General features: G+C 39.5%; 52 protein-coding genes (1 of these 52 only partly in view). 27 read left to right on the forward strand and 25 right to left on the reverse strand.

Features of this window, described 5'->3' with window-relative positions; translation table 11 throughout:
* Positions 1 to 57 precede the first annotated feature (57 nt).
* A complete protein-coding gene (locus CDOM16188_RS02600; protein ID WP_172198289.1) occupies positions 58 to 1,728 on the forward strand; it encodes a 4Fe-4S dicluster domain-containing protein in 1,671 nt (556 codons plus the stop codon).
* The gene (locus tag CDOM16188_RS02605; protein WP_172198292.1) at positions 1,721 to 2,434 is read left to right on the forward strand and encodes a molecular chaperone; all 714 of its coding nucleotides are present in this window, start codon (positions 1,721 to 1,723) and stop codon (positions 2,432 to 2,434) included. Before CDOM16188_RS02600 ends, CDOM16188_RS02605 begins: the two co-directional genes overlap by 8 nt.
* 346 nt (positions 2,435 to 2,780) lie before the next feature.
* Here CDOM16188_RS02605 and CDOM16188_RS02610 read toward each other — a convergent pair whose 3' ends face one another.
* The 6 genes from CDOM16188_RS02610 to gltX all read right to left on the reverse strand — a co-directional run bounded on the left by CDOM16188_RS02610 (position 2,781) and on the right by gltX (position 7,815).
* On the reverse strand, positions 2,781 to 3,470 hold the full coding sequence (locus CDOM16188_RS02610; protein WP_172198295.1) for an MqnA/MqnD/SBP family protein: 690 nt from the start codon (positions 3,468 to 3,470) through the stop codon (positions 2,781 to 2,783).
* Positions 3,471 to 3,508: 38 nt separating this feature from the next.
* Entirely contained in the window at positions 3,509 to 4,048 is a 540-nt protein-coding gene (locus CDOM16188_RS02615) for an NAD(P)H-dependent oxidoreductase (protein WP_172198298.1), read from the reverse strand.
* Positions 4,049 to 4,184: 136 nt separating this feature from the next.
* Positions 4,185 to 4,508: a hypothetical protein gene (locus CDOM16188_RS02620; RefSeq protein ID WP_172198301.1), complete on the reverse strand. Its 324-nt coding sequence runs from the start codon at positions 4,506 to 4,508 to the stop codon at positions 4,185 to 4,187.
* 45 nt (positions 4,509 to 4,553) lie between these two features.
* The gene (gene upp / locus CDOM16188_RS02625; RefSeq protein WP_169941122.1) at positions 4,554 to 5,180 is read right to left on the reverse strand and encodes a uracil phosphoribosyltransferase; all 627 of its coding nucleotides are present in this window, start codon (positions 5,178 to 5,180) and stop codon (positions 4,554 to 4,556) included.
* Positions 5,177 to 6,433, reverse strand: a complete 1,257-nt coding sequence (locus CDOM16188_RS02630; protein WP_172198304.1) for a malic enzyme-like NAD(P)-binding protein — start codon at positions 6,431 to 6,433, stop codon at positions 5,177 to 5,179. Before CDOM16188_RS02630 ends, upp begins: the two co-directional genes overlap by 4 nt.
* Positions 6,430 to 7,815: a glutamate--tRNA ligase gene (gene gltX, locus CDOM16188_RS02635; protein WP_172198307.1), complete on the reverse strand. Its 1,386-nt coding sequence runs from the start codon at positions 7,813 to 7,815 to the stop codon at positions 6,430 to 6,432. Before gltX ends, CDOM16188_RS02630 begins: the two co-directional genes overlap by 4 nt.
* 87 nt (positions 7,816 to 7,902) lie before the next feature.
* On the opposite strand from gltX, the gene CDOM16188_RS02640 reads away from it, so the two are divergent.
* Positions 7,903 to 8,736 carry a peptidyl-prolyl cis-trans isomerase gene (locus tag CDOM16188_RS02640; RefSeq protein ID WP_172198310.1) on the forward strand — a complete coding sequence of 278 codons (834 nt, stop codon included), beginning with the start codon at positions 7,903 to 7,905 and terminating at the stop codon, positions 8,734 to 8,736.
* A 49-nt stretch (positions 8,737 to 8,785) separates the two neighbouring features.
* Here the strand turns inward: CDOM16188_RS02640 and CDOM16188_RS02645 are convergent, their stop codons facing one another.
* The 3 genes from CDOM16188_RS02645 to accB form a co-directional block, all read right to left on the reverse strand.
* Complete coding sequence (locus CDOM16188_RS02645) at positions 8,786 to 9,538, reverse strand: SDR family oxidoreductase (RefSeq protein ID WP_172198313.1); 753 nt, start codon at positions 9,536 to 9,538, stop codon at positions 8,786 to 8,788.
* A gap of 108 nt (positions 9,539 to 9,646) precedes the next feature.
* On the reverse strand, positions 9,647 to 10,978 hold the full coding sequence (locus CDOM16188_RS02650; protein ID WP_172198316.1) for an acetyl-CoA carboxylase biotin carboxylase subunit: 1,332 nt from the start codon (positions 10,976 to 10,978) through the stop codon (positions 9,647 to 9,649).
* Entirely contained in the window at positions 10,978 to 11,430 is a 453-nt protein-coding gene (accB, locus tag CDOM16188_RS02655) for an acetyl-CoA carboxylase biotin carboxyl carrier protein (RefSeq protein WP_172198319.1), read from the reverse strand. The genes CDOM16188_RS02650 and accB overlap by 1 nt, the downstream gene beginning before the upstream one ends.
* 235 nt (positions 11,431 to 11,665) lie before the next feature.
* On the opposite strand from accB, the gene CDOM16188_RS02660 reads away from it, so the two are divergent.
* Complete coding sequence (locus CDOM16188_RS02660; protein WP_172198322.1) at positions 11,666 to 12,514, forward strand: TIGR01777 family oxidoreductase; 849 nt, start codon at positions 11,666 to 11,668, stop codon at positions 12,512 to 12,514.
* A gap of 11 nt (positions 12,515 to 12,525) precedes the next feature.
* Here the strand turns inward: CDOM16188_RS02660 and CDOM16188_RS02665 are convergent, their stop codons facing one another.
* Complete coding sequence (locus CDOM16188_RS02665; RefSeq protein ID WP_172198325.1) at positions 12,526 to 13,191, reverse strand: molybdenum ABC transporter permease; 666 nt, start codon at positions 13,189 to 13,191, stop codon at positions 12,526 to 12,528.
* Between the two features lie 243 nt (positions 13,192 to 13,434).
* Entirely contained in the window at positions 13,435 to 14,136 is a 702-nt protein-coding gene (gene modA / locus CDOM16188_RS02670; RefSeq protein ID WP_172198327.1) for a molybdate ABC transporter substrate-binding protein, read from the reverse strand.
* A gap of 169 nt (positions 14,137 to 14,305) precedes the next feature.
* On the opposite strand from modA, the gene dcd reads away from it, so the two are divergent.
* The 8 genes from dcd to CDOM16188_RS02710 all read left to right on the forward strand — a co-directional run bounded on the left by dcd (position 14,306) and on the right by CDOM16188_RS02710 (position 22,169).
* Positions 14,306 to 14,866 carry a dCTP deaminase gene (dcd, locus tag CDOM16188_RS02675; protein ID WP_169941100.1) on the forward strand — a complete coding sequence of 187 codons (561 nt, stop codon included), beginning with the start codon at positions 14,306 to 14,308 and terminating at the stop codon, positions 14,864 to 14,866.
* A gap of 132 nt (positions 14,867 to 14,998) precedes the next feature.
* Entirely contained in the window at positions 14,999 to 15,994 is a 996-nt protein-coding gene (gene pseB / locus CDOM16188_RS02680; protein ID WP_172198349.1) for a UDP-N-acetylglucosamine 4,6-dehydratase (inverting), read from the forward strand.
* Positions 15,981 to 17,108 (forward strand): UDP-4-amino-4,6-dideoxy-N-acetyl-beta-L-altrosamine transaminase, encoded by a 1,128-nt coding sequence (gene pseC, locus CDOM16188_RS02685; RefSeq protein WP_172198366.1) that lies wholly within the window; start codon positions 15,981 to 15,983, stop codon positions 17,106 to 17,108. The genes pseB and pseC overlap by 14 nt, the downstream gene beginning before the upstream one ends.
* Positions 17,105 to 17,785, forward strand: coding sequence for a pseudaminic acid cytidylyltransferase (gene pseF, locus CDOM16188_RS02690; RefSeq protein WP_172198369.1), 681 nt, complete (start codon positions 17,105 to 17,107; stop codon positions 17,783 to 17,785). Before pseC ends, pseF begins: the two co-directional genes overlap by 4 nt.
* Positions 17,775 to 18,632: a UDP-2,4-diacetamido-2,4,6-trideoxy-beta-L-altropyranose hydrolase gene (pseG, locus tag CDOM16188_RS02695; RefSeq protein WP_172198372.1), complete on the forward strand. Its 858-nt coding sequence runs from the start codon at positions 17,775 to 17,777 to the stop codon at positions 18,630 to 18,632. The genes pseF and pseG overlap by 11 nt, the downstream gene beginning before the upstream one ends.
* Positions 18,629 to 19,102, forward strand: a complete 474-nt coding sequence (pseH, locus tag CDOM16188_RS02700) for a UDP-4-amino-4,6-dideoxy-N-acetyl-beta-L-altrosamine N-acetyltransferase (protein ID WP_172198375.1) — start codon at positions 18,629 to 18,631, stop codon at positions 19,100 to 19,102. The genes pseG and pseH overlap by 4 nt, the downstream gene beginning before the upstream one ends.
* A complete protein-coding gene (gene pseI / locus CDOM16188_RS02705; protein WP_172198378.1) occupies positions 19,099 to 20,118 on the forward strand; it encodes a pseudaminic acid synthase in 1,020 nt (339 codons plus the stop codon). Before pseH ends, pseI begins: the two co-directional genes overlap by 4 nt.
* A gap of 11 nt (positions 20,119 to 20,129) precedes the next feature.
* Positions 20,130 to 22,169: a motility associated factor glycosyltransferase family protein gene (locus CDOM16188_RS02710; protein ID WP_172198381.1), complete on the forward strand. Its 2,040-nt coding sequence runs from the start codon at positions 20,130 to 20,132 to the stop codon at positions 22,167 to 22,169.
* 208 nt (positions 22,170 to 22,377) lie between these two features.
* On the opposite strand, the gene CDOM16188_RS02715 is transcribed toward CDOM16188_RS02710, so the two are convergent.
* Complete coding sequence (locus tag CDOM16188_RS02715) at positions 22,378 to 23,934, reverse strand: flagellin B (RefSeq protein ID WP_172198383.1); 1,557 nt, start codon at positions 23,932 to 23,934, stop codon at positions 22,378 to 22,380.
* A 161-nt stretch (positions 23,935 to 24,095) separates the two neighbouring features.
* Between CDOM16188_RS02715 and topA the strand changes: the two genes are divergently transcribed.
* Positions 24,096 to 26,195, forward strand: a complete 2,100-nt coding sequence (topA, locus tag CDOM16188_RS02720) for a type I DNA topoisomerase (RefSeq protein WP_172198386.1) — start codon at positions 24,096 to 24,098, stop codon at positions 26,193 to 26,195.
* Positions 26,196 to 26,265: 70 nt separating this feature from the next.
* Here the strand turns inward: topA and CDOM16188_RS02725 are convergent, their stop codons facing one another.
* The gene (locus CDOM16188_RS02725; RefSeq protein WP_172198389.1) at positions 26,266 to 27,012 is read right to left on the reverse strand and encodes a hypothetical protein; all 747 of its coding nucleotides are present in this window, start codon (positions 27,010 to 27,012) and stop codon (positions 26,266 to 26,268) included.
* Between the two features lie 221 nt (positions 27,013 to 27,233).
* Here CDOM16188_RS02725 and CDOM16188_RS02730 point away from each other — a divergent pair, with 221 nt between their 5' ends.
* From CDOM16188_RS02730 to CDOM16188_RS02745, 4 genes are all read left to right on the forward strand, one after another.
* A complete protein-coding gene (locus CDOM16188_RS02730; protein ID WP_172198391.1) occupies positions 27,234 to 28,073 on the forward strand; it encodes a biotin synthase in 840 nt (279 codons plus the stop codon).
* Complete coding sequence (locus CDOM16188_RS02735) at positions 28,054 to 29,238, forward strand: cation:proton antiporter (RefSeq protein ID WP_172198393.1); 1,185 nt, start codon at positions 28,054 to 28,056, stop codon at positions 29,236 to 29,238. Before CDOM16188_RS02730 ends, CDOM16188_RS02735 begins: the two co-directional genes overlap by 20 nt.
* Before the next feature lie 2 nt (positions 29,239 to 29,240).
* Positions 29,241 to 30,515 carry a citrate synthase gene (locus CDOM16188_RS02740; RefSeq protein ID WP_172198411.1) on the forward strand — a complete coding sequence of 425 codons (1,275 nt, stop codon included), beginning with the start codon at positions 29,241 to 29,243 and terminating at the stop codon, positions 30,513 to 30,515.
* Between the two features lie 173 nt (positions 30,516 to 30,688).
* On the forward strand, positions 30,689 to 31,639 hold the full coding sequence (locus CDOM16188_RS02745) for a 3'(2'),5'-bisphosphate nucleotidase CysQ (RefSeq protein ID WP_172198414.1): 951 nt from the start codon (positions 30,689 to 30,691) through the stop codon (positions 31,637 to 31,639).
* A gap of 126 nt (positions 31,640 to 31,765) precedes the next feature.
* Here the strand turns inward: CDOM16188_RS02745 and tsaD are convergent, their stop codons facing one another.
* Genes tsaD through CDOM16188_RS02775 form a run of 6 tightly spaced genes read right to left on the reverse strand, consistent with a single transcriptional unit; the run spans position 31,766 to position 37,571 of the window.
* Positions 31,766 to 32,773, reverse strand: coding sequence for a tRNA (adenosine(37)-N6)-threonylcarbamoyltransferase complex transferase subunit TsaD (gene tsaD / locus CDOM16188_RS02750; RefSeq protein ID WP_172198417.1), 1,008 nt, complete (start codon positions 32,771 to 32,773; stop codon positions 31,766 to 31,768).
* Positions 32,774 to 32,775: 2 nt separating this feature from the next.
* The gene (locus CDOM16188_RS02755; protein WP_172198420.1) at positions 32,776 to 34,017 is read right to left on the reverse strand and encodes a uracil-xanthine permease family protein; all 1,242 of its coding nucleotides are present in this window, start codon (positions 34,015 to 34,017) and stop codon (positions 32,776 to 32,778) included.
* Complete coding sequence (gene dxr, locus CDOM16188_RS02760) at positions 34,018 to 35,154, reverse strand: 1-deoxy-D-xylulose-5-phosphate reductoisomerase (protein WP_216656219.1); 1,137 nt, start codon at positions 35,152 to 35,154, stop codon at positions 34,018 to 34,020.
* Complete coding sequence (locus tag CDOM16188_RS02765) at positions 35,136 to 35,867, reverse strand: phosphatidate cytidylyltransferase (RefSeq protein ID WP_172198423.1); 732 nt, start codon at positions 35,865 to 35,867, stop codon at positions 35,136 to 35,138. Before CDOM16188_RS02765 ends, dxr begins: the two co-directional genes overlap by 19 nt.
* A gap of 41 nt (positions 35,868 to 35,908) precedes the next feature.
* Positions 35,909 to 36,241 (reverse strand): hypothetical protein, encoded by a 333-nt coding sequence (locus CDOM16188_RS11180; RefSeq protein WP_216656220.1) that lies wholly within the window; start codon positions 36,239 to 36,241, stop codon positions 35,909 to 35,911.
* A 10-nt stretch (positions 36,242 to 36,251) separates the two neighbouring features.
* Positions 36,252 to 37,571, reverse strand: coding sequence for an NFACT RNA binding domain-containing protein (locus tag CDOM16188_RS02775; RefSeq protein WP_172198426.1), 1,320 nt, complete (start codon positions 37,569 to 37,571; stop codon positions 36,252 to 36,254).
* Positions 37,572 to 37,695: 124 nt separating this feature from the next.
* Here CDOM16188_RS02775 and leuC point away from each other — a divergent pair, with 124 nt between their 5' ends.
* From leuC to CDOM16188_RS02795, 4 genes are all read left to right on the forward strand, one after another.
* Positions 37,696 to 38,961, forward strand: a complete 1,266-nt coding sequence (gene leuC / locus CDOM16188_RS02780; RefSeq protein ID WP_172198428.1) for a 3-isopropylmalate dehydratase large subunit — start codon at positions 37,696 to 37,698, stop codon at positions 38,959 to 38,961.
* 410 nt (positions 38,962 to 39,371) lie between these two features.
* Positions 39,372 to 39,932, forward strand: coding sequence for a molybdenum cofactor guanylyltransferase (locus tag CDOM16188_RS02785; RefSeq protein WP_172198431.1), 561 nt, complete (start codon positions 39,372 to 39,374; stop codon positions 39,930 to 39,932).
* Positions 39,929 to 40,930 carry a phospholipase A gene (locus CDOM16188_RS02790; protein WP_172198434.1) on the forward strand — a complete coding sequence of 334 codons (1,002 nt, stop codon included), beginning with the start codon at positions 39,929 to 39,931 and terminating at the stop codon, positions 40,928 to 40,930. Before CDOM16188_RS02785 ends, CDOM16188_RS02790 begins: the two co-directional genes overlap by 4 nt.
* Before the next feature lie 19 nt (positions 40,931 to 40,949).
* Positions 40,950 to 41,519: a YceI family protein gene (locus CDOM16188_RS02795; RefSeq protein WP_172198437.1), complete on the forward strand. Its 570-nt coding sequence runs from the start codon at positions 40,950 to 40,952 to the stop codon at positions 41,517 to 41,519.
* Positions 41,520 to 41,666: 147 nt separating this feature from the next.
* Here CDOM16188_RS02795 and CDOM16188_RS02800 read toward each other — a convergent pair whose 3' ends face one another.
* Both CDOM16188_RS02800 and CDOM16188_RS02805 read right to left on the reverse strand, forming a co-directional pair.
* On the reverse strand, positions 41,667 to 42,788 hold the full coding sequence (locus CDOM16188_RS02800) for a glycerate kinase (RefSeq protein WP_172198439.1): 1,122 nt from the start codon (positions 42,786 to 42,788) through the stop codon (positions 41,667 to 41,669).
* Between the two features lie 111 nt (positions 42,789 to 42,899).
* Entirely contained in the window at positions 42,900 to 44,270 is a 1,371-nt protein-coding gene (locus CDOM16188_RS02805) for a GntP family permease (protein ID WP_172198442.1), read from the reverse strand.
* A 370-nt stretch (positions 44,271 to 44,640) separates the two neighbouring features.
* Here CDOM16188_RS02805 and CDOM16188_RS02810 point away from each other — a divergent pair, with 370 nt between their 5' ends.
* Genes CDOM16188_RS02810 through hydF form a run of 6 tightly spaced genes read left to right on the forward strand, consistent with a single transcriptional unit; the run spans position 44,641 to position 50,730 of the window.
* Entirely contained in the window at positions 44,641 to 45,993 is a 1,353-nt protein-coding gene (locus CDOM16188_RS02810) for a [Fe-Fe] hydrogenase large subunit C-terminal domain-containing protein (protein ID WP_169976345.1), read from the forward strand.
* 16 nt (positions 45,994 to 46,009) lie between these two features.
* Positions 46,010 to 46,357, forward strand: coding sequence for an iron hydrogenase small subunit (locus CDOM16188_RS02815; protein WP_169976347.1), 348 nt, complete (start codon positions 46,010 to 46,012; stop codon positions 46,355 to 46,357).
* Entirely contained in the window at positions 46,350 to 47,027 is a 678-nt protein-coding gene (locus CDOM16188_RS02820; protein WP_169976350.1) for a cytochrome b/b6 domain-containing protein, read from the forward strand. Before CDOM16188_RS02815 ends, CDOM16188_RS02820 begins: the two co-directional genes overlap by 8 nt.
* A 9-nt stretch (positions 47,028 to 47,036) precedes the next feature.
* Positions 47,037 to 48,506 (forward strand): [FeFe] hydrogenase H-cluster radical SAM maturase HydG, encoded by a 1,470-nt coding sequence (gene hydG / locus CDOM16188_RS02825; protein ID WP_172198445.1) that lies wholly within the window; start codon positions 47,037 to 47,039, stop codon positions 48,504 to 48,506.
* Positions 48,494 to 49,546: a [FeFe] hydrogenase H-cluster radical SAM maturase HydE gene (gene hydE / locus CDOM16188_RS02830; RefSeq protein WP_172198448.1), complete on the forward strand. Its 1,053-nt coding sequence runs from the start codon at positions 48,494 to 48,496 to the stop codon at positions 49,544 to 49,546. The genes hydG and hydE overlap by 13 nt, the downstream gene beginning before the upstream one ends.
* Positions 49,543 to 50,730 carry a [FeFe] hydrogenase H-cluster maturation GTPase HydF gene (gene hydF / locus CDOM16188_RS02835; protein ID WP_172198451.1) on the forward strand — a complete coding sequence of 396 codons (1,188 nt, stop codon included), beginning with the start codon at positions 49,543 to 49,545 and terminating at the stop codon, positions 50,728 to 50,730. Before hydE ends, hydF begins: the two co-directional genes overlap by 4 nt.
* Here the strand turns inward: hydF and CDOM16188_RS02840 are convergent.
* The 4 genes from CDOM16188_RS02840 to CDOM16188_RS02855 all read right to left on the reverse strand — a co-directional run.
* The gene (locus CDOM16188_RS02840) at positions 50,727 to 51,998 is read right to left on the reverse strand and encodes a DUF2254 domain-containing protein (RefSeq protein WP_172198454.1); all 1,272 of its coding nucleotides are present in this window, start codon (positions 51,996 to 51,998) and stop codon (positions 50,727 to 50,729) included. The two genes, hydF and CDOM16188_RS02840, sit on opposite strands and share 4 nt — an antisense overlap.
* Positions 51,999 to 52,098: 100 nt before the next feature.
* Positions 52,099 to 54,039 carry a rhodanese-like domain-containing protein gene (locus CDOM16188_RS02845; protein ID WP_367649333.1) on the reverse strand — a complete coding sequence of 647 codons (1,941 nt, stop codon included), beginning with the start codon at positions 54,037 to 54,039 and terminating at the stop codon, positions 52,099 to 52,101.
* Positions 54,040 to 54,183: 144 nt separating this feature from the next.
* On the reverse strand, positions 54,184 to 56,178 hold the full coding sequence (locus CDOM16188_RS02850) for a multiheme c-type cytochrome (protein WP_172198460.1): 1,995 nt from the start codon (positions 56,176 to 56,178) through the stop codon (positions 54,184 to 54,186).
* A gap of 1,081 nt (positions 56,179 to 57,259) precedes the next feature.
* Positions 57,260 to 57,671, reverse strand: partial view of an AMIN domain-containing protein gene (locus CDOM16188_RS02855; protein ID WP_172198462.1) — the 3' portion only. It continues 365 nt past the right edge of the window; the window shows 412 of its 777 coding nt (coding positions 366-777); the start codon falls outside the window, past its right edge; it ends in the stop codon at positions 57,260 to 57,262.

Genomic DNA, 57,671 nt, shown 5'->3' on the forward strand with positions numbered 1-57,671 from the left:
TACTCATTAATGACATAAGTATTAAAATGCAGTAGTTTTTGATAATGGAGAATATTAATGAAAGAATTTGGCTTTTACAACGATTTTGACGACTCTTTGATGCTAAACGAGCAGATTGAAATAGCAAAAGAAGGCGAGTATCTGATCTCAAATTCGGATAAATTAAAGGCTGATATCATAGCCCCTGAGATAAATTTTTATCTCAAAAACAGTAGCGATAGCGTACTTGACAAAGCCAAAAACACGCTTTTATTATACGAAGCAAGAGCTCACGGATTTGACCTTGCAAGAGATGTCGAGCATGAAAAAGAAGTCGGCAAAAACGTCGTCATCGTAAGCAACACTGGTCGTGAAAAGCTAGCTGAAATTTTAAAAGAAAACGGATTTAAGGTTATTGAAATAACGCACTTTGAGATGAAATTCGTATATGGCGCGGCAGGCGAATTAAGCGTGATAATGCTAAGAGAAAACGACGAGTTTGAAGTTGATTGCGATTTCTTGCTGGTTGAAAACGCAAGAGATTATATGCTTAAGCAAAGCGGCTGCTACGAGATAGCGGGCATGAGCGATGAGAACGTGCTAAATTTTATGCTTGAAAAAAGCCCGAAATTCAAATACAAAACGCATATTTTTTATGATTCTACCATTTGTCAATACCACGAGCGCAGACAAGAAATTTGCGGAAGATGTGCGGATGTCTGCCCTACGGTTGCTATTTTAAAAGAGGATGCGACAAAACATCTTGTATTTTCTCACATAGACTGTCTTGGATGTGGCGGCTGTATCAGCGTATGTCCTAGCGGTGCGCTTGATTACTCATATACTCCGCGTGTTGCGTTTGCAGAAATAGCAAAGATGTATAAAGGCAAAATCGCGCTGATCTTGCCTAAGAAAATGGATCTAGCCAATCTAAGCCTGAATTTGCCTGCGGGCGTGCTTCCTTTTGCCATAGAAGGCGAAAAATGGCTACATGAGGCGCACTTTATGACGCTTTTGCAAGAAAGCGGAGCAAGCGTGATATTTTATACCGATTTCGTAAGTCGCGGCTCAAAAGACGCTATTGACATAGTAAATCAAATTTATGAGATCAAATTCGCCCGCAAAGCGGTCTATGTCGCCATGAATGAAAAAGAGCTTAAAGACGCTCTTAGCAAAGCGACTCTAATCGAAGGCTCACAGCATTCGGTTTCCGAATACGCAATGCCAAAAAGAGAAATTTTTGGCAAACGACTTGAGTGGCTTGTCGGAGATGAAAATTTAGGAGTAGTAAAAACGGGTGAAAACATAAGCTACGGCACTGTTGAGATAAACCGCGACACATGTACGCTTTGTTTAAGCTGCGTGGGTGCATGTAACGTAAGCGCACTCGTTGCCGACACCAAGACGAATTCTATAATGTTTAACCCGAGCATATGCACCAACTGCGGATACTGCGAGGTAAGTTGCGCCGAAAAAGACACCATAGTACTTAAACGAGGAGAGATCGAGCTAAAACCGGAGTATTTCGTATATAACGAGCTTGCGCGCGACGAGCTTTTTGCCTGCATAGAGTGCGGCAAAGAGTTTGCGACTAAAAAAGCCGTTGAGAAAATCGCTTCTATAATGGGTCCGAAATTCGCCTCCGATCCGATAAAGCACAAGACGCTTTACTGCTGTGCGGATTGCAAAGCCAAAGTGATGGTACAAGCGCAAATAGAGATGATGCAAAAGGATATTTTCAATGGATAACAATATCACCAAAGCGCGCTCATATTTTTACGAATTTTTAGCGTTTCCGCTGTTTTTTAATACCGACAAATCAAAATTTGAAAAGTGGCTACAAAAGCTTGAGTATCTAGCTTCAACACCAATCTCCGAGCAATCGGACGAGGCGTTTGCTCATCTTAAGAAATTTGATTTTGAAACGTTTTTGCGTGAGCAAAACGACGTGCTTTTTGACTTTGCCTACTCAAATATCCCGCTAAACGCCTCGTTTTACGAAGAGGGTCGTGATGACGGCGCAGCAAGACTTAGAGTGATAGAGTGCCTTAAGCTAAGCCCGTATAGACGCGACGTGCAAAACTGCAAAGATAGCGAGGACTTCATCGGTTTTGTGTTTTTGGCGATGTCAACTTTTTTAAACGATGAATTTAACGGCGCAAAAAACATCAGCGACAAGCTATTTTCAGGGGTTATAAATAATTTTGTAGATGAATTCGCCCTGCTTTTGCATAATCACAAAAATTCAAATTTCTTTAAAGCCTACGCTCAGATAATAGAAATTTTTATGCAGATTGAGCGTACAATACTTTCTATTGAGGCGCCTACTAAACCTATCGGCGATAGCGTAGCGGTGGCCTCGATGAAAAAAGAGCCGTTTCAAAGCAAGATGCCTACGGCAAAAACCAAGCTTCACTGGGAAGAATTTACTCCCGTTATACAAAATGAATTTTAAGCTATCCGCTTAAAATTCATCACTTCAAAAGCTTATAAATTTGCTCTAGTCGAAGTTCGAATAAGCTTTAACGTCGGTAATTTATCTTAAAAAAGAGATTTTGTAAATTTTTAATTTTATTTAGAGATAAATTTATTATGTTGCTTTTCAACAAATTAACAACTCAGTAGTTTTAGACGAATTTAGCTCCACTGAAATTTAACTTGTTATTTAAGACAAGCCAAACTCAAGCATTACAAAGCCCGAATTTAAATATCTCGCACAACACAAACCAAATACTATTGATTTGCATGATTAAAAAGCGTTAAATTCTAAAACACACAACAAACCACTTGCGCTTTAAATTTTACATTTTGGGCTGTTTTGGACGGGATTTTAGAAGCCTTGCCTCTTTAAAAAATATTCTAAGCGATTTTTGCTCTTTAGGCTCTATCTTGTAGCTGATAAACTCAAGGTACCATTTTATATCTTCTTTGCCGACACCTCTACTTTTAGCGTATGTCGCTAGTATGTAGTTTGGAATTTTGATTTTTTGGTTTAAGAATTTCTTGGTTAGCCTTTTGTATCTACTGAAATTTTTCGTGCATGAAAATCTACCGAATACAAAAGGTAAATTTGTCCGCTCATGCCACAGCCCGGCTAAGTCGTAAAACCGCTCGCCGCCTTCGCTAAGATAAGCTTTAAGAGCCCTATCGCCTATGATAACCTCGCCTTTGACATCTAAAATTTTAGCAAGCAAATTTGAAGAGGCAGACGCCGGATCGCTCTTTGGAAGAGAATTTTTGCGTACCAGCACGCTTTTTACATCGCGTTTTGCGACTATGCCGAAATTAAGCTTTTTATATCTTTTTTGATAGCTCTCTATGCTAGAAACTACTGCGGCATCGACTCTGCGAGCGCGTAAATTTTTATTTAAGCGACTTGGAACTCCCTTTTTAAACTCAATCGTTTTTTTGGTGTAGCTTTGAAGTGGTGAGCGCTTAAGATATATGTGAAAAGGAAGTAAATTCAGATAATCAATCTTGCCAAAGATCACAAATTTCCTTCAAAATTTCAGGAGAAAACTCCTGAAATTTACTCCTCTATAGGCTCGTTTTGAAGTAGTTTTACGTATTTTTCGACGCACTCTTTTATATCATCGTCATTTGCACTGAACGAGCCGCCGTTTATAAAAATTCTATTAAATATCATCCCGCAATAATCAGCCGTGATCTGTAGAGGCAAAAGCACTTCGCTAACGGTATGCTTGATGCTACCCTCTTTTGAATACGCAGCCTCTGCGCTTCCTAAGCTAACCACTATCTGAAGCTCTTTGCCTGCAAGCTTATTTCCCGTGCTTCCATACGCCCAGCCGTAAGTAAAAATTTCATCTATATAAGCTTTTAGCATCGCAGGAGTCGCAAGCCAAAACATCGGAAACTGAAAGACTATCCTATCGGCACTTTCTAAAATTTTTTGCTCCTCTTTCACGTTAAAAGCCTTTGTATCATATCCGTAGATGGCTTCTAAGTGCCTTACGGTAACATCGTTGATAGTTTTTGCAGCCTCAAAAAGAGCCTTATTCATTCTTGAATTTTGATAATCCGGATGTGACATAATGACAACGGTTTTCATTACTATTCCTTTCAGGTGTATTTAATTTATCCGTTTTTAACATATAAATTTAGATTAATTATATCCACAATATCTTTACTAACGGCTTTAAATTAGCTATATAAACCAGATAAATTTAACCCAAAAAGGCTACTGATTACTTCGCTTCTTCAAGTACGAAAAATTCACCCATACTGTTTTGAAGCAAGGCATTTTGCCCCTTGATATGGATGTTTACTCTTTTATTATCAGCCACTAAAAACAACCCCTTAGGAGTATCTTTCTTCTTAAGTTCATAAACATCTCCGTCGCTATCTTCCATAGTTGCGGTCTGCCAGCCGTCGCTGCTTGTTAGCTTAACCGCGTAAAATACGCTTGAAAACTGCCTTTCTTCGACTTTAGCACTAGATTTTGTCGCGCCAGAAGCAGCACAACCCGCCATAAAAACAGATAAAAGCAAACAGGCTAGAAAATTTCTCATTTTATTCCTTTTTATAAATTCATTAAATTTCACGAAAATATCTGCTTATAGTGTGTTAAACACTCTATCTCCCGCATCGCCAAGACCCGGAACTATATAATTTCTCTCGTCAAGTTTCTCGTCTATCGCCGCGGTAAAAACCTCAACATCAGGATAAATTTCACTAAATCTTTTTAGCCCCTCAGGAGCTGCGATGATAGAGATAAATTTGATATGCTTAACGCCGTTTTTTCTTAAAAATTTAACCGCATCTATAGCCGTACCGCCCGTAGCAAACATCGGATCTATGATGATAGCAACGCGATCTTTAGCGTCCTTTGGAAGTTTAGCGTAAAAAAACTCAGCCTCAGCCGTCTCTTCATTTCTCTGAAAGCCCAAAAAGCCTACGCTTGCATCAGGAATCAGCGTAAAAACACTATCAAGCATACCAAGAGCGGCGCGCAATATCGGGCATATCATGATTTTATCGGCTAGCTTTTTAGCCGTCGTATCGGCGACGGGAGTTTTGACGCTAACTTCACGCAAACCAAGATCTCTGGTGGCCTCAAATATCATCAAATGGCTTATCTCATCTACAAGCATTCGAAATTGAAACGGCTCTGTCGAGATATCTCTTAAAATGGCCAGCTTATGCTCTATGAGCGGATGAGAGATGAGCTTAACGTTTTTCATACTATGCCCTTTGCAAGTCTATCCGTATAAGCGTTTATATCGAAATTCTCAACCCTTGCCACACCGTCTTCGATAGCGGCTTTTGCGACGGCAGGAGCAACGGCCGTTAAAACACGCTTATCAAAAGGCTTTGGTATGATGTAATCCTTACCGAATTTTAACTCATCTTCGCCTGAAGCTCTACAAACCTCCTCAGGCACGGGCTCTTTTGCCAAGTCGGCTAAAGCGCGGGCAGCCGCCATTTTCATATTTTCCGTTATCTTTCTAGCTCTTACGTCAAGCGCTCCTCTAAAGATAAAAGGAAAGCCAAGCACGTTATTTACTTGATTTGGATAATCACTCCTGCCCGTTCCCATCATGACATCGCTTCTTACTTCAAGAACTTCTTCAGGGAAAATTTCAGGCGTAGGGTTAGCAAGCGCAAATATGATAGGCTCCGGATTCATGCTTTTTACCATATCTTTTGTAAGCACGCCAGGCTTGCTAAGTCCTAAGAACATATCAGCGCCCTTAACCGCATCAGCCATCGTTCTATCGCTTGTTTTTATCGCAAATTCTTGCTTTTCGGCGGTCAGATCGTCTCTTTCATCATGCACTACGCCCTTGCTGTCTATCATCACGATATTTTTAGCACCAAGCAGTCTATACATCCTAGCGCAAGCTACTCCCGCAGCGCCTGAGCCGCTTACTACGATCTTAATCTTTTCTATATCTTTGCCTGAAATTTCAAGCGCGTTTATAAGACCGGCACTGGTTATCATCGCCGTTCCGTGCTGATCGTCATGCATTACGGGGATATCAACGGCTTCTTGAAGCTTCTTTTCTATCTCGAAGCATTTTGGAGCTTTTATATCTTCTAAATTTATACCGCCAAAGGTAGGAGCAAGCGCTTTACAAATTTCAACTATCTTATCCGGATCTTTTTCGTCAAGCTCGATATCAAAGGCATCTACGTTTGCAAATTTTTTAAACAAAACAGACTTGCCTTCCATGACGGGCTTACCCGCTACAGCTCCTATATCGCCAAGTCCAAGCACTGCCGTGCCGTCGGTTATGACGGCTACTAAATTCGCTTTATTGGTATATTTATACGCAAGTTCATTATCCGCTTCAATCGCCTTGCAAGGCTCTGCAACACCGGGAGTGTAAGCCATGGATAGATCCCTTGCGCTCTCGCACGGAGTTTTTACGTTGATCTCTATCTTGCCGCCAACGTGATAAGCTAAACTCTCCTCTTTCGTTACATGTGTCATTTCGTTTCCTTGTATTTTATTATATTTTCTATTCTTTTTTTTATCTCCGCGCTTCCAAGTACTTCAAGTACTTCAAATATCGAAGGAGAGACGCTTGAACCCGTTAAACTCACTCTTAAAGCCTGAGCCAGATCTTTTAATTTCAGACCGTTTTGTTCTAAAAATTTAGTAGTTATCTCCTCATAGCCCGCAGCGCTTAGATCATAAGTTAAAATTTCTTTAAATTTAGCCAAAATTTCAAGGCTTTGCTCGGTTATAAATTTGCCAAAAGCCTTTTCGTCATAAACGCTTGGCGCATTGATGATAGTCTTTGCGCTTTCGCTCATCTCAAGCAAGGTTTTAGAGCGCTCTCTTAGCGAATTTAGTAGAATTTCACCCTTTGGCATAGCCTTAAAATCCACTCCAAATTCAAGCATATCCTTAGCCAGCCTATCGTAAGGCAGAGTTTTGATGTAATGAGCGTTTAGCCACTCAAGCTTTTGTGCATTATATGTGCTTGAGGATTTGTTTATATGGTGGGGATCGAAGTATTTAAGCATATCTTCCATGCTAAAAATTTCATCATCTCCATGACTCCAGCCAAGTCGCACTAAGAAATTTAAAAGCGCTTCAGGCAGATAGCCCATACGTTTATACTCCATCACGTCCGTTGCTCCGTGACGCTTGCTTAGCTTCTTGCCGTCTTCGCCGTTTATCATCGCGACGTGAAAAAATTTAGGAGGTTTAAAGCCCAGCGCATCGTATAAAACGATCTGCTTTGGAGTGTTTGAGAGGTGATCATCGCCTCTTATAACGTGAGTTACGCCCATAAGTATATCATCTATAACTACCGTAAAGTTATATGTAGGCGTGCCGTCGCTTCTGGCGATAATAAAATCATCCAAGATATCTTCGGCTCTAAATTTAACTTCGCCTTTTATGCCGTCATTTATCAAAATTTCGCCTGTTAAAGGCGCTTTTATCCGTATAACAGGATCGATTCCTTCAGGCGGAACACCCGTAAAGTCGCGGTATCTGCCGTCATATTTAGGACGCTCTTTACGCGCTTCTTGTTGCGCTCTAAGCTCATCAAGCTCCTCTTTACTCATATAATCCTTATACGCCTTGCCTTCCTCAAGCAGCTTTTTAACATACTCTTTATATATATCAAAGCGCTTTGACTGATAAGTAACCTCTCCGTCATAATCAAGCCCACACCAATCAAATGCCTCTTTTATAGCGACGGTAGCTTCTTCGGAGTTGCGTTTTAAGTCGGTATCTTCGATACGAAGTAGAAATTTCCCGCCGTTTTTCCTAGCGTAAAGATAGCTATAAAGGGCGGTTCTAAGTCCGCCTATGTGTAAATACCCTGTCGGACTCGGGGCAAATCTCGTAACTATCATAATTTTGCCTTTATTATCAATCTTAAAAATTAAAATGTTATAATTGCGGATAATTATATTTACTTTAAACTTAAATAAGGGTTTTATATGTCTAAAAAGATGTTTTTTCTGGCTTTTTTACTCAGTGCAAATTTCGCTTTTTCGCAACAACTCGTAAACGGACTGGCGGCCATAGTAGAAAACGAACCTATAACGATGTATGAGGTTTATAAAACTTCGCAAATTTTAAAAACAGATGAGAAAAGCGCTATAAATTTTTTGATCAAAGATAGACTCGAGCAAGCGCAGATAAAAGCTTTAAACATTGACGCAAGCAGCTTTGAGATAAATGAAAGAATGCAAAAAATTGCACAAGAAAACGGTGTAAATTTAGCCGATCTTAGCAGCGTACTATCGCGTCAAGGCATAAACTATAGCGATTTTAAAGAGGATGTCGCAAAGAGTATCAAACAAGAAAAGCTCTATCAAAACATCTTCAAAGACGCAAAAGTAAATGTTAGCGAAGAGGGAGCGAGGGCCTATTTTGAGCAAAACTCTAGTCAATTCGTAAAATTCGCAGAGGTTAAAGCAACACGATATATATCAGGACAAAGAGAGCTTTTAGAATCTATTCAAGATTCGCCGTTAAGCGTAAATCCTGCCGTAAAAACCGAAATTTTAGAACTTAAAAGCGAGCAAATTCCGCCTCAACTAAGACAAATTTTTGAGATGACGAAAGACGGTTCATTTACTCAAATTTTCCAAACACCAAGCGGATTTGAGATGTTTTTAGTTAGTTCAAAATCAGGCGTAACGATGCCAAGATTTGAAGATGTAAAAAACGAAGTCATGAGTAGCATATATAGACTCGAAGAAGAGCGCGTCATAAGCGAATACTTCAATAAACTTCGCGCCAAAGCAAATATCAAAATGCTTAGATAATTTCTCTTTTAAGAGTGAAATTTGAGCTCAAATTTCACTCTTTTTAAATTTATCTAAAAACATGAGCGAATATCGGCTCGCTTAGCTTAAATTCAAAACTATTTCTATCTACTAAACCAACGCATTTATCGCTATCATAAAGCTTAAGCAAAAATTCCGCCATCTGCTTAGATGAGTGATATCTCTTAAAATTTGCATCATAGTCGTATTTGTCTTTGTCGGTTGCTCTCATACCGAATTCAGTCTTAGTAGCCGCAGGAGCTAGTACTTTAGCCTGCATTTTAGCGCCGTTTGCTCTAAGTTCATGATATAGCCCCTCGGTAAACACGCTTACGTAAAATTTGCTAGCACAATACGTAACTGCGTTTGGCACGATGCTGTATCCTCCGGCTGAAGAGATATTAACAATCTTGGCAGGTTTATCAAAATAATCCCTTGCAAAAAGAGTTGAAAAGATAGTAAGAGCCTTGATATTTAGATCTATCATTTGCTCGGTTTTGTCTAAATTTTGCGAACCTACAAGGCTATAATCACCAAAGCCTGCGTTATTTATCCAAGCTTTAATATCATAAATTTTAAGTTCGTCATAAATTTTATGAACATTTTTAGGATTCGAGAGATCACAAATTTTAGTTATCACTTTAAGATTGTCAAAATCGGCTAAAATTTCAGCCTTTAAGCTATCTAAAAGTACTCCGCGCCTAGCTATAAGCACTAAATTCTCGCCACGCTTTGCAAAAGCTTTGGCGGCTTCATATCCGATACCCGAGCTAGCGCCCGTTATAACGATATAAGAGTCCATTTTGTCTCCTTGTATGGTTTAATAGTTTGAAATAATAAACAGCCTTAGTCTTAGCAAGCAGAAAAGATTTTCGGCTTTGCAGATAAACAAAGCCGAATCGGTGCAATCTTAGTGTTTAGATAAGTAATTCGTATCGTAATTATTGTTGATAAAATCTTTGTTTTCCATCATTCCTATATGAAAATCTCTAGTAGTTTTTATACCGTGTATGACAAGCTGCTCAAGAGCCACTTTCATCTTGTGGATTGCTTTGTTTCTATCCTCGTCCCACACGATAAGCTTGCCGATCATGCTGTCATAATAAGGCGGTATAGAGTAATCCTGATAGATATGGCTATCCATACGCACGTTTCTACCGCCCGGACAGACGTACTTAGTAATCTTTCCCGGACTTGGCGCGAAAGTGTTTGGATCCTCAGCCGTTATCCTGCACTCTATCGCGTGTCCTTTTAGACTGATACTCTCTTGACTAGGAAGCTTCTCGCCTTCTGCGACTTTTATCATAAGCTCGATGATGTCAAGTCCGCTTACCATTTCGCTTACGCAGTGCTCAACCTGCAAACGGGTATTCATCTCGATAAAGTAAAAGTCCAAATTTTTATCAACTAAAAATTCAAACGTCCCCGCACCCTCATAGCCTATGGCTTTAGCCGCTTTGATTGCGGTTTCGTGAAGTCTTGCACGGGTATTTTCATCAAGCAAAATAGCAGGGCTTTCTTCGATTAGCTTTTGATGTCTGCGCTGCATAGAGCAATCACGTTCGCCGACGTGAACAACATTGCCGAATTTATCGCCAATGATTTGAACTTCGATATGACGTGGGTTTAGGATGTATTTTTCCATATACATTGTTCCGTCGCCAAATGCGCTCATGGCCTCGCTTTCAGCCGACCAAAACGCCTTTTCGATATCTTCTTCTTTCTCAACCACTCGCATACCGCGACCGCCACCGCCCGCGGCAGCCTTTAAGATAACAGGATAGCCGATTTTTTTGGCTAGCTCTTTGGCAGCTTTCGTATCCGAAATAGCTCCGTCAGAGCCAGGTATTACAGGCACTCCCGCTCTTTGCATCATCTGTTTTGCTTTGCTCTTATCGCTCATTAAAGCCATAGCCTCTACGCTAGGTCCTATAAATTTTAGATTGTGGTGAGCGCAAATTTCAACGAAATTTTGATTTTCACTTAAAAAACCGTATCCAGGAAATATCGCGTCAGCTTCGCTTATCTCAGCAGCGCTGATGACTGCAGGGATATTTATATAGCTGTCACTTGAACGCGGTCCGCCTATACAGATAGCTGCGTCTGCGTATTTAACATAAAGGGCGTCGGCATCGGCGGTAGAATAAACCACGATAGCCTCTTTGCCCATCTCTTTGATAGTTCTTAGTGCGCGCAGTGCTATTTCACCGCGATTTGCGATTAAGACTCTTTTGATTTCCATTAAATTTTCTCCACTCCAAATAGCGGCATCGCAAATTCAACAGGCTGCCCGTCTGAAACCAACATCTCGGTGATAGTGCAATCAAATTCCGCTTCAATCTCATTCATTATCTTCATGGCTTCTATGATGCCTATTACATCGCCTTTTCTCACTCTTTGTCCTACTTTTACAAACGGCGCCGCACCGGGGCTTGGAGCTACATAAAATGTCCCTACCATAGGCGATTTGATACTCTCTTTTGGGCTTGTAGTTTGCTTAACTTCAGAGCTTACTACTACATTTACGGGTGTTGGAGCCGGAGCAGGCATTGGAGCGGGCGCGGGCTTAGGAAGCTCGCAACAATCGGCGAATTTTTCAAGCTCGACTTCAAAATCTCCGCTTTTAATCTTGATACGGTTCATATCCATTTCGTTAAAAAACTCGATCAACTCTTTGATGTCTTCTTTTTTCATAAAGCTCTCCTAAAAATTTTAAGCTAATTAGGGTATTGTATCAAAAAAATATAAAACTTCAATTTGTTTAATCTTATATTCATACCAACGGGCTTTAGTTGCATACTCAAGGAGTGACAAATAGTGACATTTAATACAAAATGCGGCTATAAGTTAATATTAATTTTTGATTTTAAAATAAAATTTAGCCCAAATATTGAATAATCAAATTTTATATTAAATTTAAGGAAATTTCTTGGCAAAGATAGCTATAAACGGTGCAAGCGGCTTTGTTGGCAACTACTTGACTGATTTTTTAAAGTCAAAACACGAGATAGTGCACATACCAAGAGGAATTTATAACGACATAAAACAACTGCAAGACAAGATAGAAGGATGTGATGCCATAATAAATTTAGCAGGTGCCAGCATAGCTAAAAAATGGAGCGAATCATATAAAAAAGAGCTTGTATCAAGCAGGCTGGATACTACGATAAATTTAGTAAAAGCTATGCAAAATTTACAAAATAAGCCAAAAATTTTCATCAGTACTTCGGCTGTGGGCATATACAAAACAGGCAAAGAACACGATGAAAGCTCGCAGGAATTTGACGACGGGTTTTTAGGAGAACTTTCTAAAAAATGGGAAGAAGAGGCGCTAAAAGCCAAGCATCTAGGCATCAAAACGGCTATTTTTAGGATATCGGTAGTTATCGGCAAGGGCGGTGCACTAGAAAAGATGCTTCCCGTTTTTAAACTCGGTCTTGGCGGAATTTTAGGCGACGGCGAACAAGGATTTTCATGGATAGATATAAACGATCTGGCAAGAGCTTATGAGTTTGTATTATCAAACGAGCTTGAAGGTATCTATAACCTCTCTTCGCCAAATCCCATATCAAACAAAGAATTTACCGCCGCTCTTGCCAACGCCCTAAAACGACCGGCTTGGTTTAAGGTGCCCGAATTTGCACTTAAGCTTAAATTCGGCGAAGGAGCTAAGATACTAACTCAAGGGCAGAAAGTATATCCTAAAAATCTACTTCAAAACGGATTTAAATTTGACTACGCAAAGATAGAAGATAGCCTAAAGCACGCTTTAAGTTAGCTAAATTTGACTTACGCGCCGGTCTTTCTTGCTTCAAGTAAATTTATAAATCCAAACATTGCTAGGCTTAAGACAACCAAAATAAGGCTTAGAATGAGTGCGCGTTCGTTTTCTCCGTCATAAACGGCGTTAAAAATCGCAAGCGAAACGGTGTCTGTCTTTCCTACTATATTTCCGCCAAGCATGAGCGTGATACCCACTTCGCCAAGACCTCTTGCAAGAGCTAAAACAAGGGCTGAAATGATGCTTTTAATGACGTTTGGCATTATTATGAAAACTGCTATTTCAAATTTATTCTTGCCAAGGCTCTGCCCCGCTTCAATAAGACTTTTAGGCAAGCTTTCAAGCGCTGCGGATACGGGCTTAACCAAAAGCGGAAGCCCTGCTAAAAACGAAGCTATAACAAGAGCGCTGAAACTAAAAACTATCTGCAAATTTAAAGCCTCTCCCAAAAATGAGTTGCGCCCCAGCAAATAAAGCAACAAAAATCCCGTCGCAATCGGCGGAAATATCAAAGGAAACATAACCAAAGCCTCAAGAGCCGGCTTAAATTTGCCCTTATAAAACGCTAGAAAATAAGCTATCGGAAGTCCGATCAAAACAAGACAGACAAAGGTTATGCAAAGCGTTTTGGCACTTAAAATCAAAGGGTGAATCAACCAAGAAAACTCGCTCAAATTTTAAACCTTTTTAGTTTTCACGCATAAATTTAGCTTAACAAAAGCTAGAAATTTTATCTTAAATCTTTTATTTGTAACGCAAATTAATTTAAATTTACCAAACCACGGAAATCTATATTTAAACTCTCTTTTGATTTTAAATTAATCAAATTTACAAATTCCACTCAGCTAGCAAATCTTAAAGCCTTAAATGCTATATAAATTTTGCTTTTAGAAGCGACAAATCAAAAGATCAAGCACTCACTTTAAACCGAATTTGGCAAAAATTTCCTTTGAACGCTTGCTTTTAAGCTCATCTATAAATTTAGCGCAATCTGCGTGTTTTTCACATGCCGCAAGCTTAGCCGCACTTATAAAAACAGGGCTATAAAGACTCTCATCTACATAAATCACCGAACCGAATTCATCTCTTCTGGCTTCAGCTTCGGTCGAATTTATAAATCCCGCATCAACTTCACCGTTAAGCACGTAAGCCACCACTTGAGGAACTCCCGCCACGGCAAGCATCTTTGAGCCTACCTCTTTTTCTAAGTTAGAATTTTTAAGAAACTCAGTAGTGCGAATTCCGTAAATAGTTTCTTTAGCATCAGGCATCGCGATACGCTCAAATTTCAAGATATCCTTGATCTCATTTATCGTTTTTCCTTTAGGAGTTACAAGAGCCAAAGTGCCTTTTCCAAGGCGTTCGTAGCCCTTTATCGCAAGTCCGCTTTTGTTTAAAAACGCTTCATCGCCTACTATCACCGCCATCTTGCCTTCTGCTGCTTGGATAGTGATTTGCTTGATGTTTGCAAAGGCAGCTTCAACATTTACGCCGTCTTTTTTAAGGTTTTCGATAACTGCCGTTACGGGCTTTTTGTATCCGCCGCCCGCACCTACAAGCAAAGCATCCGAAGCAAGTGCGAAGCAGACGGTAGCCGCTAAAAATAAAAATTTTTTCATGCTGATCCTTTTAGTTTTAAAATTTCGCAAATAATATAAAATATATACTTATATACTAATAAAATAGGCTTTATATCGATATTAATTTAAATTTTATATTTTAAATTTACAAAATACTTCATGCGGCGCGAATATGATATAATTAACAAATTCAAAATAAGGAAAAAAGATGGGTCTAAAAAGCGATAGATGGATACGAAAAAAAAGCCTAGAAGAGCGCATGATAGTGCCTTTTTGCGAGGAGCAAGTAGGCAAAGGTGTCGTAAGTTACGGCGTTAGCAGCTACGGATATGACATAAGGGTCGGAAATGAGTTTAAAATTTTTACAAATGTCGGCGGCACGGTTGTAGATCCAAAGAATTTCGACGAAAAAAACGTAGTTGATTTTGTTGGCGATGTATGTATAGTTCCGCCAAATTCTTTTGCACTTGCTCGCACGGTCGAGTATTTTAATATGCCTGATAACGTGCTAGCCATCTGCCTTGGTAAAAGCACCTACGCGCGCTGCGGTATCATCGTGAACGTAACGCCGTTTGAGCCGGGATTTAAGGGACATATCACGATTGAAATTTCAAACACGACCCCGCTTCCGGCTAAAATTTACGCAAACGAAGGCATAGCGCAAGTTTTATTTCTAGAAGGCGATGAGCCTTGCGAAGTGACATACGCCGATAAAAAGGGTAAATATCAAGCTCAAGAAGGCATAACGCTACCTAGAATTTTAAAATAAATTTTGGCTTTAAAAGCAGGTTTTAAATTTTAAGTTAAAAGTGTAGTTTAGCTGATAAAAACCGCCAGATGAGCTAAATTTTGGTATATATTTTGCTTAAGCTTTATAAAATAAACTTTTTAGGAAATAAAGATGTTTAACGGAAAAAATATTTTAATCACCGGCGGAACAGGAAGCTTCGGCAAGAAATACACCGAAATTTTGCTTAAGAATTTTAAGCCAAAAAGGCTAATTATCTACTCAAGAGACGAGCTTAAGCAATACGAAATGGCTCAAGTTTTTAAAAATCCCGCAATGAGATATTTTATCGGCGACGTGCGAGATGAAAAGAGGCTTAAAACCGCGATGGATGGAGTTGATTTTGTCATTCACGCAGCCGCGATGAAACACGTTCCCATAGCCGAATATAACCCGATGGAGTGCATAAAAACAAACATCAACGGCGCTCAAAACGTCATTGACGCAGCCTTTGCTTGCGGGGTAGATAAAGTGATCGCGTTATCAACGGATAAAGCTTGCAACCCGGTAAATTTATACGGCGCCACAAAGCTTGCAAGCGATAAGCTGTTTGTCGCGGCAAACAACATCGCAGGCAGCAAAAAAACTCGCTTTAGCGTCGTAAGATACGGCAATGTCGTGGGCTCTCGAGGCTCGGTAGTGCCGCTATTTAAAAGACTCATTCAAGAAGGCGCAAAAGAGCTTCCTATAACGCATGAGCAGATGACGAGATTTTGGATCACTCTTGAGCAAGGAGTGAATTTCGTCCTTAAAAATTTTGAACGCATGAAGGGTGGAGAAATTTTTATCCCTAAAATTCCTTCCATGACTATGCTTGATCTTGCCAAGGCTCTTGCACCAGAGCTTAAAGTCAAAATCATCGGCATAAGACCCGGCGAAAAGATGCACGAAGTGATGGTCGGCAAGGATGATGCGCACCTAACTTACGAATTTAGCGACCACTACGTGATAAGCCCGTCCATTCAGTTTGCGACTATACAAGACTTTTCGACAAATGCGCTTGGCGAAAGAGGCAAACTTGTAGAAGACGGGTTTGAATACAGCTCAAATACTAATAAAATTTGGCTTGATAAAGAGGGTCTTTTGGAGATGATAAATGATAGCTTATAGCAAGCAACAGATCACAAATAGCGATATAGCAGCCGTTTGTGAAGCTATGCAAGCGGAAATTTTAACAGGCGGAGATAAGGTGGCTCAATTTGAAGCGGCCATTTGCGAATACGTCGGAGTAAAACACGCGGTAGTAATGAATTCGGCAACTTCTGCGCTTCACGTCGGATATCTTTCTCTTGGCGTAAAAGAAAACGACGAGGTCATAACTACGCCTTTAACCTTTGCGGCAACGGCAAACGCAGCTTTAATGGCGGGAGCTAAGGTTAAATTTTGCGACATCAAATTTGACGGAAATATAAACGAAAACAAGCTTTCTGAGCTAATAGCATCAAAAACAAAGGTCATAGCTCCCGTTGATTTTGGCGGAAATAGCGTAAACATAATAGAGATCATGAAAATAGCTCGCGCAAAAGGCATAAAAGTGCTTGATGATGCCTCGCACGCCTTTGGAAGCGAGATAGACGGCGCAAAGGTAGGCATTCACGCCGATGCAAGCGTGTTTAGCTTCCATGCGATTAAGCCGATCACCACTTTTGAAGGTGGCGCACTTGTTACAAATGACGATGAGATAGCGCGTCTTGCGAGACTTTACCGTTCACACGGTATAAACAAAACTCACCTTTGGAATAGCGATATGAGCGTGCTTGGATACAACTACCGCTTAAGCGACGTAGCTTGCGCGCTTGGGCTAAATCAGCTTAAAAGGCTTGATGAGATGATAGCTGTGCGAGAGAGTATAGCGCAGTTTTACGACGAAAGATTTGAGAAAAATCCATACTTTAGCACTATAAAAATTCCTCAAAACAAAAAAAGCTCGCGCCATCTTTATCCGATCTTGCTTTTTAGCAATCTTTGGAATTCAAAAGAGGAAATTTTTAAAGAGCTTCATTTAAGAGGTGTCGGCGTGCAAGTGCATTATAAACCGACTTATCAGTTTAGCTTTTATACCAAGCTTTACGGAGAGATCGAGCTAAAGACGGCGGAGGATTTTTACAAAGCCGAACTTAGTTTGCCGTGCCACCAGAGCATGAGCATGGATGATGCAAAATTCGTAGCCGATGCTCTGCTTGAGGTGCTTAGCGAATTTGCAAATCAAAGGCGCGTTATATGAATCTTTGTGTCATACCCGCTCGCGGCGGAAGCAAGCGGATACCGCATAAAAACATCAAAGACTTTGCGGGCTTGCCGCTCATTGCTCACAGTATAAAAAGTGCACTAAATTCGGGCGTTTTTGACGAAGTAATAGTAAGTACAGACGATAAGGATATCGCAAGAATTTCGCTTAAATTCGGCGCAAAAGTGCCGTTCATGCGAGAAGCCAATTTAAGCGATGATTTTGCAACTACAAGCGATGTCATGAAAGACGCCTGCCTTAAAATGGGCGAAAATTTTAAAAACATATGTTGCCTTTATGCTACGGCTCCGCTTTTAACGGCTGAAATTTTGAGTGAGGCTTACGAGAAATTTCAAGATAATAAGTGTGAGTTTTTATTTTCCGCTTGCGAATTTAGCTTTCCTATCCAGCGTGCAATCAGGCTTGATGAAAAAGGCGCGGTAAGCATGTTTTATCCGCAACATCTAAGCACTCGCTCGCAAGATTTAGAAAGAGCTTATCACGACGCAGGACAGTTTTATTTCGCAAAACGCGAGGCGTGGCTTGCGCAAAAGCCGATATTTGCGGCACATTCCAGAGCATTTATCCTGCCAAGACACTTGGTATGTGATATTGACACGCTTGCAGATTTTGAGTTCGCACAAAAACTTTATAGAATCAATCATGAGCTTTGAAAAACTTGCAAATTTAAAAACCTTGATAAGAGCCGATAGCTCCGTAACTATCGGACATGGACACATCAGACGAGACATGGTTCTTGCAAACAAATTTAAAGATATAAGCTTTGCTTGCTTAGAGCTTGAGGGCTCGCTCATAAAAGAGATAAATTTCCGCGTTTTTACTCTTAAAACAAACGATTTAGATGAACTAATAAGCCTTATAAACACTCATAAATTTGAGCTGCTTATCATCGATCACTACGGCATTAATTACGAAGATGAAAAGACGATAAAAGAGGCTACGAGAGTTAAAATTTTAAGCTTTGACGATGAGTATAAGAGCCATTTTTGCGATATTTTATTAAACGTCAATATATTTGCCAATGCCAAAAAATATGAAAATTTACTGCCTCCCGCTTGTGAAATTTGGTGCGGGCGAGAATTTATGCTGGTAAGAGATGAATTTTATCAAGAAAAAAAGATAAAAAGAGAGAAAATTTATGACGTTTTTATCGCACTTGGCGGAACGGACAGTAAAAATTTAAGTGCAAATTTAGCGCTTAAACTACTTGAAAAAAATTTAAAAATCGCCCTTGTTACAACAAGTGCAAACGCAAATTTAAGCGCACTTAAAAAGCTCGAGAAAAGCTATAAAAACTTAACTCTTTTTACCGACTCAAATCAAATCGCAAGGCTAATGAACGAGAGTAAAGAGCTTATCATTTCGACAAGCTCTCTTGTAAACGAAGCGCTTGTTTTAGGCGCAAATTTCAGTGCGGTTATGGTTGCAAACAATCAAAAACAGATGTATAAATGGCTTATTGAAAACGGATATAAAGCCTATACAAGCGAGGATATATGATCCGTCTTATAAATTTTACCGAGCTTACAAAAGAGCAAAAGATGATGGTTTTTGATTGGCGAAACGATGAGCAAATAGCGAAATTTATGCGCTCAAAAAATATAACCTTAAAAGAGCATCTTAAATTTATCGACGGATTAAAAAGCGCTTCTGATAGACTTTACTTTTTGGTCGAAGAAAATGACGAATTTATCGGTGTGATCGACTTTATAAACATAAGCGATAAGGAGTGTGAATTCGGACTTTATGCAAATCCGAATTTAAAAAATCAAGGCGCAAAATTAATGCAAATTATAATTAACTATGCGTTTAGCGAGCTAAAGGTTTTTAGGCTCAATTCATGCGCTTATAATTTCAATGAAAAAGCCGTTGCGCTTTATGAAAAATTTGGCTTTGAAATTTATGACAAGGATGATCAAATGAGCTATCTAAGGCTTACAAAAGCGAATTTACAAGGCAAAACAATATGAAAATAGGAAATTTTGATACGGGTAAAAGCGTATTTATCATCGCCGAACTCTCAGCCAACCACTCAGGAAGCTTAGAGACAGCGATTCAAACCATAAAAGCAGCCAAGCGCGCCGGAGCCGATGCGATAAAGTTACAAACATATACTGCCAATAGTCTTACGCTAAATTCTCAAAAAGAAGACTTTATGATACGAGGCGGGCTTTGGAACGGGCGAAATTTATACGAGCTTTACGAGCAGGCAATGACTCCTAGAGAGTGGCATAAGGAGCTTTTTAATGTGGCTAGCAACGAGGGCTTAATCTGCTTTTCAAGCCCATTTTGCAAAGACGATGTGGATTTTTTAGAGCAATTTAACCCACCCGCTTATAAAATCGCCAGCTTTGAAGCGATTGATTATGATTTTGTAGAGTATGTGGCTCGAAAAAACAGGTCGCTTATCATCTCAACCGGCATTGCCACGCGCGATGAGATATCAGAGATAGTGCAAATTTGTAAAAATACGGGCAATAATAAAATCGCTCTTTTAAAATGTACTTCAAGCTATCCTGCGCCGTTAAATGAGATGAATTTGCTAAATATACTTTATATGAAAGATGAATTTGGCGTGCAAATAGGCTTTAGCGATCATACTTTAGGTATCGTTGCGCCCGTTGTAGCGGTAAGCTTGGGAGCACGCATAGTTGAAAAGCATTTTATACTAAATAAAGACGTAAAAAGCGTAGATGAGGCGTTTAGTCTTGATGAAGTGGAATTCTCACAAATGGTAAAAGCGGTAAGAGAAACAGAAGCCTTGCTTGGTAAAAGCAAATTTACTTCAGGTGGAGAAAACCGCAAATTCGCTCGCTCGCTCTATGCAAGTAAAGATATAAAAGCGGGAGAAATTTTTAGCGATGATAACGTAAAAAGTGTGCGTCCAAGTTATGGGCTTCATCCTAAATTTAAAAAAGAGCTAATAGGAAAAACGGCAAAAAGAGATATAGAATTTGGCGAAGCGATAGAACAAGAGGATCTATAAAAGGAGATAAAATGAGCAAAAAAATTGATAAAAAAGAGCAAATAGGCAAAAGTAGTATAAACACAAAAGAGGCTAAGCATAAAGCCGACAGTCAAGCAGGGCAGATACAAAACCCTATCTTTGAAAAAAACCTTCAAGCGTTATTTCAGCAAGATGAAATTCTAGCCGCTAGGCTCTTTGCTATGGGTGCTCAAGACAAATACGAGGTTTTTATAGGAAAAGACCCTCTTGATATAAACATAATCGACCGCAAAAGCTTTAAATACATATACGAAAATCCCATAAAAGACACGCACGATATGCTTGAAAGTCTTGAAAAACAGTATAAGCGCTATCCAATAATGTACTTTTACGGACTTGGCAACGGAATTTTATACAAAGCACTACTTTGCAATGAGACACATCAAAGAATAGTGGTCGTCGAGCCCGAGCTTGAGATAATTTATATAGTGTTAAATTTAATCGATCTTTCAAACGAACTTGCAAGTGAGCGATTAACTCTGTTTTACTCGGAATTTGCCAATTATTCGCAGTTTTATTATCTTATCGCAAAGGTTGAATTTAACAGATATGCAAAGCTTTACGATCTGCATATACATACAGATTTTTATGATAACTTTGCCGATGATTACCAAAGAATCAACCAAGAATTCACTAAAGCTATCTCTCAAATGGTCGCAAGTAGCGGAAATAGCATAGACGATATGCTAATAGGCATAAAAAATCATATAGAGAATTTACCGACTATGATCACGGGATACTCTTATGTAGATCTTGTTAAAAAGCGCCATAATCTAATGGATACTGCTATAATAGTTGCCACAGGACCTAGTCTTGACAAGCAACTTAATACGCTTAAAAAATTCGCTCCATATGCTACGGTTATCAGTCTTGATGCCTCTTATCCTATACTATTAAAGCACGGCATAAAGCCCGATTACGTAACATCTATCGAAAGAGTAGTTGCTACTTCGAGCTTTTTTAAGCATAAAAACAAAGAATTCGATAAAGACATATACTTTATCGTAGCTTCTCTAACCCACAAACAAACTATCAAAAATATCTTGCCTAGAAGACTTGTGCTAACAATAAGACCTCAGCCTAGCGAATTTATCTTTGATCTAAAAAAATACGGCTATCTTGGCATAGGGCACTCCACAGCAAATCAAGCATATCAGCTGGCAAGAGTGCTAGGGCATAAAAATATCGTTTTGATAGGGCAGGATTTAGCCTTTGCTCCTGACGGCAAAAGCCATGCGACGGGTCATGCATTCGCTCAAGCAGAAGAACACCTCTACACTAAAGCTTACGGCGGAGAAGGTGAAGTAAGGACTACTTACGTTTGGGATAAATTTAAAAATCAATTTGAAAAAGATATAGAGGAATCCAAAAAAGAAGATATAGCAACATATAACTGCACCGAGGGCGGAGCAAGGATAGAAGGCGCTATCGAAAAGCCGTTTTTAGAGGTAATGAATAAGCTTTGCAAAGACAAAAAAGTAAAAAATTTACCAAATATCAACGAAGTAAAAGAAAAAACCGCAAACAGATATCTTTTACAATCATATAAAGTTATAAGCGAAAAAATAAAAATTCAAGAACTTGCTAAATCTAAAATAGAAGAAGTGTTTTTAAAAGTGGTTCCTCAAATAGACAATATACTAAAACTTAGAGACGAAGGAAAAGTAACCGAAAAACTTTTTGATAAACTAGTTAAAATTTCAAACCAGATAGACAAAGTAAAAGAATTTATAATCAAAGAAAATTACCAAAAATTTTTAGATAGTATAGTTTCTATATCTATTTATTATCAAGAACTAGAACTTGCTAAAATTTCAGTTGCTCCAAGCGATACGGCGATAGAAAAAGTAAATAAACTCATAGAATGGGTTGAAATTCATAAATACTGGCTGTTTTCAGTTGCAGGTGGACTAAATGCCGATATAGAAACCACTAAAAAGGCTTCAAGAAATTTGATAAAAGAGCTTAAAAAAAGAGGTCTTATAGAAAAATCAAATTTAGGTAAAAGCAAAGATAATTTTAGGTTTTAAGTATATTAAAATTTCAAGTCGGATAATCCGACTTGAAATTTGAGTTTTAACAACTAAGTAACTTAACACATTTTAAGGAAGCCTTAAGGCTGAAATTTTTGAACGTTTTTCCAGCTCAGTAAAAGCCAATAAGGCTTTTACTTCGGGTAGAAACGTTTTAATGCTACTGAAGTAGTCTTAAAACGTTTTCAAGGAAACTTATCTTAGATTACTGAAGCAATCTAAGAACGTTTTGTTGAACAGCGTTAGCTTGACTCATCGCATAACTTCCTGATTGAGCTAGGATGTTAAATTTAGAGAAGTTTGCTGATTCTTTAGCAAAATCAACATCTCTGATTTGAGATTCAGCTGATTTTACGTTTACTTGAGTAACTGTTATGTTATTAACTGTTGCTACAAGTTGATTTTGAACAGAACCTAGGTCAGAGCGGATAAAGTCAAGTGTGCGTTGGGCTGATTCTGCTATATCCATAACAGCCATTGCACCACGTAGAGTCATAACGCCTGCCGATTGAGCTGAAGTCATAGAATTTCCACTCATTCTATGAAAGCCCATAGCTGCAGCAACGGTTTTGTCTATCTGACCTCTTATCTCTCTTAGTGATACAGATTTCTCAGAACCTCCGTTACTGTTACCAGTGCTAGCGCTAAATGCTAATGACAATTTAGAAGTTCCTCCAGTATTACCACTTTGTAATTTTATATCTCTACCGTCAAGGCGAACTAGGTTAAGGCGTCCAATAAAAGTCTTAGTTAATAGATATCCTTCTTTTTCTTTAACTTCTTTTCCGCCATACCCAAAAACAGTTGACATTACGTTATTATTGTTAACTTTGGCTGCCTTTATTTCCATAGCTCTGCCATCACGACTTGTTAAAACTAGTCTGCCTGTATCCACAGAGGCTTCTACTCCAGTTTGATCTTTAACAGAATTAATGGCATTAACCAATGTGCCGTTTTCGTCACCATTTTTAATAGTTAAATCTCCTACAACAACTCCATTTATAGTTAAATCCTTTAGCTCTCCACCCGCGATAGCTGCCTTACCTTTCCATGTAACATCAAAAGTGGCCCTTACACCGCTCTTGTCTGCTACTTTATTGATATTTTCAGCCAAAGCGCCAAGACCTTCTCCAAGTCCTGTCCCTACAGTAGCAGCAGCAACTTTTACGTTATTTACACCATCAACATTGATAAAGGTAATACTTAATTTACCTCCGGCAGTTAGTAGTTTAGAGCTCTCAAATCTTGTTAAGCCAATTTTATCTGATGTAGTAGCACCGATAGAAGCTTTAACAGTTTGGTTTGAGTAAGCACCGATTTGGAACTCTTTGTTAGAGAATGTTCCGTTAAGTAGTTGCTGACCGTTAAATGAAGTCGTATTACCTATGTTATCAAGCTCTTCCATAAGGCGAACGATATCAGCTTGAAGCGCTTGGCGAGACTGAGTTGTCTGTCCGTCTTGAGCAGCTTGAGTAGCTTTAACCTTGATAGTATCAAGAATTTTTAGCTGCTCATCCATTGCTTTATCTGCAACTTGAATGATACCGATAGCATCGTTACCGTTTGCTATAGCTTGACCTAAAGCGTTAGCTTGTGCTCTAAGGCTATCTGCAATAGCCAAACCTGAAGCGTCGTCAGCTGCAGTTTGAATTCTTAAACCTGAGCTTAGTTTGCCAAGAGACATAGAAAGCTCTCTATTGTTGCTGACTGCGTTTGCGTGTGTGTTAAGTGCATTTATGTTAGTGTTAATGCGAAAACTCATTTTAAATCCTTTTAAGTTTAGTTACGACTTCATGTCGCACAAAAACTATATCGTGAGTTTTAAAAAAAAGTTTATAGCCAAAATGAAAAAAATTAAATTTTTATTTTTATGATAAATTTTTTGCTACAATTAGCCGATAAATTTTTAATAAGGTTATAATAATGAAAAATTTAATCATCGTAGAATCACCCGCCAAAGCAAAAACTATCAAGAATTTTTTAGGCAAAGACTACGATGTGATAGCCTCCAAAGGGCATATCAGAGATCTTCCTAAAACGACTTTTGGCATAAAGATAGAAGATGACAAATTCACTCCCGAATACAAAGTAAGCACAGATCACTCCAAAGTCGTAAAAGAGATAAAAGAGCTTGCTAAAAGCGCAGATAACGTCTATCTGGCAACCGACGAGGATAGAGAGGGAGAAGCCATAGCCTATCATATCGCAATGGCGATAGGCAAAAAGCCAGAAAGTCTGCCAAGAATCGTATTTCACGAGATAACTAAAACTGCGATAAACAACGCCTTAAATACTCCTCGCACGATAAATATGTCAAGCGTAAACGCCCAGCAAGCACGCCGCTTGCTTGACCGTATAGTGGGATATAAGCTCTCTCCGCTTTTAAATTTAAAAATCCAAAAAGGGCTAAGCGCAGGCAGAGTGCAAAGTGCGGCTTTAAAGATAATAGTAGATCGCGAGCGTGAAATTCAGGCATTTAAACCTATAGAATACTATACGATAGATACGAAATTTAAAAAAGATTTAGAAGCCGAGCTTGTTAAATTTGAAAACCAAAAGATAGAAAAACTTACGATAACAAACCCGGATCGTGCAAAATTTATCGTAGAAAATTTAAAAAACGACAAATTTAAAATTCGCGAGATCGAAAGCAAAGAGCGCAAAACCGAACCAAGCCCGCCGTTTATGACCTCAACACTTCAACAAAGTGCGAGCAACAGGCTTGGATTTAGCCCTAGAAAAACGATGATGATAGCTCAAAGCCTATATGAAGGCGTGCAAACCCATCAAGGCTTCATGGGCGCGATAACATACATGAGAACCGATAGCTTAAATTTAGCCAAAGAGGCGGTTGAAGCCGCACGCGAGATCATTAAAAGCGAATACGGAGAGAAATACCTGCCAAGCAAGGCTAAAATTTACGCTACCAAAAGCAAAGGGGCGCAAGAAGCTCACGAGGCGATACGCCCTACAAATTTAAGCTTTACGCCCGATATAGCGGCTAAATTTCTGGAAAAAGACGCGCTTAAGCTTTATACGCTTATATACAACCGCTTTTTAGCATGCCAAATGAGCGCAAGCATAAGTCAAACGCAAAACGTCTTTGTGTCAGGCGATAAGGGCGAGTTTAAGATAAGCGGACGAAAGGTACTATTTGAGGGCTTTTATAAGGCTTACGGGGATTTGGATAAGGATAAAATTTTACCGAATTTAAATATCGGCGACGAGATGAACTTGCAAAGCATATCAAGCAGCCAGCACTTTACCGAACCGCCTAGTCGCTACTCGGAAGCGGGGCTTGTTAAAAAGCTTGAAAGCCTAGGGATCGGTCGCCCAAGTACATACGCGCCGACCATATCGCTACTAACTTCGCGCGATTACGTAAGAGTGGAAAAAAAGCAGCTCATACCAAACGAGATAGCATTTACGATGATGGGTGTGCTTGAAGAACACTTTAGCGATATCGTCGATAGCGAATTTACGTCGGTTATGGAGGAAAAGCTTGATAGCGTAGCTGAAGATAAAGTTGATTGGCAAAAGCTTTTAAGCGAATTTTACTATCCGTTTATGGAGAAGATCTCAAGCGGCAAAACAAATATAAAAAGCCAAAAAGTAGCAACTCCAATCGGCGAAAAATGCCCTGAATGCGGAGGCGATCTGCTTCTTAGAAAAGGGCGATTTGGTGAATTTATAGCTTGCGGAAATTTCCCAAAATGCAAATACTCGCGCAATATCAAAAAACAAGAAACAAGCGAGTCAAGCGACCAAGCAAAGCCGAAAAAAGAGCTTAAAAAGCTTGACGTGCCTTGCCCTGAGTGCGGAAGCGATCTGGTTGAGCGCATAAGTAAGCGCGGTAAATTTTACGGATGTTCGGGCTATCCGAAATGCAATTTTATCAGCAAATACGAGCCGACAACCGAAAAATGCGACGAATGTGGCGGTATGATGGCAAGAAAAGAGCTTAAAAAGGGCATTTTCCTAGAGTGCGTAAAGTGCAAAAACAAAAAGCAGATAGAGGGATAATACTAGCCCGTCCCTCTATACAAAGAATTTGGAACGAGTAAAACTAGTATTAGAGACTTTGCCTGATATCTTAAGCCGCTTTACCGCTTGAGCCGCCTCCGCCAAAATCTCCGCCTTTGCCGCTAAACACGCCGACTTTTTTAAATATCGCAAAAAACATAATAGTTAAAAACAGTATAAAAAATTCTTTTGCTATACTTAGATGTGTTTTTGGTTTTTCATCTTCTTGCGTTAAATAACTAATTAAAAAATCATCTTTATCATTAAAGTTCTCTTTTTTCTTAAAATTCAGCATAAAAACTATAAGTGATACTATAATAAAAAACCCGATAAACACCAAAATTATCAGCTTTTTATTTTCAAACGCTACATAAAGGATCGCAAAAACGCCGACATAAAAGACAATAACAAAAACCGATGTGATCAAACTTCTAATAAGCTTAAAACCAAGTTCGTATCTTTTTTTGTAAAACAAAAGAGCAAAATTTGCAATAATAAAACTAATAAATAAAAACCAAATAAAACCTTGAAAGATTGGCTCTTTAAACATATCTATATAAGTTTGAGGAGTTAAAAATTTAAGCATAAATTCTTTAATCTTATCAATGTTTGAATAAGTTATATCAATTGCAATATAAATTAAAATCGCAGACAAGATAATCTTTTGAGTTTTTGTAATCTCTATTTCAAGTTCGGGTTCAGGTTCTGACTCAGGCTTAGACTCAGGCTCTAGTTGCACCATCATATCTTCGTAGTATCTATCACCAAAACTCATAAGCTTATCATAAAAGCCTTTTTCATTTTGTTCTTTATTCATATTTTAGCTTTTTGTTAAATTAATATTTAAAATTTATCTAAAAAATTTGAAATTTAATATAAAATTTACAAAAGTCACTTGCAAATTAAATCTCAACCAAATATAAGCGTAAATTTAACTCAAATTTGCAACCAAAAAGCCAAAACAAGGCGCGTTTAAACAGATAAAAGCTTTGATTTTGTATAATGTTAATTTTTATAAAATCAACAAAAAGAGAATTTATGAAACAAATTATGCTATGCGCGATCTGTTCGCTAAATGTCGGCAACTGCTCGGAAGACTGCGGTTACTGCACGCAAAGCGCAAAAATAGACGCCAGAATAGAAAAATACAAATTAAAAACAATCGAAGAGATCATCTATGAGGCTAAAATAGCCTCAAACAACCACGCACTTGGCTTTTGCCTAGTAACTTCTGGTAAAAATTTAAACGACACCAAGCTTGAGCTTATCTGCAAAGCGGCAAAAGAAATTTCAAAAGAGCTTCCGAATTTAATGCTGATCGCATGCAACGGAATGGCAAGCTACGAGGCGCTTAAAGAGCTTAAGAGTGCGGGAGTTTTTAGCTACAACCACAATCTTGAAACCAGCCGCGAATACTTTGCTAAAATTTGCACTACGCACATTTGGGATGAGAGATTTGAAACGAATTTAAACGCCAAAAGGGCAGGATTGGCGCTTTGTTGCGGGGGTATATACGGACTTGGCGAGAGTAACGAGGATAGAGTTAGCTTTAGAAATAGTCTAAAAGAGCTTGATCCGTTTTCCACGCCTATAAATTTCTTTATCCCGCACGCAGCACTTCCTATAAAACAAGAAAAACTAAGCCAAGATGAGGCGCTAAGAATCATAAAAGATACGAAAGAGGCTTTGCCAAACGCAAGAGTCATGATAGCAGGCGGCCGCGAAGCGGTGCTTAAAGAGCGTCAATATGAAGTTTTTGACTACGGCGCGGAGGCTATCGTGATAGGAGATTATCTTACGGCTAAAGGCGAAGTTGCAAGCAGCGATATAAAAGAGCTTACAAAAAGGGGATATAGCTTTGCCACACTCTGCCACTAGCGGTCTTAGCATACTAATAGCACTTGCTTTTATAGTATTTACCTCGCCGTATTTTTCTAAAATTTTGCGTATCCCAATCGCTCCTGTTGAGATTATTTTGGGTGCGGCTGCGGGGTATTTTGGACTTATAGGGCACAACGACATATTTCATATAGTTAGCGAAGTCGGGTTTTTCTACCTGATGTTTTTAGCGGGAACCGAAGTTGATCTAAAGATATTTTTTACAACCGATAAAAAAATCCTAAAATCAGGGCTCATATACATAGCACTTCTCTATCTGCTCTCATCTATAATTACGTTTAGCTTTGATCTAACACCGCTTTTTATCCTCATCATACCGCTTATGAGCGTGGGTATGATATTTACGCTGTTTAAAGAGTATGGAAGAGAAGAAAAATGGCTAAATTTAGGCATGCTTGTCGGCTCCATAGGTGAAGTTGTAAGTATAGTTCTTTTGACGTTTGTCGGGGCATACCTGAAATTTGGCGCCGGAAGCGAGCTGGCACTTTCTATTATTTACCTTGGAGGATTTTTACTGCTTAGCGCATTTGGCTTTAAGATGCTAAACGTGCTTTTTTGGTGGTATCCTCAGCTAAAAGTCATGCTTATGCCTCATTATGATAACGCCGAAAAAGACATAAGGCTTTCTATGGCGCTATTTTTCGGCATTATCGCACTTATGCTTTATCTTGATCTTGAGATAGCCTTTGGAGCTTTTGTCGCAGGCACATTTATAGCGACATTTTTTGATCACAAAAAAGACCTTCCGCATAAGCTTGCAAGCTTTGGATTTGGCTTTTTGGTACCTACATTTTTCATATATATCGGCTCTACTTTTAAGATTGACGCTTTATTTATGGATGGCATCATCAAAAACGCGATGCTGATAGTATCGGTAATGATAGGTTTTAGGATGATAGCAAGCCTTGTATTTTTAAATTTGCTCGGCTTTAAAAAGACCATGCTTTACGCACTATCTCACTCTATGCCGCTTACGCTTTTGATAGCCGTTGCTACCATAGCTCACAAATCAGGCGACATAAGCGAGGAATTTTACTTCTCTTGTATCCTTGCAAGTCTAACTCAGGCTATAATAGTGATGATAAGTATAAAAATTTTGATGAATTCCCAAAAGAAAAATTTTAGAGCAATCTCAAAGGAGTAAAGATGTCAAACACCGTCACGCTTACGGACAACAGAAACGGCAAGAGCTACGAATTCCCGATTTTACAAGGCACTATGGGTCCTGATGTCATAGATATATCGACATTTTTCAGCCAAACGGGTATGTTTACCTTTGACCGCGGATACACTTCAACCGCGATGTGCCGCTCGTCTATCACCTATATAGACGGACTTAAAGGCGAGCTTATGCACCGCGGATACGATATAGCATATCTAGCCGACAACAAAACCTTCCTTGATGTCGCGTATCTGCTTTTAAACAAAGAATTGCCTAACGCAAAAGAGTATGATGAATTTAGACTCGAGCTTAAAAAGCGCTCCTTTATACACGAAGGCATGATGAAAATTTTCGACGCTTTTCCGGATAAAGCTCACCCTATGGCGATCTTGCAAGCTAGCGTTTCTGCACTTAGTGCGTTTTATTTCGATCATCTTAATATGGATAAACCCGAAGAGTATCACGAAATGGCTATGCGAATAATTGCCAAAATCCCTACCATAGCCGCGTTTAGCTATCGCTACTCAAGAGGGCTTCCTATTATTTATCCGAATTTGGACCGCGGATTTACCGAAAATTTTCTTTATATGATGAGAAGTTATCCTTATGAGCACGTGAATTTAAAACCTATCGAAGTAAAGGCTCTTGATACGGTTTTCATGCTTCACGCCGACCACGAGCAAAACGCCTCAACCACGACAGTTCGCACCGTAGGCTCAACACACGCTCATCCGTATGCGTGTATATCGGCAGGCATCGGAGCTCTTTGGGGATGGGCGCACGGCGGAGCAAACGAAGGCGTCATACGCCAGCTTGAAGAGATAGGCTCGGTAGCAAACGTAGAAAAATACATCGCGCGCGCAAAGGATAAAAACGATCCGTTTAGACTCATGGGTTTTGGGCACCGCGTATATAAGAATTTCGACCCGCGCGCAAGAGTGCTTAAAAAGATGTGCGATCAGCTCTTTGATGAGATCGGCATAAATACCGAGCTTTTAAAAATCGCCAAAAAGATCGAAGAGATCGCACTTAGCGATGATTATTTCATCTCGCGCAATCTTTATCCGAACGTGGATTTTTATTCGGGACTTATATTAAAGGCGCTATCTATTCCAAACGATATGTTCGCCGTTATCTTTGTGATCGGGCGCACACCGGGCTGGATAAGCCAGTGGATAGAGCTAAAAGAGCAAGATACGATTAAGATCGTTCGTCCTAGACAGCTTTATGTCGGAGAAACAAACCGAACGCCGTCTTGATTTTTAAACCTGTGCAAAGCACAGCAACTTATAACGTCGCCCTAGGTGGGGTTAAAGGGGGCGGAGCGGGTCTCGTAACTCTGAGCAACCGCCCCCTTGATAAAAATCAAAGTGGGCAAAGTTTAAATTTTTAAGCTGATTGCCTTATGCTATATCTATAAATTTGGATTAAAATGAAAGACCTGAATTTTTTACTTGAACTAGCCAAAAGCGCCGCCTTTGAGGGCGGAAAAGAGATTTTAAAATTCTACAAAAGCGACTTAGATAAAGAGCTAAAACAAGCGCTAATGCAAAATATACCGATTGATAAAGATAATTTGCTCTTTAAGAAAAGCAAAATTTCAAACAGCCCAGAGCAAAACGACTCCAAAGAAAAAATAGGCTATGAAATTTACATAAAGCCCGATAAATCACCCGTTACTCAAGCCGATCTTGCCTCAAACGACAAAATTTTTGAAATTTTAAGCTCAAGTGGCCTACCGATTTGCTCGGAAGAGAAAATTTTAGATGAAAATACAAATGAATTTTGGCTTATAGACCCGCTTGACGGCACAAATGATTTTATTAGCGGGATAGGTGAATTTTGCGTCTGCATAGCCCTTATCAAGGATTTTAGACCGATTTTAGGCGTGATTTATATACCGATATCAAACGAGCTTTTTTATGCGATCAAGAATCAAGGATCGCACTACGAAAAACTGCCAAATTTCAGCTCTTATCAAAATCAAAACGCACAATTTTCAAAAGAAAATTTAAAAAACATATCAAATAAAGCTGGTAAAAGCTTAATAACTATTAGTAGGTATAGCAAAAATAAAATCCCGAATTTACTAGCCCAAAGCCTAAATTTAGAGCCCTTTAGACTAAGTTCCGCTATCAAATTTTGTAAAATAGCCGAGGGCACGGCTGAAATTTACGTTAGATTTAGTCCAAGCTGTATCTGGGATAACGCTGCAGGTGAAATTATAGCTAGTGAAGCGGGTGCCGTAATGATAGATCTAAAAACTAAAAATTCGCCGCTTTATACCGTGCAAAATCTAAAAAGCAACGAATTTATCGTGATTTCAGACAAATTCCTAGATAAAAAAGATGAAATTTTAGAATTTATAAACAGTAGCAAATAGAAAGCAAATTTAAATTTCATAGCGCTTTTAACGCCTTTATATTGTCTTTGCTACTCGCGCGCAAAGTTACTTAGTTTTTAGATTAGCGCAGACTTTAAGTCAATAAAAAAGCACAAGAACTGAAATTCAAGCCTCACCAAATTTAACACGCGGATTTATCTTTAGCTCATCAAATTTTACAAACTCTTTTTTAAGGTATTTCTCGCGCCCTGCTCTAGCTATCATGGCCGCATTGTCAGAACAAAATTTAAGCGGTGCAAGCAAAAGCTGGCAATCAAATTTAGAGCATAAATTCTCAATTCGCGAGCGTAAATTTAAATTCGCGCTTGCTCCACCCACTACGCCAAAACGCCTGAATTTTCGCTCGTTAAATACTTTCTCAAGCTTGTTTAAAATATGCTCGCAGGCTGCATTTTCAAAAGCGTAGCAGATGTCGCTGATATCTTGCTCGATTAAATTTCCGCTTTCTTTTAGCTTTTCTATCTCGACCCTGACCTGATTTTTAAGCCCTGAAAAGCTATAAGCAATGCGAGGATCAAACAAAAGAGGAACCGTGAATTTAAACCTGTCTTTTTGCACACATCGCTGCGCTGAACTTTGGACTTCAACCCCGCCCGGATAGCCAAGATCAAGCATCTTAGCAACCTTATCAAAGCTCTCGCCGAAGCTATCGTCCATCGTGGAAGCAAGTAGCTTGATATCTCTCTTTTCATCGATGTCAAGTATCATCGTATGACCGCCGCTAACGAGCATCACACCAAGCGGAAAGCGCGCCTCTTCTTCTAAAAAAAGCGAATAAATATGCCCTATGAGATGATTTACTGCGATTAACGGCACGTTTAGCGAGATACTAAGCGCCTTTGCCATACTCACTCCGCCCACCAAGCTTACGGTAAGTCCAGGCTCGTTTGTAACGGCAATTGCCTTGATATCCTTAAAATTTGGCTTTATCTCTTCAAGCAGCTTTGGCAAAGCAGCAGTGTGAAGCCTTGCGGCAAGCTCGGGCACCACTCCGCCAAATTTGGAGTGCTCTTCGTCTTGAGATATCTTTTTATGATGTATGAGCTTTAAATTTTTGATATCAAAAAGCGCGATAGAGCTGTCATCACAGCTACTTTCTATCCCTAAAATCACCTCTAAAAGCCCTCGTAATGCTTGGTTTTTGGTAGTAGTAAATTTAGCACGATGCCAACTAGCGCGCCAAGACCCACACCCGAAAAGCTAACCACGCCAAAGTCAAGCACCATGCCGCCTATCGCACAAACAAAGATAAGCGCTACGATGATCATATTTCTTGGCTCGGCAAGATCAACTTCGTGCTTTATAAGCGTTTCTATACCGACAGAAGCGATAATACCAAATAAAAGCAGCATGATACCGCCCACAACAGGAGTCGGAATCGTAGCAAGCACGGCTCCAAGCTTACCGATAAATGCAAGCAAAATCGCCGTAATCGCAGCAAAAGTCATGATCGCGGGATTATACGCCTTAGTGATACTTACCGCACCCGTAACCTCGGAGTAAGTCGTATTTGGCGGACCGCCGAAAAGCGAAGCCGCAGAAGTGGCAAGCCCGTCTCCTAAAAGGGTGTTTTTAAGTCCCGGATTTTTTAAGAAATTCTCTTTAGTAACGTTACTGATAGCTAGCATATCGCCGATGTGCTCGATAGCAGGCGCGATAGCGATAGGCACCATATAGATGATAGCGTCAAAGTTAAAGCTAGGCGAAGTAAAATTTGGCACCGCAAACCAACTCGCCTTTGCAATCGGTGCAAAATCCACAATGCCTGCAAAATAAGAAGCCGCATAACCAACAACTATACCGCAAAGAATCGGTATAAGTCGCATCATCCCCTTGCCAAACATCATAACCAAAATCGTAGCAAGCAAAGACAAAAAGGCTATGCTCATCGCCGTGTTTTGGCTGTAAAGAGCCTCGTTTCCTTTACCCATCGCCATATTTACCGCAGCGGGAGCCAAAATAAGTCCGATAGTAACTATCACAGGCCCAACAACCACAGGCGGAAGTAATTTGTGCAAAAAGCCCTCGCCTCGGTAGCGAACGATAAAGCTAAGCACCACATAAAAAATTCCCGCAGCAAAAAGTCCGCCCATCGTAGCAGAGAGTCCCCACTTCTCGATACTAAAAGTTATAGGAGCTATGAAGGCAAAGCTGCTTGCCAAAAATATCGGCGGAACGTTTTTGCGAGTAACAACCTGAAACAAAAGAGTTCCGATACCAGCCGTAAATAGCGCCACGCTCGTATCAAGCCCCGTCAAAATCGGCACTAAAACCAGCGCACCAAACGCCACGAATAAAAACTGAACGCCTATAAGGCTATCTTTTAACCTAAATTTATACCCTTCGTATTTTTGCATTCACACCCTTTCTTTTATCTCTTTGCTAGCCCAAATTCTTACTTCTTTATCTATCTCAAAAAGCTCGTTAAGGCTCGTAATCTTAGTATTTCTAAACTCCTTAACGCTTTTTAAAACCACTCTTGAAATTTCTAAAAATTCACACTCGTTTTTTAGAAATTTAAACACTCCGATCTCATTTGCCGCATTTACGATAACTCCTAAATCAGGATTTGCCAAAAGCTCGTCTTTAAGCGAAAAAATCGAATATTTGTTTAAATTTATCTTATGGAATTTGATGTTTTTAAGCGCGAGCAGATCTAAATTCGCAGTTATGTTTTGAGTGAATTTTTTATTTTTTTGATCTGAGTTTGACGCGTTTAAATCACCCAAAACAGCATGCGCAATCGCTAAACTCATATCGGTTCTTGAAAGATGAGCCGTAGTTGAGCCGTCTTTAAAGGCTACAAGCGCATGAATCATCGACGTAGGCTCTATTAGGGCATTTATCCTATCTGTGCCAAAGAGCCAAAACGCTTCTAAAACCTCAAAAAGCTTGTTTGCCATAGTCGCGCTATCTATGGTTATCTTAGCGCCCATATCCCAGTTTGGATGTTTTAGAGCATCTTTTGCCGTTACGTTTTTTAGCGCTTTGATAGGAGTTTTGTAAAAAGCTCCGCCGCTTGCGGTTATGATGAGGCTATCTACGGGCGTTTTGTTTTCAAGTAGAAATTTCAGTCCAAAATGCTCGCTATCTATCGGATTTATCTCTTTTGCATTTAGAAATTTACCGCCCACTACAAGGCTTTCTTTATTGGCTAATGCTAGCTTTTTGCCTAAATTTTGGATTTTAACACTTGGAGCAAGCCCCGCAAAACCCACAAGAGAGTTTATCACAAGCTTAGACTTACAAGCTTCAAGCATATCTAAAATACCCTGCTCTCCTGTAAAAACCTGCTTATGCTTAACGAATTTAGCCAAATTTTCGTCATTTATGCAGACAAATTTGGGATTAAATTTTAAAATTTGCTCGTTTAAAAGCTCGTAGTTTGAGTTGCAGCTAATAGCCTCAATGCCGATATTAAATTTATGAGCTAAATTTAAGCTGGTTTTGCCTATGGAGCCGGTTGAGCCTAGAACTACCACGAAAGCATCCAAAGCATCGCAACTACGCCAAACAGATACCCGTCTATCCTATCAAGCATGCCTCCGTGACCAGGAAACAGATCGCCGCTATCTTTAACTCCCGCTTTGCGCTTTAAATAGCTCTCAAACAGATCGCCCCAAACGCCAAAAGCGCCTACAAAGAAACTCGTAAGCAAGCTATGAAAAAAGGCTTCGGTTATTATGTAGCCAAACACGCTTCCGGCAACGCTTGCAGCGCATATGCCGCCGATTACTCCTTGCCAGGTTTTATTAGGCGAAGTCGGGCTAAAGGAGTGCTTGCCAAAGCGCTTTCCGATGAAATATGCCCCGCTATCGCAAGCTATAACTATAAATATCATCCACGCAAGATATCCTATACCGTATGTATCATAAAGCATCCAGATAAGAAATATCGGAGTCATCGGGTATAAAAACGGCAAGACGGATTTTAAATTTTCGCTTTTAAAATGAACAAGCACACTTAAAACGATCAATACCGCCAAAAGGGCTATAAAAACAGGATTTGAAAAAGGTGTTAGCAGATAAAAAATCATAGCGATAAGCACTAATGACTTCTCGTGAATTCCGTATAATCTCTCGCTTTCTATGAACGAGATAAATAAAACAGCGCCCAAAACAGCGAAATTTAGCAGATGGCTATCGATAAGAAATACGATCAAAATAGCCAAAAACATTATAACGCCGGTAATTACTCGTGTTTTCATAAAATTTCCTTTTTGATTTGGAAATATTATAAAAATTTTGCTTAGATTTTAATATCTAAAATTTTATCTTGGCTAATTATCTCGCTCTCATCGTCATCTTGCGCCACACCACCTTCACCGTTTGGCTCCTCTTCACCCTCAAAAACACTCTCACGCTGATCGCTTTGGGACTTTTCGTGTTGATGCTGAGGATCGATTTTATAAGTCTCTTCGGTAGGTCTTACTTGCACGACCTCTTTGTCTTCGTCTTCTTTAAGAGTCATGGCGGCTAGACTTTGCAGGTCAAATCTATTTTGCATATCTGCTTGCTTATTTGCAACGACATTCATATTTTGATTTATATAAATCGTATTTCCAAGCGGCGTTACGGGCATCTTATCCCCCTTACTCCTTTTGTATTATTATCGTCTTATAATCCGTATAATTTACATGCGCTCCGTCATTTACTCTGACATTTGCGCGCTTTGTGTAATGAACCTCATATCTGCCCGCACCCTTTACGCTAAATTCCACGCAAAGTTTGGCGGCAAACCTAAGCACATCTTCGCTGGGCGAATTCTTAGACGTTTTAATAATAACATGAGATGATGCAATATCTTTTAAATGCATCCAAATATCGTCTTTTTTTGCGTTTTTGAGCAAATTTACGTTACCTTTTTCGTTTCTGCCGACTAAAATTTTATAATCGTTTATATAAAAAATATCGATATTGTCGCTTATCTGCTCTTTTTGCTTTATATTTTTAGCTCGTTTAGGGTATAAAATTTCAAGCTCGCTTGTGCTCTTTGCGTTTTTGATCAAATTTAGCAAATTTAGATAAAACTCTTTTTTTTCATTCAAATTTGCTCTTTCGTTTATGACGCCGATTGCTTTTTGCTTGAGTCTTTTTGCTTTAGCAAAAAATAAATTTGCACTATTTTTAGGGCTATCCTCAAGCTTTAAATTTAAAATTTCGCCATTAAAACCGTTTAGTTTTATATCTCGTTCAAATTCTTTCAAGCTATGCAAATTTGCAAGCAAAACGGTTGCGTTTGCGCTTAAAATTTCACTTTGTCTGCTTAGCTCGTCCTCTTTCTCAAGAGAGTTTAAATTCTCCTCAAGCGAGTGTAATTTTTTTAAAATTTGATTTGTTTTTACCTCTTTTAAGTCGCTTAAATTTTTCTCATTCAGCTTTAAAAATTCCTCTTTAAAAAACTTCTTAAAATCCGAAATTTCACCGACTGGCTTTTCTTTTATCTCTATGGGCTCAAGCTGGATTAATTTTTTAGACGGTTTAATCCTTCTAAAACTATTTTCGATATGCCTTAAAGCTTCGATTATCACATCGTTCTCATCGGTTATAACGGCGTTTGTAAATCTGCCTGTAAATTCAAGATAGAGGTTGCTTTTGCTGCTTTTATAAGAACCCTCCTGAACACAGCAAAATTTTAAAATTCTATTGCCGTTAAGAACCTCGGCGCTTAAAATTTTAGAGTTGTTAAACCGCTTTTTTAACGCCACGTCAAAAGGAGCTTTATACTCCTTAATCGCTATAAATTCATCGTTCGTGTAGATAGACGAAGCTGATTTTGAAAGATCAAAAAACAGCTCAAATTTACCATCAAAGCAAATCAAGATCACCATATCTTGGACGCGTTTAACGGATGTGATTTTTCTAAATTCGGATAAAAACTTTTGTATCTGCTTTAAAACTGCGTATTTCATGAGGCTTATTATATGAAAAATTAACAAATTTTTGATAAAATCAGGTAAATTTATGCGCTCTTGCAACTCGCAATCAGGTCTATTTGACTAGGCAAAGAGACTAAATTCAAAAAGGAAATTTAACATGAAACAGACAATAACCGAAAAGATATTCTCAAGCCACGTAGGACGCGAAGTTTTTGCAAACGAGATAATAGAGTGCGATATAGACATGGTAATCGGCAACGACATCACGACTCCGATTTCTATAAAGCAGTTTGAGCGAAGCGGTGCGACAAAACTTGCAAATCCTGACGGATTTTCAATCGTCATGGATCACTACATCCCCGCTAAAGACATCCTAAGCGCAAATCAAGCAAAAATTTCACGCGACTTTGCCTACAAGCACGATTTAAAGCACTATTTTGACGAAAAAGACATGGGTATCGAGCATGCGCTTTTGCCCGAAAAAGGGCTTGTAGTCCCGGGAGACGTTATAATAGGCGCCGATTCTCATACCTGTACCCACGGCGCGCTTGGAGCATTCTCAACCGGCATGGGCTCAACCGATCTTGCGTATGCGATGATAACGGGCAAAAACTGGTTCAAGGTACCGCCTACGATCAAAGTTATATTTAAAGGCAAGCTTGGCGAGCATGTTTACGGTAAGGACTTGATCTTAGAGATCATAAGGCAAATCGGAGTTGACGGTGCTCTTTATAAAGCGCTTGAATTTAGCGGAGAGACGATAGAAGTGCTTGACATGGACTCAAGATTTTCTATGTGTAATATGGCGATAGAAGCGGGTGGAAAAAGCGGAATCATCACGGTAGATGATATAACAAAAGAATTTTTAAAAGATAAAAATTTACGCTGCGAACCGAAATTTTTCTACTCCGACGAGGGCGCAAAGTATGAGCAAATTTTAGAAATAGACGTTACGAATTTAGATCCCGTCATAGCCTATCCGTTTTTACCAAGCAACGGAAAGAGCGTAAGAGAGGCGGTCAAAGACGATCTGGCGGTAGATCAGGTATTTATCGGATCTTGCACGAACGGGCGCTTAAGCGATCTTAGAATCGCCGCAAAACTTCTAAAAGGAAGAAAAGTTGCTCGCAAAACTCGCCTTATCATAACTCCTGCAACGCAAAAAATCGCCCTTGCCGCGCAAAAAGAGGGGCTCATGGATATATTTGTGGAAGCGGGCGCAGTAGTGAGTAACCCGACTTGTGGAGCCTGTCTTGGCGGATATATGGGAATTTTAGGCGCGGGCGAAAGGTGTGTAGCAACTACGAACAGAAATTTCGTAGGACGAATGGGCGATAGAACAAGCGAAATTTACCTTGCCAACTCAGCTGTTGCCGTAGCAAGCGCAATAGCGGGCAAGATAGCCGACCCTAGGGATTTGTAAATTTTAGATTTATTTTCTCATGGCGGCGATTTGGCCGCAAAATGGAGTAAATTTTAAGATTTGGCAAACACGAGCAAACCGGGGCATGTTTTAAAGCTTTTGCGATAAAGATAATTATCAAGCTTGCAAAGGCTATCGCCACTAAAGCCGCTATAACCTAGCCGGTTATGCATGCCGTTCCAAAAAGGGTTACGCCAAGAAAAACGGCTTAAATTTAATAAATATTTGTGCTTTTACGATTAAATTTGGCACAAAAACGCCTATAAGTTAGATATTTAATAAGATTTAACTTATAAAACGGCACAATAATCGACTAAATTTAAGATAGTTTTTAAAATTTTAGACGACAAAGCGTTGAAAACTTCCTTAAATGCACTTTACAAAGAGCAAAAAGGACTCAAAGGAAAATAATGAAAAATTGCGTTATCTTGGCAGGAGGCAAAAGCTCGCGCATGGGGCAGGACAAAACTCTCATGCCGTTTGGAAATTTTGCCACGCTTACGCACTTTCAAGTGGATAAATTTAGCCAAATGTTTGATAACGTATTTGTAAGCTCGAAATTTGAGAAATTTGATCCGCCGTTAAAACTCATCAAAGACAAAGTTACGGACGATTTTTCACCGATGTTGGCGTTAGCAAGCATTTTGTCAAATTTCAAAGACGAAAGCGTTTTTATAATCCCTGCGGATATGCCCTTCGTTACCGCAAAAACGATAGAAGAGCTTTTTAAATTTACGAAAGAATTTGATATAGTTATCCCGCAAGATGACAATCACACACACTCGCTGTGCGGATTTTTTAACTCAAATTTGGCAGATAAAGCAAAAGAATTTTATGAAAAAGGCGAGCACAAGATCGGGCTTTTACACTCGGTCTGCAAATGCAAAAAAGTAAAATTTGAAGACGAAAAAGAGTTTTTTAATATAAACTATTTTAGCGACTACGAGGAAGCTAGAAAGGTGAAATTATGAGAAAAATTTTAATCATAGCGCTTATGTCCGCAAGCTTGTTTGCTCAAAGTGCACAAGAACTTTACGACATGGCTCAGGAATTTGAAAGCAAGGGCGACACCGCAAATGCGATGAAATTTTACAAACTCTCAGCCGAGCGTTCGTTTATCAAGGCTAACGGCGAACAGCTTGAAAAAAGCATCATAGCGCCGTCTCAAACGATCGCGGACGCTTTAACAGAAGAAAGAAAGATTGCGGCAACCAACGAGCCTCTTAAAATATACGAGAGCGAAGCGCCTTATGACATAGATGAAATTTTAGGCATCAAAATGCACCATCTTAACTACCTTTTGCCTGCGACTACGGCGTTTAAGGATATAGAAGGCAGGAAGAAATTTGAGACAAATTTCCAGCTTAGTATCCAAAAGCCGCTCTTTCATGATGTTTTTGATATGAACGAAACTATCTCATTTGGCTACTCGCAAAGCTCGTGGTGGCAGACGGCAAAGAGTTCAACGCCGTTTAGAGAGACCAACTACCGACCTGAAATTTTCGTAACGTTTCCTACGAAATTTGAAGTTTTACCTCAGCTTGACTACATAAGGGCGGGGCTTTTACACGAGAGTAACGGACAAGGCGGTGAAAAATCACGCTCGTGGAATAGAATTTACGCAAGCGCCAAATTTTACGCAGGTAAATTTATAATCATACCGCGAGGCTGGGTGAGACTGCCCGACCCTGACGGCAAAGACGATAATCCCGGCATAACAAAATATATAGGCGTGGCGGATGTAAATATAGCGTTTCCTTACCGCGGGCACATACTAACTCTTATGCTTCGCAACAACCTTCGTCTTGATAGCACAAACAAAGGTGCTGCCGAAGCAGGATGGTTATTTCCGTTTGGAAACAGCGGAGTTTATGGATACGTGAAATACTTCAGCGGATACGGCGAGAGCTTGATTGATTACAACAGACACACAAATAAAATCGGAATCGGATTTGCATTACTAAAATGATAGAAATTAAGGAGAAGAAATGGGAAAAATAATAAAATTTTTGTTGCCTTTTGCCGTTTTGGCAGGGCTTTTAAATGCGGCGGATTATGAAATAGACACTGCTCATAGTAATATAGGATTTTCGGCAAAACACCTTAAGATAACAAAAGTTCACGGAAATTTCACAACATACCAAAGCAAAATTAGTTACGACAAATTTACAAACCGCTTAACCAAGCTTGAAGCAGATATCGAAGCAAAGTCTGTAAATACGCAAAATCAAAAGCGCGACGCACATCTTGTAGAGGAGGTTTTCTTTTATGCGGAGAAATTCCCCAAGATAAAATTTAAAATGATAAGATTTGAGAAGAAAAACGAAACCAAGGGCAAAATTTACGGTAATATCACCATAAGAGATATCACAAAGCCTATAGAGCTTGACTTTGAATACGGCGGCGAAAACAAAGATAGGCATGGCGTAGAAAAAATCGGCCTTAACATAGAAGGTAGCTTACTTAGAAGCGATTTCAATATAGGCGAAAAGTACCCCGACTCGCTCATATCAAACAAAATAGAGATAAAAATCGACATAGAGGCTATGCTTAAATAGCCTGTTGTCGCTTATAATGATGGGGTTAGATGCTAGCCCTTTTTGATATTGGCTAAATTTAAACCATAACGAAAAATTTCAGATTTAATTTTTAAAGCGTCTAACAAATAAAATTTATATCAAATATCAATTTTATAGGCTTTAATTTTAAAGCCTATAAAGCCTCATAACCTGCTCGCTAACTCGTGTTATGTTTTTCGTTGCGGTTTCTTTATCCATAGCCTCTTCAAGACTTAAGGGCGCATTTAATATACTAAAAAACGCATCAATGCCGCTTTCGTTGCAGTTTGCCGCACAGTCCATCACGCATCCTGCAAGTGCTACTACGGGCTTGTTGTATTTTTTCGCTATCTTTGCAACTCCTGTAGGTGTCTTGCCCATTGAACTTTGAAAATCAAGCCTACCCTCGCCTGTTATAACCAAATCAGCCTTTCTAATCTCATCTTCAAGGCGAATTTCTTCCGTTATGATGTCAATTCCCGGCTTTAATTTGGCATTTAAGTAGCTTACGAACCCAAACCCAAGTCCGCCTGCCGCTCCAGCACCTTTAAAATTCCAAAATTCGCTTGAAAAATGCTCGCTCGTAGCGCTTGCAAAGCTGATAAGTCCCGCGTCAAGCTCTTTCACCATCTTCTCATCAGCCCCCTTCTGAGGTCCATAAACATAAGCCGCTCCGTTTTTACCAAATAAAGGATTGTCGACATCACAGGCTATTAGGAATTCACACTCCTTAAGCTCTGGCATAACGTTTTTTTCGGAAATTTTAGTTATCTTAATCAAATTTTCGCCTATGCCTTCAAGCAAATTTCCAAATTCGTCATAAAATTCATATCCAAGCGCGCTTAGCATGCCCGTACCTGCGTCATTTGTAGCGCTTCCGCCGATACCTATGATGAATTTTCTCGCACCCTTGTTTATCGCATGCACTATCATCTGACCAAAGCCGTAGGTGCTTGTTTTGTTAGGATTTCTGCGCTCTTTTTCTATGAGAGTTAGCCCGCTGGCGCTTGCCATCTCCAAAATTCCAAGCTCGCCTGCGATAGCGTATCTTGCGGGGATTTTTTCGCCAAGCGGATTTTGCACGATAGCTTCTATAAATTCGCCCCCAAGAGCATCGGCTAAAGCCTCCACGCTACCCTCGCCTCCGTCTGCTATGGGCTTAACGATAACCTCGTCGCAAAACGCTTTAATACCCTCTTTTACGGCATTGCCCGCCTCAAACGAGCTTAGCGAACCCTTAAAAGAATCAATAGCTACTAAAACTCTCATAAACTCTCCTTACATGATCTTTCACGGCTCGCATCGCCGCATATAAATTAAAATTTGGGCTAAATTTGACTCTAGTGCAAGTTCAAATTTAGCCGAGAAATCACTTGCTAATTATAGCAATATAAGCGAAGCTAACCAAACGGTCGCCATACCCACAACTCCCATAATAAGAGTTAAAGTAGTTTGGGTCTTATAGCCTTGTTCAGGCGTCATCTTACTGAAATTCGTAACAACCCAAAAATAGCTGTCGTTAGCGTGAGATACGGTCATGGCTCCCGCTGCGATAGCCATAACGGTAAGAGCGGCACCCATTTCCGTAGTAAGACCAAGGGCCGTCATCATTGATGTACTGTCGGTAAATAACCCCATAATTGCCGCCGTAGTAGTAAGCGCGACGGTCGAACTTCCTTGAGCCGTCTTGATGATAGCGGATATAAGAAACGGGAAGAATATTCCAACCGAACCTATAACATGAGCGTTCGCTTTCATAAATTCAACAAATCCCGCTGCGGTTATAACCTTGCCAAGCACGCCGCCGGCTGCGGTTATAAACAAAATCGGTCCTACTATCTTAAGCGTGTCGTTTGTCATTAGGTTAAATTCTTTAATCTTGCCCGTATTTACAAGTAAGATAACGGCAAACACAACGCCTACGCCAAGCGCTATAACAGGACTTCCTAAGAATAAAAAGAAATTTGCGATCGCACCTTTCATACCTGCGATTTTTACTATCGAGCCAAGAGCCATCAAAACTATAGGAGCTAAAATAGGAGCCAAGCTTAAAAATGCGCACGGAAGCTTGCCGTATTCTTTGATAAGCTCGTCATAGCTCTTGCCTACTTCGTTTAAATCCTCTTTGATGGTTATTTTACTGCCTATGTATTTAGAGTAAAGGTAAGCTGATATAAGCACGGGGATAGAAACCACGATACCAACCATAATCACAAGAAGCAAATTTCCGCCTATACCCACAAATCCGGCTGCGGCTATAGGTCCAGGAGTAGGAGGAATAAATACGTGAGAGGTGTAAAGACCGCCTGAAAGAGCTACCGCCATGCCCACAGGGCTTGCGCCGATCTTTTCTCTTATGGCTCTGCGAATCGGATCAAGTACGACAAAACCACTATCGCAAAACACGGGAATTCCTACTATCCAACCCATGATAAGCATAGCCATTTCAGGATGCTTTTCACCTACGCATTTTACGACCATATCGGCTAATTTTAAAGCAGCACCGGTCTTTTCAAGCGCCATGCCGATAAGCGCGCCAAAGATAATGACTATACCGATACTTTTAAATATCCCGCTAAATCCGTCGCCGATAATTCCAGGTATCTTAACCAGATCAATGCCCGCAACGATCGCAAGCACCAAGGATATAAGCATGATAGCCAAAAACGGATGCACTCCGACCTTTGATATAAGCCAAATCATCAAAATTATAGCTATAACAAAACACACGATTAACGCAACGCCGCTCATAAAAGCTCCTTTGAAATAAATTTGTCCAAAACATCTTACCAAAAGTTAGTTTTTAAAATCTTAAATGCTAGGCGGATTTATTTTATATTTATTATCAAAATATTTAAATTTATTATTTTACGGATTTGCCAAATTTTAGGCAAAATTTTAACCTTAAAAAGTAACTATTATATAGCTTTTATAGCCTAAATTTACGGCATTGGCAAGATTTTAGATACATTTTAGTGACAAATCTAATACTATAAATATCTTTTATCTTGCATATAAAAAACATTATCTACTTTTTTACTTTCTATTAATAATTGTTTATATACAATATGACGAAATTTGAATTAGTATTACTAAAATAAAAATTTTCTTAGGAGGTTTTATGCTGAGTGTTTATAAGATAAATACCTTCCCACCGTCTGCAAATTCAAGAGGCGGTGAGGCTGAATTTGAAGGCACTTATCGCAAAGGCGAACTTAGAGGTATCATAACGATAAATCAAGATAATTGCGTCGGATGCGACACCTGTCGCTCTTTCTGTCCGACGGATGCGATAGAAGGCTCGTTAGGCATCGCACACAGGATAGATCAAAATTTATGCGTAGCCTGTGGTCAGTGCCTCATCAACTGTCCGTTTGCCGTTATCGAGCAAATGAGCTTTGTCGATGAGGTTATGGCTAAACTTGAGGACAAAAAGACCTTTGTCGTAGCACACCCTTCTCCTGCCGTTCGTGTCTCTTTGGCTGAAGAATTTGGCGGAAAACCGGGCGAGCTAACGATAAATAAGATGTATAACGCTCTTGAGATGGCGGGCTTTAATATGTACGACGTAAATTTCGCCGCCGATCACACTATCCTTGAAGAAGGAACCGAGCTAATCAAAAAGATCAAATACTGGTTACTTGGCGAGAGAAGCGCTGATTTGGAGCACGTTTCGCACCATCCATTCCCGCACTTTACGAGCTGTTGTCCGGCTTGGGTTAGAAATGCTGAAATTTTCCATCCCGAGCTCATACCTCACATCTCAGGTGCAAAATCGCCTATCCAAATGGGCGGACCGCTTGCTAAAACATGGGCGGCTAAATTTGTCTGGAACAAAGACCCGCGCGATATCTACGTAGCGACCGTTACGCCATGTACTGCTAAAATTTATGAAGCAAGCAGACCTGAGTTTAACTCAGCTTATGAGTACTTAAAAGAAACAGGCGAAATACCTGCGGATACAAAGAGCTTCCCTGATATAGACGCAACTCTTACGGCTCGCGATATAGCTGAAATTTTCCGTAAAAAGGGCATAAATCCGCTTGAAATGAGCGATGAATATCCGGAAAAAACAATGAACGTATATACAGGCGCAGGAACGATATTCGGCAACAGCGGAGGCGTTATGGAGGCTGCACTTAGAACGGCTTATTTCTTACTATCGGGACAAGAGCTAAGAGATCCTGAACTAACCCCTGTAAGAGGGTATGATAAAGACTTAACCGAAGCGGTTATACCTATCCCTTTAAAAGACTACGGCGGCAAGACGCTCGAGCTTAAAGTAGCGGTAGTAAACGGCGCTTCAAGAAACCTCGGTACGATACTAAAACATATCACGAAAGATTCTAACAGATATCACTTTATCGAGGTTATGAACTGCCCTGGAGGCTGCGTAAACGGCGGCGGTCAGCCGGTTCATGCTATGGGAACGTCGTGGCTTCATCCATTGCTTCCTCTACCTCTAAAAGCATAAATTTAAAGGACAAAAGATGAAATTTCAATACATAGAAAAACCGGTAGGCAAAATCTTCTCAAGAAGAGATTTCTTAAAAGTGGGCGGAGTGATGACGGCTGTCGTTGCGATGACTGGATATGCCATCACAGACATCATCAAAAGACGCAAATCCTATATCGCAATGCGCCAAGAGGGCTTATATAAAGATGACAAGCGCTGTCAAAATTTAAAGCTTACAAGCTCTCATCAAAACCCAAGCTGTGCGAAATCCTACGAGGATCTAAAGACCGAACCGATGGGCGAGATAGCAGAAAAACTTCTGCATACCAATGCTTATTTCGATCGCAAAAATTTGATCCTACAAGGAGCTAACCATGCATGAAAAAAGAGTTTTAAAATTTCCTCTATCAGAAAAGGTCTTTCATAACGTAAACTTAATCACTTGGATAGCTCTTATCGTAACGGGTGTTTTGATCTACTTTCAGCTTGTAGATGAGCCTACTTCAGAGCTTATGATGGATTGGCATATCGGTATCGGCATAGTATTTACGATAAATTTCTTCGGATTTGTATTCTTAAATTTCGATCGTTTTGCTTTGATGATGAGAAATTTACTCATCTGGGATCGCGATACTTTCGCTTGGTTTAAGAACTTTGGCGGATATCCAAGAAGACTGTTTGGTATCAAATTCGGTCCTGAAGAGGTAGCTCCTCAAGGCAGATTTAACGCGGGTCAAAAGGCTGCTTATCTTATATTTATGTTTATGATATTTGGACTCATCGTATCAGGCTGGTTGCTTTATGCATATCCTGCCGCAATGGGCAAAATTTTCGTTAAATGGATGTTTTACTTCCATGTTTGGGGATCGATACTAACAAGCTTACTTGCATTTTGCGTGCATATGCCGCTAGCGATTATAAACGTAGAGGATCTAAAGGCTATGTTTAGAATAGGCGCGGGCGACGTGCCGCTTGATGACGCTCATCACCACGCCCCAAAATGGGTAGAAAACGATCTTATGGCGGTTGATGCTGCAAAACCCGCTCATTAAAGGCGATTTATGTCGTGGACAGATGAACGATACGAACAAATTCTAAAATGGGTTAGCAAGCACGAATACGAAGATTTCATCAATGAAAACGAGATAGAAGAAATTCTATCTCAAACCAAAAACGCAAGCAAAGATGAAGTTAGAACCGTTATCAAAAAGGCTAAAGAAAACGCCATAAAAGGCACTATGCTAACTCCTTACGAAACGGCGGTACTTTTAAATAACTCTCACGATGAAATTTGGGATGAGATTTTTGAAGCCGCAACAGAGGTCAAAGAGGAAGTTTACGGCAACAGAATGGTGCTTTTCTCGCCTCTTTACATCTCAAGTCCGTGCGTAAATAACTGCAAATACTGCGGATTTGCAGCTTCAAACACCGCTACGAAAAAGAAAATTTTAAAAGACGACGAACTAAAAGGCGAGATAGAAAGCCTGCTTGACATGGGACAAAAGCGCCTTATAGCAGTTTACGGCGAGCATCCAAAGAGTGATTATAACTATATCGCAAAGACGGTAAGAGAAATTTACGGTGTTAGAAAAAACAACCTCAGCATTCGCAGGGTAAACATAAACGCCGCTCCTCTTTTTGAAGACGAGTATAAGGTAGTTAAGGCTGAAGGCATAGGCACTTTTCAGGTATTTCAAGAGACCTATCACAGAGAAACTTACGCCAAATACCACCCGCAAAATACGTTAAAAGGCATTTACGACTGGCGCGTTTTTGCGCTTCATAGAGCTCTTAAAGCAGGGCTTGATGATGTGGCTATAGGCGCACTTTTGGGACTTTATGACTATAAATTTGAGATTTTAGGCTTGCTTTATCATGCCATGAGTTTAGAAAAATACTTTGGCATAGGTCCGCATACTATATCTTTCCCTCGTATCAAAAAGACCTCAGCCGGTGCAAACGACATGCCTTATGCGCTAAGTGATGATGAGTTTTTAAGAGCTATTGCGATCATTCGCCTGATGTGTCCGTTTACAGGCACTATCCTAACGGCTAGAGAAGAGCCGTCCGTAAGAGATGAGGCTATAAGAAAGTGCGGGATTTCTCAAATGGACGCAGGCACAAACATAGGCATAGGCGGGTATTCTAAGAAAAATATCAAAGACGAGCTTGACAATCAGCAATTTAAAATCGGAGATCACCGCTGTATCGATGAATTCGTGCTAAACGTGATGAAAAAAGACAAAATTCCAAGCTTTTGCACATCCTGCTACCGCGAGGGTCGCACGGGTGATCACTTCATGCCTTATGCCAAAAACGCCAAGATCAAGTATCTTTGCTTGCCAAATGCGATCTTAACGCTTAAGGAGTATTTGCTAGACTACGGTTCAACCGAAGCAAGAGAGCTTGGCGAGAACGTGATCATTCCAAAGTATCTTAATGAGCTTGAGGAAAATTTACCTAGCGTTGCGCAAAAAGTTAGAAATTTGATAAGCGATATGGAAAAGGGCGCAAGAGATTGTCATCTATAAAATTTATAAACGAGCTTGAAGCAACCCATACCACTTCGCTTTACGGGCTTGAAAAGATCATTGCTGACAATGACAACTGCGAGTATCTTTTCGAGGCGGCAAACAGAGTTAGACAAAAATTTGTAAAACAAGAGGTACATCTAAAAGCTCTTATAGAGATCTCAAATATCTGCGCCAAAGAGTGCTTTTACTGCGGACTTAGAAGCAAAAACAAAAGCCTAAAACGCTACAAGATGAGCACAGATGAGGTAGTTTCTTGCGCCAAAGAAGCCGCCATAAGCGGATATAAAACCGTAGTCATGCAATCAGGTGAAAGCAGCGCCTTTAAAGATGATGAAATTTGCGAGATCATACGCGAGATAAAGAAATTTGGCGTGCAGATCACGCTTAGCTTTGGCGAAAAGAGCTTTGAGCAGTATAAAGCCTACAAAGAAGCGGGTGCTGATAGATACCTACTTCGCATAGAAACTACCAATCAAGCTCTTTATAAAGCTCTTCATCCTAACATGAGCCTAAAAAACCGCATTAAGTGTTTAGAAAATTTGCGAATTTTAGGCTACGAGACAGGAAGCGGCTTGCTTGTGGGCTTGCCGGGAAGTAGTGCTAAAATCCTGGCAAAAGACCTGATGTTTTTAAAGAAACACGACTTTGACATGATAGGCATAGGGCCTTTTATACCCGCCACAAACACGCCACTTGAGCACTCAAAAGCAGGCGAGATAAAGCTAGCCCTAAAAGCAAACGCTCTAACAAGACTGCTCTTACCTAAGATAAATATCCCTGCTACAACCGCTATCGAGACGCTTGATCCAAACGAAGGGCGTAAAATGGCTTTAAGAAGCGGTGCAAACGTCATCATGCCATCAATCACACAAGGCAGATATCACGATCTATACAGGCTCTATCCGAATAAATTTTGTCTAAAAGAAAGCGTGGCGGAAATTTATGATAGATTTGATGATATGCTTGCCTTGATAGGAGATAAAATTTCGCTTACAAACGGCAACAGCGTGCATTTTAACCAAAGGCAAGGGCTGTGAACACTCCAAAATCGATGCGCACAGCCATAGGGATTTTTGGTAGGCGAAATGTCGGCAAATCAAGCATTATGAACATGCTAAGCAATCAAAGCGCCTCTATAGTATCCGATGTGGCGGGAACTACGACCGACACAGTGCAAAAAAGTATCGAGATACACGGACTTGGCGCAGCTACGCTATTTGATACGGCTGGCGTTGACGATGTGGGCGAGCTTGGCAAGCAAAGAGTTTTAAAGACAAACGAGACAATAGAAAATATCGATATAGCCGTTTTGGTCGTGGAAAATAACGAATTTGGCAAATTTGAAAGTGAGCTTATTGCTAAATTTAAAAGCCTGAACAAGCCTTTTTTAGTGCTTGTAAATAAGTGCGACCTCAAAGAGTCAAAGGACAAGTTTTTAAATTTGATAAAGCCATTTAAATTTGTCAAAACTTCTGCCAAAACGAGTCTTAATTTAGAGCTAATTTATGAAAATTTAGCCGAAATTTCAAAGCAAATTTCAAAAGATACTGACGATCTTTTTAGCGGAATTTTAAATCCTGACGACATAGTCTTGCTTATAACGCCGATTGATGATGAAGCTCCTAAAGGCAGGCTCATACTGCCTCAAGTGCAAGCCATAAGGCAAATTTTAGACGGCAAAGCTTACGTTTGCGTCTCAAGCAGTCCGGACGTATCAAAAACCGCGCAGATGTTTAAGCCAAATTTGATAGTGTGCGACTCGCAGTGCGTCTTAGAAGTCGTAAAAACAGCTCCAAAAGAGGCAAAAATCACAACTTTTTCTATCTTGATGTCAAGACTAAAGGGCGATTTGAGCGAATTTATAAAAGGCTCTGAGAGAGCCAAAAGCCTAAAGGATAACGATAAAATTTTAATAGCCGAAGCCTGCACTCACAACGCAAAAGACGGCGACATAGCAAGGGTTAAGATCCCAAAAATGCTTAGCAAATTTAGCGGCAAAAAGCTTGAGTTTAGCTACACAAACGGCAAGGATTATCCTGCGAATTTAGACGAATTTGCGCTCATTATCCACTGCGGAGGCTGCATGATAAACAAAACCATGATGAAAAACCGCATGCAAAAAGCTTCACACGCCATAGTGCCTATAACAAACTACGGCATTATCATCTCGCTTTGCCAAGGCGTGCTTGATAGGGTTACTGAAATTTTTAAGACAGCTTAACCGAAAAATTCACTATACTTCTTGCTTAATCTTGCTTTGTCAAAATCACTTACAAGCACGCTTAAGCTTCTGTCAAGAGCCGTTTTGGCTTGATCTTTGGAAGCGAATTTTAAAATTTCATCCTTGCTGTTTTTGTATACGGCAAAAAGCGTCTTTTGAACCCTAAGCGCTACCTCTACGTTTGAAGCTCCGTCGCGAGCTATGGCATCTATGCTTTGAGTTATAAAGTCGCTTATATCAAGGTCTTTAACGCCTATTCGGTCATAAATATATGCTTTGTCCTTATCCTGCAAGACGCTCTCGTCAAGCAAAAGTCTGGCTATCAAATTTAGCACGCTAAATGCCGTTCCAGGGTCATTTACGGCAGGAGACAGGGCTCTTTGCGCAACTTCACTAAGCACGATAAGCCCAAATCTCGGATCTTGTTCAAAGCTTCTTTGAGTTTCTACAACAAAGCTTTCATAAATTTGAGCAAGCATGCTCTCTTTTTCTTTTGCGTTTAAGTCGGTATCTTCATCAAAATACAAAAATGCAAGTTCATCGCCCTTAAATATATAATCGCCCGATCTTACATCAATAAAAATTTTAAAGCCAAATTTTTTAGATAGATTATAAAGATAGTTTAAATTCATGTGAGTTAGATAACCCGTACCTTTGGAGTAAAGCGCCATATCGGGCTCTTTGTCGTTTGGACTCCAGCAAGCTCCCAAATTTGGGCTTAAGGCATGGTTCTTCATGGCTTTTGCGGTAGCCTTATAAATTTTATCAAGAGTATTTCCAAGCCTACCAAGATGCGAGAGCGTATGAACCCACTTTATAAGCGTATAGATAAGATACACAAGCACGGTAGCCGTACTTATAAATAGTATAAATCTGCCGTTTTGACCGTAGTATTCAAGTCCAAGGGCTATCTTAGCAATCACAGCATAGATAAATGCCGATATGAAGCTAGCTATCGTTATACGGGTATTGTCATCGGCCATTATTAGCTCGGTAGCTCTTGGAGTAGCGTTTGCAGAAGCGCTAGAAAAAGCAGAAACCATAATGGAAAGAGAAAAAGTAATAACCGCAAGCATACTTGAAGCTATGATATCAAGAAGTCCTTGTAATATATCTCGCTTAATATCGGGCAAAAGCTCGGGTGGAAGATAAAAAGTCCCTAAAAACGCCATAAAGGCAAATACTATAGCGATGACCGCGCCAAGAGCAGGCATAACCCAAAGAGTATTACTCGGCTTTTTTAGCCAGATGAAAATTTTATACCACAAATTTAATCCTTTGAGAGATTATACAATTTTAAGGGCGGGATTATGAAATTTAAAAAGGATAAAAAGAAAAATCCCCGCCAAAAGCCGGCGGGGATAAGTGTTACGCTATAAATGCGTAGATCATCATAAATAAGAACACCATACCGGTTACTAGCATCGCATATCCTGCGAGTTTAGCTAGGAAGCTGTATGATTTGAAGTTATCTTCTTTCTCGACTAATTTATCAAACATTCCGTTTTTCATCAAGCGGTCATACCACTTGCTTCTTTCTTGTCTCATCTCTTCGGCAGTTAAGCTTCCTGAGAAGATTACCGTATCCATAGGGAAGCGGTCCGCTCTAAAGTGAGTGTTAAAGAAGTGGATCGCAAAGATAAATCCTGTCGCTAGCAACGCCTCGTCTGAGTGTACTAGAGTCGAAAGATTTAGCGCCCAACCCGGTAAGAAATTTGAAAACCAAGTAGGGAACCACAACACAAGACCGGAAAATCCGATGATAAACATACCCCAGAACACCGCAAGGTAGTCGAATTTCTCCCAGTATGTCCAACGATCAAACTGAGGTCTTTCGCCTTTGCCCATAAACCATCTGAAGTGGTCTCTCATATCTCTTAAGTCTTGCATATTTGGCATCAAGCTGTTTACGCCAAAGACACCGCCTTCATATTTACCCCATTTAGCGATGATTTCAGCTATATGGCTAAAGAACACGGCAAACATGATAACCGCCGAAATATGGTGAATTTGAGTAGCCATGATAGGTCCGCCCATTAAATTCATCATATCTTGAGCCCAAGGAGCCGTATAGAATTTTTGCGGTAGACCTGAGAACGCAAGTCCAAGGAATGAAGCCGCCATAAAGAAGTGCTGCCACATGTGGAATGCGCTAAAGCGTCTAACTTTAACTCTATCGTGATGAGCCGCCTCTCTTGCTTTTTTCCAAGCGACCGGATTTTCAAGTCTAGTTTTAATAAGCTTAATTGACCACAACAATGTATGGAAGCCAAAGAAGCTAAATACGGCTATAACAAGTCCCGTCATAAATATATACGCCGTATATAAAAGAGGGAATTTCTCACCGTCGGTATGATCCGCGTGAGCTACAAAGCTAACGAAATTCTCGTTTGATCCAGGGTGACACTCGGCACATGTTTTGATACGATTTTCCGTCATAGCCAAAGTTGATCTTGGATCATCGATCTTAAATACGTTGTGTGTTCCGTGACAATCAAAGCACGCCGCAACCCTTGGTGCATCACCCGGCTTGTTAAGCAAGAGCGCTTTACCGTGGAAGGTATCGTGATAGTGCTTTTGTTGCTCTTCGTGACAAGAGCCGCATTTTTGCTCGCTAAGTTGCTTAAGATCAAGCGTCATCCTAGCTTGCGCTGTGTGGATACCGTGACAATCAGAGCAGTTAGGAAGCTCTTTGTTCGGATCTAAATTCTTATGAGACGCTTCATCGTGAACGCTTCCCATAAAATCTTTTTTCACATCTTTGTGACAGCTTGCACAGTTGTCGTTTACGAAATCTTTATCTTTAAAAAGCTCTTCGCGTTGCTCTTTTGAAGCAAATAGAATTTTTTCCGAGCTATGGCAATCTCTACAAGAAGGAATTTGACCAAACAGTCTTCCTCCGTGAACCATATCTTCAAAATCTTCTATCTTCTCTTCGGTTAGCTTTCTTTTTGATTTACCTACTTTTTCTATCTTATTTCCGGCTATTGACCATCCCTCTACGCCATCGGTTAAGATGTAGAGATTTTTATAGCCCAAATCTTTAGCAGCCTTTGCTGCAACGCTGCTGTCAAAGCTCATTCTATTGTCAGAGTAAAATACTAAATGAGCCTCTTTATCTTTTGGCAATAACGATGCATTCAACTCGTCCGCATTGTTTAAAATCGCTCCGGGAATATGTCCAAACAGACGACCCGCAGGCGAACTCATATCTATAAAATATGTATCTTTTTGACCTAGCATCTTCTCAGCTTGATTGATACTAAGCGATTTTGCCCCTTCAATACCAAAATTTAAAGGCGAATCCATACTAGCAAAAAGATTATGCGATATCGTTAAAGCAAAAAATATCATCAATCTTATACATAATCCATACATATTCTTTCCTCCATATATCCTAATGAACCGTCACTAGGTATAGCGGGGCGATTTTGCCCCGCAGCCGTGTTTAGCTTATTTTGATTTACCTTCTAAGATGTTTGTTGCTTGCTCAACGTAAACCAAAGCTTCATCAACTAGTTTCAAAGAATATTTAGGTCCGTGAACACCCCAAGAACCGTCTTTTTTGAGTTTTTCTAAGATATCCTCGGCTTGTCTTGCATAAGATATAACTCTAGCTTTTTGATCTGTTGTAAGTTTTTTGTTGTTACTCATACCGCGATCAATCTTTCTAAGAGCGATTTCTACTTTTGAGTAGCCGTCTTTAACAGGAAGTTGCCATTCCATAACTAGGTCATAAATCATAGCTTGATCTGTAAATTTAAGCTTATCAGGCAATGTTGATTGAACAGGGCTATGGCAACCGCTAGCTCCAGGAGCCATTAGGTTAGGATCGCTAAAGCTTGTTCTACCGCAAGACCACATTAAGTCAACGAAGAATCTTCCATTTTCATCTCTATCAAGTGTCCAGCCTTTTACAGTCATAGGATCTCTTGGTTTGCCTTCAGGTGGGTTGATTGATTTTCTATCTTTATCAACCATGATGTTCCAGATGTGTGAAGCACGAACGTTGTCAAATCCACCTTTATCAGGGTTTTGAACAGCTGCGAAGTTCTCACAACTCATCATATTTGGCATGTGACATCCTGTACAATTGTCTTTCGCGTGGATTCCGCCTTGTTTAAAGAAGCTTTTTTGAACTTCGTGGCAGTCTTCGCAAGTCTTTTTAAGTCCTGTTAGCGTATAGCCGTCTTTCCAGTCGTTAGCTGTAACTTCGTGCGGATCGTGGCAAGTGTTACATCTCATACCCTCATCGTAGTGAGCAGAGTTAAACAGTTGAGCACCTTCGGTTCCACAAGATGGACAAGATGATTTAAAGTATGCGTTAAACTGTTTTCTTGGGTTCTTTTCAGAGTCTGCTTTATGCCAAGCAAATCTTTGGTGACATCTTTCGCAGTTACTTGGCATACCCGCACCTCTAGCACCGTACAAGTGAGCTCCCGCACCGTGGCACTCCTCGCAGCTAATGCCTTTTGTTATAGTATGCTCTCTTAATTTCTTAGAATCGCCAAGAGCCGCGTAGAATTCATCTTTAGATTTAAAGTCGAATTTAAATGTATGACAAATTTCGCAATACGCACTTGCAGGTTGGAATTTGAAATTTTTTCTATTTGAAGCACCGTATGAGTTCATACCCCACATATGAGAACCGCTCTTGCCGAAATCTTCCATTTTAGTAGGGAATCCCGGAGAGAATTCTGCTATCTTTTTAGCCATTTCAGGAGTTAGGAATTTAGCCCATAAAACTGAGTATTGGTTACCGCCCGCTACTAGTTTACCGCTAAGATCGCTTAAATTTCCGTCTTCAACGTGATATGTTCCGCGAACTAACCATTTATCAAGGAAGCCGTATTTTGTTCTTGGAGTTCCTATAATACCAAATACGTCATCAGGCTGAATACCTGTAGTAAGAATAGGAGTTGTCTCAATAGCTCCCGGAAGTCCTTTTTTAACATCTCCGCCTACCTCTTCAAGCTCTTCCGGCCATCTTATGGTTTTAGCGTGACGTGAGCGCTCCCATTGCATATATTGAGCAGGGTGACACTCGCCGCATTTTTTATGCCCTACGAATTTGTTTGGAAAGTCAAGTATTGACTCCATACCAAGACGATAAGTAACGGCAGTATGCTCCATATTATTCTCTTTAGCATACTCCGGACCATGGTTTATCTCGATAAATTCCTCCACACGATCGCTTAAGCCGTATTTACCTACAAGCCTACCTTCTTTTTCGTAATGAAAAACCGGGTGATTTTTCTTCAAATACTCCCAGTACTCTTTCTCGTGCCCAATATAATCTTCCAAAGTTCTTGGAGCAACGCCGTCATTTTGAAATGTTTCTCCTTGCTCAAAAGGCTCCTCGTACTTGTCGTCCGCGCTTAGAGGAGATATAGCGCACATAGCAAGAAAACAACTACAGGTTATAAATTTTAACCAACCTCGTTTCATCTCATTCTCCTTCATAAATTTTATAAACAACATTTTTCAAAAATTATGTTATCGGTACAAATCTAAATATTAAAATTTAATCTTTAGATTTAAAAAATTAAAGCCAAATTTATTAAGGTTCTGGCTATTTAACCTTAAATCTGATCTTTTTATACCGAGAAAAGATCAAATCTAGCTCTCGTCTTTATACCCTCCTTTCATGACAAGAGAAATACAAGAACTAATGTATTAATCCTATTTTAAATAAAATATTAATACATATTTTTTTAAACTATTCTAAATTTAAGTGTAAGCGAAATATTATTTTTGAGTTTTTTTTGATGTTTTTTTAGTATCATAATCTTCTTATATATAAATTATAAATTTAATATCTATAAATATTGTAAATTCACTATTTGATATTCAATATTAAAAAGATAATATATTACTATTACATATAATTCTCAATATAAATTTTAGATATACATAACCTTAAATAATAAAAATAGTAACTAAACCGTTACAAATTATAACTTGCTAAATTTATAATTTGTTAAAAATACATTAGAATTGTGCATAAAATAATACTTTTAGTTTATTCAAAATGCCATGCCTGCACCATGTAACTATTTGAAACATTTTTTAATATTCTTTAAAATTTAAAATTTAATTTTTCTAATTAAAATTAAGAGTTATTAGGTCTTATTTCAAAAACTCTTGTTGTTAGCAGTTCAAATTTGTATTATAGAGCAATAAAACATAATTACATTAATAATAACATCATAAAAAGCAGAATTAAAACTAATCTTAAAAAGAAGCTGTAGAAGATTATTTTTTAATAGCATCTACTCTAATTCCAAACAGAATAATATTTAAGAACACTTAGTTAACACCAACCAAAACAAGATAAGATTTAAATATGATATCAAGAAAATTTTAGTAGAAATATGAATCAAGCAACTATACAGTGAAGTTAATCAAACAAAGCCCATAGGCTTAAATTTTAAACAACCAAATTTATTATCATGCAGATATAAAAATTTTACAAAAACGCTTAAGTCGATATATCTTAACAATACCAAAAAGCCAAATAAGACAAAGGCTATCTTTTTAAAGTTAAGATATACCCATCTTCCTCACTAGTAATCGTGTATTTATATCTCTTATCAAGAGTTATGGAAGCTCGGTAAAATCCCTCGTGAGCTCCAAAAGTGATTGATTCAAAAGCGCCACAGTCAAGCTTAAAAGTCTTAGTAAGAAATCCTTTTGGATTTTTGAAGTCAATTACGATCTTTTTGTCTTTAAGCACGGCAAAGTCTCTTTTTTTGATATCTTTTGTGAGAATTTTAAGGCTCATAGGGCTAAATTCAAAATCCGTTTTATGAAAGCTTATTTTTTTAAGCGGCTCTTGTTTTTTTTCTTCGGCAGGAGCAGGCTTGATAACCACTTCTTGCATAGGCTCTTGCTTTATGGCGTCTTGCTTGGTTAAATTTATATCAGTGCCCATAGGTTTA

Source organism: Campylobacter sp. RM16188, from assembly GCF_012978795.1.
Lineage (GTDB): Bacteria > Campylobacterota > Campylobacteria > Campylobacterales > Campylobacteraceae > Campylobacter_A > Campylobacter_A canis.

Coding starts and splice junctions, on each gene's coding strand:
- CDOM16188_RS02765 (WP_172198423.1), bottom strand. CDS start 35,867: ATGAAAACACGAGTAATTACCGGCGTTATAATGTTTTTGGCTATTTTG.
- CDOM16188_RS02795 (WP_172198437.1), top strand. CDS start 40,950: ATGGGAAAAATAATAAAATTTTTGTTGCCTTTTGCCGTTTTGGCAGGG.
- CDOM16188_RS02740 (WP_172198411.1), top strand. CDS start 29,241: ATGTCAAACACCGTCACGCTTACGGACAACAGAAACGGCAAGAGCTAC.
- modA (WP_172198327.1), bottom strand. CDS start 14,136: ATGAAAAAATTTTTATTTTTAGCGGCTACCGTCTGCTTCGCACTTGCT.
- pseI (WP_172198378.1), top strand. CDS start 19,099: ATGAAAATAGGAAATTTTGATACGGGTAAAAGCGTATTTATCATCGCC.
- CDOM16188_RS02845 (WP_367649333.1), bottom strand. CDS start 54,039: ATGGATTCGCCTTTAAATTTTGGTATTGAAGGGGCAAAATCGCTTAGT.
- CDOM16188_RS02630 (WP_172198304.1), bottom strand. CDS start 6,433: ATGACACATGTAACGAAAGAGGAGAGTTTAGCTTATCACGTTGGCGGC.
- CDOM16188_RS02820 (WP_169976350.1), top strand. CDS start 46,350: ATGCATGAAAAAAGAGTTTTAAAATTTCCTCTATCAGAAAAGGTCTTT.
- topA (WP_172198386.1), top strand. CDS start 24,096: ATGAAAAATTTAATCATCGTAGAATCACCCGCCAAAGCAAAAACTATC.
- CDOM16188_RS02620 (WP_172198301.1), bottom strand. CDS start 4,508: ATGAGAAATTTTCTAGCCTGTTTGCTTTTATCTGTTTTTATGGCGGGT.
- dcd (WP_169941100.1), top strand. CDS start 14,306: ATGGGTCTAAAAAGCGATAGATGGATACGAAAAAAAAGCCTAGAAGAG.
- leuC (WP_172198428.1), top strand. CDS start 37,696: ATGAAACAGACAATAACCGAAAAGATATTCTCAAGCCACGTAGGACGC.
- CDOM16188_RS02745 (WP_172198414.1), top strand. CDS start 30,689: ATGAAAGACCTGAATTTTTTACTTGAACTAGCCAAAAGCGCCGCCTTT.
- CDOM16188_RS02615 (WP_172198298.1), bottom strand. CDS start 4,048: ATGAAAACCGTTGTCATTATGTCACATCCGGATTATCAAAATTCAAGA.
- CDOM16188_RS02775 (WP_172198426.1), bottom strand. CDS start 37,571: ATGAAATACGCAGTTTTAAAGCAGATACAAAAGTTTTTATCCGAATTT.
- pseF (WP_172198369.1), top strand. CDS start 17,105: ATGAATCTTTGTGTCATACCCGCTCGCGGCGGAAGCAAGCGGATACCG.
- CDOM16188_RS02850 (WP_172198460.1), bottom strand. CDS start 56,178: ATGAAACGAGGTTGGTTAAAATTTATAACCTGTAGTTGTTTTCTTGCT.
- CDOM16188_RS02640 (WP_172198310.1), top strand. CDS start 7,903: ATGTCTAAAAAGATGTTTTTTCTGGCTTTTTTACTCAGTGCAAATTTC.
- CDOM16188_RS02815 (WP_169976347.1), top strand. CDS start 46,010: ATGAAATTTCAATACATAGAAAAACCGGTAGGCAAAATCTTCTCAAGA.
- CDOM16188_RS02600 (WP_172198289.1), top strand. CDS start 58: ATGAAAGAATTTGGCTTTTACAACGATTTTGACGACTCTTTGATGCTA.
- CDOM16188_RS02755 (WP_172198420.1), bottom strand. CDS start 34,017: ATGCAAAAATACGAAGGGTATAAATTTAGGTTAAAAGATAGCCTTATA.
- pseB (WP_172198349.1), top strand. CDS start 14,999: ATGTTTAACGGAAAAAATATTTTAATCACCGGCGGAACAGGAAGCTTC.
- pseG (WP_172198372.1), top strand. CDS start 17,775: ATGAGCTTTGAAAAACTTGCAAATTTAAAAACCTTGATAAGAGCCGAT.
- CDOM16188_RS02605 (WP_172198292.1), top strand. CDS start 1,721: ATGGATAACAATATCACCAAAGCGCGCTCATATTTTTACGAATTTTTA.
- pseH (WP_172198375.1), top strand. CDS start 18,629: ATGATCCGTCTTATAAATTTTACCGAGCTTACAAAAGAGCAAAAGATG.
- CDOM16188_RS02810 (WP_169976345.1), top strand. CDS start 44,641: ATGCTGAGTGTTTATAAGATAAATACCTTCCCACCGTCTGCAAATTCA.
- CDOM16188_RS02650 (WP_172198316.1), bottom strand. CDS start 10,978: ATGGAAATCAAAAGAGTCTTAATCGCAAATCGCGGTGAAATAGCACTG.
- CDOM16188_RS02785 (WP_172198431.1), top strand. CDS start 39,372: ATGAAAAATTGCGTTATCTTGGCAGGAGGCAAAAGCTCGCGCATGGGG.
- CDOM16188_RS02800 (WP_172198439.1), bottom strand. CDS start 42,788: ATGAGAGTTTTAGTAGCTATTGATTCTTTTAAGGGTTCGCTAAGCTCG.
- CDOM16188_RS11180 (WP_216656220.1), bottom strand. CDS start 36,241: ATGCCCGTAACGCCGCTTGGAAATACGATTTATATAAATCAAAATATG.
- gltX (WP_172198307.1), bottom strand. CDS start 7,815: ATGATAGTTACGAGATTTGCCCCGAGTCCGACAGGGTATTTACACATA.
- CDOM16188_RS02790 (WP_172198434.1), top strand. CDS start 39,929: ATGAGAAAAATTTTAATCATAGCGCTTATGTCCGCAAGCTTGTTTGCT.
- CDOM16188_RS02805 (WP_172198442.1), bottom strand. CDS start 44,270: ATGAGCGGCGTTGCGTTAATCGTGTGTTTTGTTATAGCTATAATTTTG.
- upp (WP_169941122.1), bottom strand. CDS start 5,180: ATGAAAAACGTTAAGCTCATCTCTCATCCGCTCATAGAGCATAAGCTG.
- CDOM16188_RS02710 (WP_172198381.1), top strand. CDS start 20,130: ATGAGCAAAAAAATTGATAAAAAAGAGCAAATAGGCAAAAGTAGTATA.
- hydG (WP_172198445.1), top strand. CDS start 47,037: ATGTCGTGGACAGATGAACGATACGAACAAATTCTAAAATGGGTTAGC.
- CDOM16188_RS02725 (WP_172198389.1), bottom strand. CDS start 27,012: ATGAATAAAGAACAAAATGAAAAAGGCTTTTATGATAAGCTTATGAGT.
- CDOM16188_RS02645 (WP_172198313.1), bottom strand. CDS start 9,538: ATGGACTCTTATATCGTTATAACGGGCGCTAGCTCGGGTATCGGATAT.
- pseC (WP_172198366.1), top strand. CDS start 15,981: ATGATAGCTTATAGCAAGCAACAGATCACAAATAGCGATATAGCAGCC.
- CDOM16188_RS02715 (WP_172198383.1), bottom strand. CDS start 23,934: ATGAGTTTTCGCATTAACACTAACATAAATGCACTTAACACACACGCA.
- CDOM16188_RS02730 (WP_172198391.1), top strand. CDS start 27,234: ATGAAACAAATTATGCTATGCGCGATCTGTTCGCTAAATGTCGGCAAC.
- accB (WP_172198319.1), bottom strand. CDS start 11,430: ATGAAAAAAGAAGACATCAAAGAGTTGATCGAGTTTTTTAACGAAATG.